Origin of the sequence: Bhargavaea ullalensis (assembly GCF_042432615.1) — a bacterium.
GTDB lineage: Bacteria > Bacillota > Bacilli > Bacillales_A > Planococcaceae > Bhargavaea > Bhargavaea ullalensis.
The window spans coordinates 1-42923 of record NZ_JBHLWY010000033.1 but is presented as its reverse complement, the minus strand read 5'-3'; the positions used below and the strand labels follow the sequence as shown (position 1 = coordinate 42923).

At 55.9% G+C, this 42923-nt stretch carries 43 protein-coding genes, 1 tRNA gene and 1 other annotated feature; of the genes, 33 read left to right on the top strand and 11 right to left on the bottom strand.

Features of this window, described 5'->3' with window-relative positions; all coding sequences use genetic code 11:
- Positions 1-484: 484 nt before the first annotated feature.
- Complete coding sequence (locus ACFFIY_RS08290; RefSeq protein ID WP_354197011.1) at positions 485-709, top strand: hypothetical protein; 225 nt, start codon at positions 485-487, stop codon at positions 707-709.
- Here the strand turns inward: ACFFIY_RS08290 and trpS are convergent.
- Entirely contained in the window at positions 660-1646 is a 987-nt protein-coding gene (gene trpS, locus ACFFIY_RS08285; RefSeq protein ID WP_354197013.1) for a tryptophan--tRNA ligase, read from the bottom strand. The two genes, ACFFIY_RS08290 and trpS, sit on opposite strands and share 50 nt — an antisense overlap.
- 46 nt (positions 1647-1692) lie before the next feature.
- Positions 1693-1908, bottom strand: a binding site (T-box leader).
- Between the two features lie 133 nt (positions 1909-2041).
- Here trpS and ACFFIY_RS08280 point away from each other — a divergent pair.
- From ACFFIY_RS08280 to pepF, 5 genes are all read left to right on the top strand, one after another.
- Positions 2042-3241, top strand: a complete 1200-nt coding sequence (locus ACFFIY_RS08280; protein WP_354197015.1) for a putative glycoside hydrolase — start codon at positions 2042-2044, stop codon at positions 3239-3241.
- Between the two features lie 461 nt (positions 3242-3702).
- Positions 3703-4101 (top strand): transcriptional regulator SpxA, encoded by a 399-nt coding sequence (spxA, locus tag ACFFIY_RS08275; protein WP_040227801.1) that lies wholly within the window; start codon positions 3703-3705, stop codon positions 4099-4101.
- A 243-nt stretch (positions 4102-4344) separates the two neighbouring features.
- Positions 4345-5010, top strand: coding sequence for an adaptor protein MecA (gene mecA, locus ACFFIY_RS08270; RefSeq protein ID WP_354197017.1), 666 nt, complete (start codon positions 4345-4347; stop codon positions 5008-5010).
- A gap of 279 nt (positions 5011-5289) precedes the next feature.
- The gene (locus ACFFIY_RS08265; RefSeq protein WP_446680573.1) at positions 5290-6426 is read left to right on the top strand and encodes a competence protein CoiA; all 1137 of its coding nucleotides are present in this window, start codon (positions 5290-5292) and stop codon (positions 6424-6426) included.
- Positions 6427-6476: 50 nt separating this feature from the next.
- Positions 6477-8300 (top strand): oligoendopeptidase F, encoded by a 1824-nt coding sequence (pepF, locus tag ACFFIY_RS08260; protein WP_354197021.1) that lies wholly within the window; start codon positions 6477-6479, stop codon positions 8298-8300.
- Positions 8301-8714: 414 nt separating this feature from the next.
- Here pepF and ACFFIY_RS08255 read toward each other — a convergent pair whose 3' ends face one another.
- Entirely contained in the window at positions 8715-9509 is a 795-nt protein-coding gene (locus ACFFIY_RS08255) for a DsbA family protein (RefSeq protein ID WP_354197092.1), read from the bottom strand.
- A gap of 5 nt (positions 9510-9514) precedes the next feature.
- Positions 9515-9916 (bottom strand): globin domain-containing protein, encoded by a 402-nt coding sequence (locus ACFFIY_RS08250; protein ID WP_354197023.1) that lies wholly within the window; start codon positions 9914-9916, stop codon positions 9515-9517.
- Positions 9917-10118: 202 nt separating this feature from the next.
- Between ACFFIY_RS08250 and ACFFIY_RS08245 the strand changes: the two genes are divergently transcribed.
- Genes ACFFIY_RS08245 through ACFFIY_RS08230 form a run of 4 tightly spaced genes read left to right on the top strand, consistent with a single transcriptional unit; the run spans position 10119 to position 12923 of the window.
- Complete coding sequence (locus ACFFIY_RS08245; protein ID WP_354197025.1) at positions 10119-10502, top strand: UPF0738 family protein; 384 nt, start codon at positions 10119-10121, stop codon at positions 10500-10502.
- 28 nt (positions 10503-10530) lie between these two features.
- A complete protein-coding gene (yjbM, locus tag ACFFIY_RS08240) occupies positions 10531-11232 on the top strand; it encodes a GTP diphosphokinase (protein ID WP_354197027.1) in 702 nt (233 codons plus the stop codon).
- Positions 11201-12013, top strand: a complete 813-nt coding sequence (locus ACFFIY_RS08235; RefSeq protein WP_354197029.1) for an NAD kinase — start codon at positions 11201-11203, stop codon at positions 12011-12013. The genes yjbM and ACFFIY_RS08235 overlap by 32 nt, the downstream gene beginning before the upstream one ends.
- Complete coding sequence (locus ACFFIY_RS08230; protein ID WP_354197031.1) at positions 12006-12923, top strand: RluA family pseudouridine synthase; 918 nt, start codon at positions 12006-12008, stop codon at positions 12921-12923. Before ACFFIY_RS08235 ends, ACFFIY_RS08230 begins: the two co-directional genes overlap by 8 nt.
- On the opposite strand, the gene prpE is transcribed toward ACFFIY_RS08230, so the two are convergent.
- Positions 12904-13647 carry a bis(5'-nucleosyl)-tetraphosphatase PrpE gene (prpE, locus tag ACFFIY_RS08225; RefSeq protein ID WP_354197033.1) on the bottom strand — a complete coding sequence of 248 codons (744 nt, stop codon included), beginning with the start codon at positions 13645-13647 and terminating at the stop codon, positions 12904-12906. The two genes, ACFFIY_RS08230 and prpE, sit on opposite strands and share 20 nt — an antisense overlap.
- A gap of 117 nt (positions 13648-13764) precedes the next feature.
- On the opposite strand from prpE, the gene mgtE reads away from it, so the two are divergent.
- Together mgtE and ACFFIY_RS08215 are read left to right on the top strand one after the other, a co-directional pair.
- Positions 13765-15138 (top strand): magnesium transporter, encoded by a 1374-nt coding sequence (mgtE, locus tag ACFFIY_RS08220; protein WP_354197035.1) that lies wholly within the window; start codon positions 13765-13767, stop codon positions 15136-15138.
- Between the two features lie 58 nt (positions 15139-15196).
- Positions 15197-15637 carry a hypothetical protein gene (locus ACFFIY_RS08215; protein WP_354197036.1) on the top strand — a complete coding sequence of 147 codons (441 nt, stop codon included), beginning with the start codon at positions 15197-15199 and terminating at the stop codon, positions 15635-15637.
- A gap of 137 nt (positions 15638-15774) precedes the next feature.
- Here the strand turns inward: ACFFIY_RS08215 and ACFFIY_RS08210 are convergent, their stop codons facing one another.
- Entirely contained in the window at positions 15775-16242 is a 468-nt protein-coding gene (locus ACFFIY_RS08210) for a CotY/CotZ family spore coat protein (protein WP_354197037.1), read from the bottom strand.
- A 180-nt stretch (positions 16243-16422) separates the two neighbouring features.
- On the opposite strand from ACFFIY_RS08210, the gene ACFFIY_RS08205 reads away from it, so the two are divergent.
- The 6 genes from ACFFIY_RS08205 (at position 16423) to ACFFIY_RS08180 (ending at position 19270) form a co-directional block, all read left to right on the top strand.
- Positions 16423-16824 carry a hypothetical protein gene (locus ACFFIY_RS08205; protein WP_354197039.1) on the top strand — a complete coding sequence of 134 codons (402 nt, stop codon included), beginning with the start codon at positions 16423-16425 and terminating at the stop codon, positions 16822-16824.
- Positions 16824-17279 (top strand): stage V sporulation protein AC, encoded by a 456-nt coding sequence (gene spoVAC / locus ACFFIY_RS08200; protein WP_354197041.1) that lies wholly within the window; start codon positions 16824-16826, stop codon positions 17277-17279. Before ACFFIY_RS08205 ends, spoVAC begins: the two co-directional genes overlap by 1 nt.
- On the top strand, positions 17273-18295 hold the full coding sequence (locus ACFFIY_RS08195; RefSeq protein ID WP_354197043.1) for a stage V sporulation protein AD: 1023 nt from the start codon (positions 17273-17275) through the stop codon (positions 18293-18295). Before spoVAC ends, ACFFIY_RS08195 begins: the two co-directional genes overlap by 7 nt.
- On the top strand, positions 18292-18654 hold the full coding sequence (gene spoVAE / locus ACFFIY_RS08190) for a stage V sporulation protein AE (RefSeq protein WP_354197045.1): 363 nt from the start codon (positions 18292-18294) through the stop codon (positions 18652-18654). Before ACFFIY_RS08195 ends, spoVAE begins: the two co-directional genes overlap by 4 nt.
- A gap of 163 nt (positions 18655-18817) precedes the next feature.
- On the top strand, positions 18818-19000 hold the full coding sequence (locus tag ACFFIY_RS08185) for a YjcZ family sporulation protein (RefSeq protein ID WP_354197047.1): 183 nt from the start codon (positions 18818-18820) through the stop codon (positions 18998-19000).
- A 12-nt stretch (positions 19001-19012) separates the two neighbouring features.
- Positions 19013-19270 (top strand): stage VI sporulation protein F, encoded by a 258-nt coding sequence (locus tag ACFFIY_RS08180; RefSeq protein WP_354197049.1) that lies wholly within the window; start codon positions 19013-19015, stop codon positions 19268-19270.
- Positions 19271-19317: 47 nt separating this feature from the next.
- Here ACFFIY_RS08180 and ACFFIY_RS08175 read toward each other — a convergent pair whose 3' ends face one another.
- The 3 genes from ACFFIY_RS08175 to ACFFIY_RS08165 are packed head-to-tail and all read right to left on the bottom strand — an operon-like array spanning position 19318 to position 21098.
- Positions 19318-19791: a GNAT family N-acetyltransferase gene (locus tag ACFFIY_RS08175; RefSeq protein WP_354197051.1), complete on the bottom strand. Its 474-nt coding sequence runs from the start codon at positions 19789-19791 to the stop codon at positions 19318-19320.
- 3 nt (positions 19792-19794) lie between these two features.
- Positions 19795-20310, bottom strand: a complete 516-nt coding sequence (locus ACFFIY_RS08170) for a 2'-5' RNA ligase family protein (RefSeq protein ID WP_354197053.1) — start codon at positions 20308-20310, stop codon at positions 19795-19797.
- Between the two features lie 53 nt (positions 20311-20363).
- Positions 20364-21098 carry an alpha/beta hydrolase gene (locus tag ACFFIY_RS08165; RefSeq protein ID WP_354197055.1) on the bottom strand — a complete coding sequence of 245 codons (735 nt, stop codon included), beginning with the start codon at positions 21096-21098 and terminating at the stop codon, positions 20364-20366.
- A gap of 100 nt (positions 21099-21198) precedes the next feature.
- Here ACFFIY_RS08165 and ACFFIY_RS08160 point away from each other — a divergent pair, with 100 nt between their 5' ends.
- The 4 genes from ACFFIY_RS08160 to ACFFIY_RS08145 all read left to right on the top strand — a co-directional run bounded on the left by ACFFIY_RS08160 (position 21199) and on the right by ACFFIY_RS08145 (position 25594).
- Entirely contained in the window at positions 21199-21783 is a 585-nt protein-coding gene (locus ACFFIY_RS08160) for a phosphatidylglycerophosphatase A family protein (RefSeq protein WP_354197057.1), read from the top strand.
- Between the two features lie 197 nt (positions 21784-21980).
- Positions 21981-22988 carry a TAXI family TRAP transporter solute-binding subunit gene (locus ACFFIY_RS08155; RefSeq protein WP_376837230.1) on the top strand — a complete coding sequence of 336 codons (1008 nt, stop codon included), beginning with the start codon at positions 21981-21983 and terminating at the stop codon, positions 22986-22988.
- Positions 22989-23076: 88 nt separating this feature from the next.
- Positions 23077-23589: a DUF1850 domain-containing protein gene (locus ACFFIY_RS08150; protein ID WP_354197061.1), complete on the top strand. Its 513-nt coding sequence runs from the start codon at positions 23077-23079 to the stop codon at positions 23587-23589.
- Entirely contained in the window at positions 23579-25594 is a 2016-nt protein-coding gene (locus tag ACFFIY_RS08145; RefSeq protein WP_354197063.1) for a TRAP transporter permease, read from the top strand. The genes ACFFIY_RS08150 and ACFFIY_RS08145 overlap by 11 nt, the downstream gene beginning before the upstream one ends.
- A 46-nt stretch (positions 25595-25640) precedes the next feature.
- On the opposite strand, the gene ACFFIY_RS08140 is transcribed toward ACFFIY_RS08145, so the two are convergent.
- Positions 25641-26129 carry an STAS domain-containing protein gene (locus tag ACFFIY_RS08140; protein ID WP_354197064.1) on the bottom strand — a complete coding sequence of 163 codons (489 nt, stop codon included), beginning with the start codon at positions 26127-26129 and terminating at the stop codon, positions 25641-25643.
- A 247-nt stretch (positions 26130-26376) separates the two neighbouring features.
- On the opposite strand from ACFFIY_RS08140, the gene ACFFIY_RS08135 reads away from it, so the two are divergent.
- Positions 26377-26449, top strand: a tRNA-Val gene (locus ACFFIY_RS08135).
- Positions 26450-26839: 390 nt separating this feature from the next.
- Here the strand turns inward: ACFFIY_RS08135 and ACFFIY_RS08130 are convergent.
- Entirely contained in the window at positions 26840-26983 is a 144-nt protein-coding gene (locus tag ACFFIY_RS08130) for a hypothetical protein (RefSeq protein WP_354197065.1), read from the bottom strand.
- Between the two features lie 132 nt (positions 26984-27115).
- Here ACFFIY_RS08130 and ACFFIY_RS08125 point away from each other — a divergent pair, with 132 nt between their 5' ends.
- From ACFFIY_RS08125 to ACFFIY_RS08080, 10 genes are all read left to right on the top strand, one after another.
- On the top strand, positions 27116-28051 hold the full coding sequence (locus ACFFIY_RS08125; RefSeq protein WP_354197066.1) for a Gfo/Idh/MocA family protein: 936 nt from the start codon (positions 27116-27118) through the stop codon (positions 28049-28051).
- 148 nt (positions 28052-28199) lie between these two features.
- Positions 28200-29588, top strand: a complete 1389-nt coding sequence (locus tag ACFFIY_RS08120) for an aldehyde dehydrogenase (RefSeq protein WP_354197068.1) — start codon at positions 28200-28202, stop codon at positions 29586-29588.
- A gap of 135 nt (positions 29589-29723) precedes the next feature.
- Positions 29724-30773, top strand: a complete 1050-nt coding sequence (locus ACFFIY_RS08115) for a M42 family metallopeptidase (RefSeq protein WP_376837229.1) — start codon at positions 29724-29726, stop codon at positions 30771-30773.
- Between the two features lie 4 nt (positions 30774-30777).
- Entirely contained in the window at positions 30778-32265 is a 1488-nt protein-coding gene (locus ACFFIY_RS08110) for a UDP-N-acetylmuramoyl-L-alanyl-D-glutamate--2,6-diaminopimelate ligase (protein WP_354197072.1), read from the top strand.
- A 112-nt stretch (positions 32266-32377) separates the two neighbouring features.
- Entirely contained in the window at positions 32378-33952 is a 1575-nt protein-coding gene (locus ACFFIY_RS08105; RefSeq protein ID WP_354197074.1) for a peptide chain release factor 3, read from the top strand.
- Positions 33953-34768: 816 nt separating this feature from the next.
- Positions 34769-37843, top strand: a complete 3075-nt coding sequence (locus tag ACFFIY_RS08100) for an efflux RND transporter permease subunit (protein ID WP_354197076.1) — start codon at positions 34769-34771, stop codon at positions 37841-37843.
- A gap of 214 nt (positions 37844-38057) precedes the next feature.
- Positions 38058-38822: a MeeY/MeeF family manganese export membrane protein gene (locus ACFFIY_RS08095; protein ID WP_354197078.1), complete on the top strand. Its 765-nt coding sequence runs from the start codon at positions 38058-38060 to the stop codon at positions 38820-38822.
- Positions 38823-38955: 133 nt separating this feature from the next.
- Entirely contained in the window at positions 38956-40308 is a 1353-nt protein-coding gene (locus tag ACFFIY_RS08090) for a TrkH family potassium uptake protein (protein ID WP_354197080.1), read from the top strand.
- 382 nt (positions 40309-40690) lie between these two features.
- Complete coding sequence (locus ACFFIY_RS08085; protein WP_354197082.1) at positions 40691-42112, top strand: ATP-binding protein; 1422 nt, start codon at positions 40691-40693, stop codon at positions 42110-42112.
- Positions 42113-42197: 85 nt separating this feature from the next.
- Positions 42198-42644, top strand: a complete 447-nt coding sequence (locus tag ACFFIY_RS08080) for a MarR family winged helix-turn-helix transcriptional regulator (protein WP_354197084.1) — start codon at positions 42198-42200, stop codon at positions 42642-42644.
- 136 nt (positions 42645-42780) lie between these two features.
- Here ACFFIY_RS08080 and ACFFIY_RS08075 read toward each other — a convergent pair.
- The coding region (locus tag ACFFIY_RS08075) for a transposase (RefSeq protein WP_376837228.1) at positions 42781-42923 on the bottom strand (143 nt) is incomplete at its 5' end.

Genomic DNA, 42923 nt, shown 5'->3' with positions numbered 1-42923 from the left:
CGACGGCGCGAGGCCTGCCTCGCAGAGTCGGCTGGCTTATGACCGAAGGTCTGGCCCGCGTAGCTGGACAAAGAAAAGCAGAGCGGACAGCTCTAAGTGCGAAACACCCGCTCTAAGTGCGAATCTCTCGCTCTAAGTGCGAATCTCTCGCTCTAAGTGCGAAATGCCCGCTCTAAGTGCGAATCTCTCGCTCTAAGTGCGAAACACCCGCTCTAAGTGCGAATTTCTCGCTCTAAGTGCGAAACGCTCACTCTAAGTGCGAATCTCTCGCTCTAAGTGCGAAATGCCCGCTCTAAGTGCGAACCGCCCGGTCTAAGTGCGAATCTCTCACTCTAAGTGCGAACCGCTCGCTCTAAGTGTGAATCTCTCGCCCAAAATGCGAAACTCGAACGAAGCTGGATCAAAGAAAAGCGGGACCCTTTGTGAATAAGGGTCCCGCTTTTTTTATATGTTGTACAAACCAACCGACGGAAGGGACCCGGTGATGAACCGAATTTTCCTTTTTTTGTTTTCCTACGGACTTTGCGTGATCACGATGTCTCATCTGGTCCTGTTCCTGAATTACCGGGCGCTGGGCCATTCGTGGGAGAGCGTGTTCCGATATATCGTGTCGACGCTGGATTTCAAGATCATGGTGGTGGCGCTGGCGGTGCTGCTCCTTACCGTCTCCGGCCGAGCCCCATTGCGGCTTCCATCCGGGAAAGAGTAGCCGATGCGATGGCGCCCGCTTTTTCCGCGCCTTCATCCAGGATGCGGTCCAGCTTTTCGGAATGAAGCAATTCGCGGTAGCGTTCCTGGATCGGGGCGAGGTGGTCGATCACCGCTTTGGCCACACCGGCTTTGAAGTCGCCGTAGCCGCTGCCTTCATATTTCCGGACAAGCTCTTCCACCGGAATCCCGGAAAGAGAAGCTTCAATGTTGAGGAGGTTGGAAACGCCCGGCTTGTTCTGCTCGTCGTAGGAAACGATTCCTTCCGAGTCGGTGACTGCGCTCTTGATCTTCTTTTCGATCTGCTTCGGTTCGTCCAGCAGCGTGATGACCGCTTTTTTGTTTTCGTCGGATTTGCTCATCTTCTTCGTCGGTTCCTGAAGGGACTTGATGCGCGCGCCGTGCTGCGGCAGCCGGATGTCGGGAACCGTCAGCGTCTGACCGTATCGTTTGTTGAAGCGCTCCGCCAGGTCTCTCGTCAGCTCGACGTGCTGCTTCTGATCATCGCCGACCGGCACGATATCCGTGTCGTAGAGGAGGATGTCGGCGGCCATGAGCGGAGGGTAGGTGAGGAGCCCCGATGAAACCGCTTCGCGGCCGTCGGACTTGTCCTTGAACTGGGTCATCCGCTCGAGCTCGCCGATGTAGGAAATGCACTGCATGATCCAGCCCGCCTGCGCATGTGCCGGAACTTCCGACTGGATGAACAGCGTCGCCTTGTCGGGATCGATGCCGACCGCGATGTAAGTGGCCGCAAGCGCCCGGATGGCTTCCTTCAGCTTGTCAGGGTCCTGCGGCATCGTGATCGCGTGCTCGTCAACGATGCAGAACACGCAGTCATATTCGTTCTGGAGTTCCGTAAACTGTCGGAATGCCCCGATGTAGTTGCCGAGGGTCACCGTACCTGTCGGCTGCACACCCGAGAAAATTCTCTTCATCTGAAAAACCTCCTGAAAATAAAAAAATCACCAGCCATCCCATCGAAATTGGGACGGATGATGTGTCATCAACCGCGGTACCACCCGCATTGCCTGAAAAAAGGCCGCTTGAACCCGTAACGCGGGCGGACGGGGCCGGCTACTCGAAATTTCACCGGCCCTGCTTTGGAGCCCATTCGGCGGAGGGGCCGGCCTGTTCTCACCGGCCACAGGCTCTCTGGGCGGCTGCCCTCCGCTTACTCTTCTCCATCTTCGCATTTGGTCAACTGATTTCCTTCTATTATATAGCGGAGTTCCAAATGCCGCAACTGTCGACTGAATGTTTCCTGAAATCCTTTCTTCATAAACCGGGAACTGGTAGAATGAAGGCACCGACAAACAGGGGGGTGCCCGATATGAAGATGAAGTGGATGGCTGCCGCCGTTCTTGCCGCCGGCCTGGCAATGCCGGCCGCCGCATCGGCAGAAATGGAGCGTCCGGCGGATTTTGAAGGGATCAGCTACGGGTTCGAGGATTTTGACCGCGGCTTGATCTCTTCGTCGAAATTGTTCACATATGATTCCGGACTGACATTCGAGTATCCGGATGCAGTGAGGGGAATTTACCTGACCGGACACTCGGCGGGCGGCGCCAAGTTCGAGCAGCTGGTGGACCTGGTGGACAAAACGGACTTGAATGCGATGGTCGTCGACATCAAAGATGACTTCGGCTACATGACCTATGAGCCCGCACCGGATTCCCCGCTTGCCGAAATGGGAATCGGGCAGCCGTACATAAAAGATCCGAGGGCCATGCTGGAGCGGCTCGAAGAAAAGAAAATCTATCCGATCGCCCGTATTGTCGTCTTCAAGGATACAGTACTTGCCGAGAAGCGGCCCGAGCTTTCGTACACGGACGGCGGGAAGGTATGGAAAAACGGCCGTGGCGAGGCATTCGTCAGCCCGTTCCTAAAGGAAGTATGGGACCACAACGTTCAGATCGCCATCGAGGCGGCAAAGATGGGCTTCAAGGAAGTCCAGTTCGACTATGTCCGCTTCCCGGAAGGATTTGAAAAACGGGCAGACACACTCGGCTACACATTCGGGGAATATGAAAACTCGGAGCTAGATCCCGTCCAGCGCCGCGTTCAGGCCGTAACCGACTTCGTGGCTTACGCGAAAGAACAGCTGGAGCCGTACGGGGTGGACGTGTCGGTGGACATCTTCGGATATTCGGCGACGCTCCCGGAAGCACCGGGCATCGGCCAGAACTTCTCCAAGATTTCCGAGAATGTGGATGTGATCTCGTCCATGATCTATCCGAGCCACTGGACTTCATACTTCGGCATCGCAAAGCCTGACCTCGAGCCGTATAAACTCGTGGCCGAGTATGCAAAAGTGGAAAATGAAAAGTTGGCTGAACTGAAAGATCCTCCGGTATCGCGGCCATGGCTGCAGGACTTCACGGCGTCGTGGCTCGGTTCCGGCAACTATCTCAAGTACGGCAAAGCTGAAGTGGAAGCACAGATCAAGGCGCTCAATGATTCGGGCATCGATGAATTCCTGCTGTGGAATGCCGGCAACCGGTATACGGCAGGCGTGGACTACACGCCTTGAATCTAAAGGGTCCGGAATAACTGCTCCTGAAAAAGGCATGCTCGGAAATATTTTTCCGAAGCATGCTTTTTTTCGTTTACCTGCTGGAGAAAAGGGAAATATAAAAAATAGAACGGAACTTATTGCCTGCATAAACGTACTAATAACTAAAGGAAGATGGAACGGCCGTGATTTTCAATCGGCATAGCTTAAATGAGAATGAACGATTGCCGTCATGCTGTGTCTATCCATTTTGGACAAGCAGTATAACAGCAGTGCAGCCGGACAAGAATCGGCAATCCGCAAAATATCGCGAATTTGTGAAGGCTGCGGGTGATTGCAAAAGTTTTTCCCCAAACGTGTATCGTCTTGGTCAGAAATGGTGTATAATAAAATCATGCTGAACAACATTAGAATGATTTTAATCAGAAAGACCTAATAAGCGCTCCGACTTCCTACCCATTTGAAAGGACGTGTAGTGGATGAGTGTCACCCTCTTTACATCGCCAAGCTGCACTTCTTGCCGCAAAGCGAAAGCATGGCTTGAAGAACATGAAATTCCATATACAGAACGGAACATCTTCTCCGAACCGCTCACGATTGACGAGATCAAACAGATTCTCCGCATGACCGAAGACGGGACGGACGAAATTATCTCAACCCGTTCAAAGATTTTCCAGAAGCTGAACGTGGACCTGGAAAGCCTGCCGCTCCAAACGCTCTATGAGCTTATCCAGGAACATCCCGGCCTTCTGCGGCGTCCGATCATCCTCGATGACAAGCGACTTCAGGTCGGCTACAATGAAGATGAGATTCGCCGTTTCCTCCCGCGCAAAGTGAGGGCCTACCAGCTTCTTGAAGCACAGCGGATGGTCAACTGAGCATAGCGACTGACTGACAGGAGAGTTCCGTGGAACCTGTCAGTCTTTTTGTTTTTTTCCTTGCTTTCCGTTGGGCCGTCCCATACAATGCTTATACTACTACCTCTAAATCGGTCCAGCGGGACACGCCTTTCCACTCTTTGCCGGGCCGGCATATACTAAAGCAGGACACTTGCCAACGGCGGAACGTTTCTTGATCAGCACGGATTTGCGGAGATTACCGTCGGAAGGGAGAGGTGCAACATGGAAATAGAACGGATCAATGAAAATACGGTCAAGTTTTTCATTTCGTATATCGATATTGAAGAACGCGGATTCACACGCGACGAAATCTGGTACAACCGGGACCGGAGCGAAGAATTGTTCTGGGAAATGATGGAGGAAGTCGACGATGAGTCGGATTTCGCCATTGAAGGCCCGCTCTGGATCCAGGTCCACGCGATGGACAAAGGGCTTGAAGTGACGGTTACCAAAGCCCAGGTCACGCGTGACGGCAAGCAGCTGGAGCCGCCGTTCGGCCAGGATGACCGGAGACGGATGTACGGCCAGGATGAATCGTCCTACGCGGACCTTCATGACCTGGACCAGTACATGCCGGAATTCCGCCAGGAAGAAGATGAATGGTCGGATGTCACGTTCAGCGTCGGTGACTTCGATGATCTCATTCCCCTTTCCCAGGTGTTGAAAGGGGAACCGCTGCGGACATCGCTTTATCTGTTTGAGGACCGGTATTACCTGCACATCGGCTTCGATGAACTTCCGGGAGACGAAGAGGACCTGGAAGACATCCACAGCATCCTGCAGGAATATGTCCGGCGCTCCAATGTCACGATCCACCGTCTTGAAGAGTATGGGAAAGTGATCATTGCAGATGATGTGTTCGGCACAATTTCACAACACTTCGGCTGATGAAACAGCCTTTGGACGGGGAGCCCTGCGCTTCCCGTTTTTTCGTGCGGACAACCGGGGTGGCGGTCCGTTTTTAAGTCCGTGCGCAGGGGAACCGTGAAATTGAAAGTTTTGTTTTAAAGCGGTTTCCGATGCCGAATTCAGAAATTGCCACGCTTTTCCCGCTCAAGATCCAAATTTGGCATCCGGACGCTCCCCAGCCCGGTTTGCCTGAATTCGGCCCCCCGGCTACAATGGGCGAAACGGGTGAAGGGGGACTGGATATTGCTGTCTGCCATGATGGATAACGGAATTCAGCTGATCCTGACAAGACAGATGACGAAGAGCACGCTGAGCCGGCTCAGGGAGGAACATCAATTTCACTGCCCGCAGTGCGAGGGAAGGATGTGGCTCAGGCTGGGGGATGTCCGGATCCCTCATTTTGCCCATAGGGCCGGATCGGAATGCCGGACGGAGTTTGCCGAAGGGGAATCGGAAACGCATCTGGCGGGCAAGCAGCTGCTTTATGAAATGTTCAGCAATCTGGGGCTGCCGACGGGGATGGAGACCCGGATCAAGTCGATCAACCAACGCCCGGACCTGCTCGTGGAAAAGGATGGCCGTCCGCATGCCATCGAGTTCCAGTGCAGTCCGATTCCAAGGTCTCTCGTCAGCAAACGGACCGAGGGCTTTCTGAGCCTGGACATCGGTGCCCACTGGATTCCCGCCACGCCGGGAAGCTGGGGCGGTCCGGGGCCGTCCGTCCGCATGCGCTCAATCCCGGACTTTATTCAAATCTTTTACCGGCATGACGGAACAGCGGGGAAGTACGTGATGACGTTCGATCCGCTGACAGCTCATTTTTATTATTTTAACCATCCGATGCATGTCAGCGGCCAGTCGTATATCGGAAAAACGGTCGCTTTGCCTTACACAGACCAGCACTTCCCATTTGCGGTACCTGCCCGCCCGGATCCGGATACGTTTCGCCGGTATCTGAAGGAATACGCAAAAAGGCGGAAGGCGTTCCTGGACAGGCGGATCCTCCTCAACCGGAAAGGCATCAATGATCCGCTGCTTCGTGCCTGCTATGAGAATGGAGTGATGATCGGCCGGCTGTCCCCGTATATCGGCGTGCCGACACTCCATGCGGAACGATATGCCGTACATGCGGCAGAATGGCAAGCCCAGTTCGTCTTCCTCCTCGCCTCGCATGGTGCCTTGGGCCGCTGGAAAAATCCCGGCATGATCGGGAAATTCCTGCGCAAGCATCCGGCCGACCGGGGAGAGGGGCGCCAGGCGGTCGAGGCTTATGCGCGGTTCTTGGAACGCTCCGGAATCACCACAATGGACGACTTGATGCGGCGCGAGGTACTTTCGGATGAATCGGTCCGGCTTCTCTGGAATGATTTCCTTGCCAACCAAAGTGAAAATTGAGAAAATGGTCATGTGATTTATTTTGGCAAGCGAAGGAAGGAGCATGTTTGATGACAACCGAACCAACGACGGATGTTCTGACAAGAGACCAGGTGCCGGCCGAAGAAACGTGGCGGCTGGAAGACATCTTTGAAACCGACCAGAAATGGGATGAGGAATACAAGGCAGTGGAACAGCTTGCCGAGAAAGCGGATCAATTCCGGGGAACGCTAGGGGAAGGGCCGGACAAGCTGCTGGCCGCGCTCCGTTTCCGTGATGAGCTATTTGAGCGCCTGCAGCGCCTTTACACGTATGCCCACATGCGCTACGACCAGGATACGGCGAACAGCCATTACCAGGCGATGGACGGCCGGGTGAAGACGTTGTACGTGAAGGTCGCGACGGTATTTTCCTACTTCACCCCCGAATTGCTGTCCATTGAAGAAGCGGAGCTGAAACGGTTCATTGATGAAGATGAAGGACTCGGCCTTTACCGACAGGCGCTGGAGGAAGTGAACGCGCAGCGTCCGCACGTTTTGCCGGCGGAGCAGGAAGCCCTCCTCGCCCAGTTCTCCGAAGTGGCGGGATCCCCGTCAGAGACGTTCGGCATGCTGAACAATGCCGATCTCGAATTCCCGATGATCAAAGACGAAGAGGGGAAAAAGACGCAACTGACACACGGCCGCTACACGACGTTCCTTGAAAGCGGGGATCGTTCAGTCCGCGAATCCGCCTTCCGGGCGATGTATGACACGTACGGCAAGTTCCGCAACACATTCGCCTCCACGCTGTCCGGCAACATCAAAGCCAACAACGTGAATGCCCGCGTCAGGAACTATGGCTCCGCACGAGAAGCGGCTTTGTCCAACAACCATATACCGGAAAGCGTTTATGACAACCTCGTCGGCACGATCAATGAACATCTTCCGCTGCTCCACAAATATGTCTCGCTCCGGAAAAAAGTGCTCGGCGTTGATGAATTGCATATGTGGGACATGTACGCACCGCTCGTCAAAGATGTCGACATGAAAATTCCGTACGACAAGGCGAAAGGCATGATGCTCGAGGGACTTGCCCCGCTTGGCGAGGAATATGCGGAGATCCTGAAGGAAGGCCTGGAGAACCGCTGGGTGGACGTGCGGGAAAACAAAGGAAAGCGTTCCGGCGCCTACTCGTCCGGCACGTATGGGACGAACCCGTATATCCTCATGAACTGGCACGACAATGTGAACAACCTGTTCACGCTTGCGCATGAGTTCGGCCACAGCGTGCACAGCTACTACACGCGGAAATCCCAGCCGTTCGTTTACGGCGACTATACGATCTTCGTCGCGGAAGTCGCATCGACCTGCAACGAGGCACTGCTGAACGACCACCTGCTCAAGACACTCTCCGATGAGCAGCAAAAGATGTACTTGCTGAACTACTGGCTGGAAGGTTTCCGCGGCACGGTGTTCCGCCAAACGATGTTTGCGGAGTTTGAGCACGAAATCCACAAGCTCGACCAGGAAGGAACTGCACTCACCGCCGAAAAGTTGACGGAAACCTATTATGAGCTCAACAAGAAGTACTTTGGCGAGGACCTTGTGGTGGACGAGGAAATCGGCCTGGAGTGGGCACGGATCCCGCACTTCTACTACAACTACTACGTCTATCAGTATGCAACCGGATACAGTGCGGCCGTGGCGCTCAGCAATAAAATCCTCGAAGAGGGACAGCCGGCGGTCGACCGCTACATCGGGGAATTCCTGAAGGCCGGCTCGTCCGATTACCCGATCGAAGTGTTGAAGAAGGCAGGCGTCGACATGACGACGCGCGAGCCGATTGAGGCCGCGTGCCGTGCATTCGGCGAAAAGCTCGACGAACTCGAGAAATTGCTCGGACAGTCGGAATAAGACCGATAAACAGGCTGAAAAGCGGGCCGGGACCCACCGGCAGCGCACAGCCTTTTCTCTTGCATATTTTTGATAAGTGAATTCTGAATTACTTTTCAAATATAACGATTCAAGGACTGAAAACGTTCACAATGTGACAACCGTGTGAAAGTTCATGTGAAAACTTGCGCATACTATTATTCCGTGTTAAATTAAGACTGTGAAATATTTCACCAAACAAACACCCCTTTTGTTTGAACGTGAACATTTCCCCCATCCCCTTCGTGTAATACGAAACGCACCCGCTCCTCCCCCGGAGCGGGTGTTCTTTTTGTTTAATGGAGGCTGTGGACGGTCCGCTTCCCCGCGGCCGATCGACATGAATAAAGCCCTGCACGGCGTCATCGGCCGTGCAGGGCTGTTTTATGATGGCAGTCAGAGGTCCAGTTTGCGGCGCCAGAGCTTCGTCCCGGAGAAGGGGACACATTCGACGCGCCGCTGGAGGAGGCGCTTCTTCAGTTCGCGCTCCGCCGTGCGGATGTTCACTTTATAAATGGCGGCAATTTCGTTGGTCGTCAGCGAATCAAACCGCTTGAATAATTCCTCAAGAGAAGGGGGGACGGATTTTTCCATTTGCTCGCCGAGCAGTTCCTCCAGTACTTTCACATAGATTTCATAATCATGGACGCCCTCGACCATCAGGCCCTCGTCTTCAAATTTGTTGTTGAAAAAGACGAAGCTCGGGGCGTTGTCGACTTCCATTTCCCTTGAAATGTATAAGTCGCACTGGAAGGACTTGGCGGCATTCACTGAACGGAAATCCTGGATGAATTCGTCCACGTCAATTCCGATCCGGTCTGCAATCTCGATCAAAGTTTCCTGTGCGCTGACGTCCCTTCCTTTCAGAAAACGGTAGTCGAACAGCTTGGACAAGTACTTGAATCCCGCCCGCTTGCCCTGGAACTCTGCGGCTTTGATCGCCACTGCGGGCAAAGCCGGATGAGCGGCATTCAGGATGGATGCATCCACGGCGTGGGGGAGGGCGCGTTGTGACGCCCTCGACATTTTCATGATGACCCGGTAGGTGAAGTACCGGTCATATTCGACCTGGAGACGACGGAGGACGGGGATCAGATCCCAGCAGACGGCATCCCCCGGGTCGATGAATACATACAGCTCAAGCGGCTTGGACGGCTGTTCGAGTTCCGTGCTTTCGGATGGATTCGGCATGAGGTTCAACTCGATCCCTCCCCGGCCGGATCTTTGATGTTGACCATATGGTTGGCGGTCAAGATCAGGCGGTTATAAAAGTCGTCCCGGATTTTCCCTTCGAGTCCGGCTTCGTCCATCGCCTCTGCCATGCATTCAAGCCAGGCCTGGGCCCGGTCATAGGTGATCGGGAAAGGAAGATGGCGTGCCCGGAGCATCGGGTGTCCGTGTTCCTGCGTGTATAGGTTCGGTCCGCCGAGGAATTGGGTCAGAAACTGCTTCTGCTTCCTTGCGGTTTCGGTCAGGTCGTCCGGAAAAATGGGCGTAAGCATCGGATGCCGGGCGACTTTTCCATAGAAGCGGTCAACAAGATCGGACAGGCGTTCCGCTCCGATCTCTTCATAAGGAATGATGGGTTTCCGGGTCATGATGCATGCTCCTTTTCAAATTCCATTGGCGTCTTTGTTGGCGATGATTTTAAAATCATTCTATCAACCACCCTTCCGATTCACAAATAAATCGATTTTCCGGCGTCCGGAAGCCGTCCCGTCCATATTGGGAACTGCGCAATGGCACGCTCTGTGATAGACTGAAAACGACTATGCATGATGTAAGAAGGGAAGAGGGCATGTGAAGAGCAATCTGATGATCCGCGGGGCGGAAAAAAGAGGGGAACAGATGGAATTCCTCCTCAAAGAAGGAACGGTGCTGCCGGAGGTGAAGCCGTCCGGCCGGATGATCACCGACACGGATTCGGGGACATTCGTCTATCTGCTGGACGACGGGGAGCAGTTCCTGCAGATCCATTTTCCGGAGGAAGTGTGGCCGGTGATGGCCGAAGCGCTCCGAGAAGGGCGGAATCCGATGCTTACGGACGGCAGCCGGACTGTGTCACTCGACCGTTTTTCGGATGAACTCGATATGCTCATCTTCAATATCGAAGGCAATGACAACTATGGAGATGAATTCTCCGCGGCGGTGGAATCCGCCTTTCACGAAATCCTCGGGGCCTGAAGGGTCCGGACGAACGGGGGAGTAAACAATGGGACAATGGGAACGATTCCTGGAACCTTATAAACAGGCAGTCGATGAACTGAAGATCAAGCTGAAAGGGATGCGTGCCCAGTTTGCAACGGAGATCGAGCATGCGCCGATCGAATTTGTGACGGGCCGCGTCAAGCCGCTTGCCAGCATCTATGACAAGTCGCTTGAAAAAGGAGTCCCGTTTGAACCGGGGGAAGAACTGGCGAAGGAGCTGCCGGACATTGCCGGGCTCCGGATCATGTGCCAGTTTGTCGATGACATCGGAACCGTCGTGGAAAGCATCCGGAACAGGAAAGACATGCGGGTGGTCGAGGAACGGGACTACATATCCCAGAACAAGCCGAGCGGCTACCGGTCCTACCATATGATCATCGAGTACCCGGTGCAGACGATCCACGGCGAGAAGGCCATCTTCGCCGAAATTCAGATCCGGACGCTCGCCATGAACTTCTGGGCTTCGATCGAGCACTCCCTCAACTACAAATACAAGGGGGATTTCCCGCAGGAGATCAAAAAGCGGCTTCAAAGCGCGGCAGAGGCGGCTTTCTCGCTCGATGAAGAAATGTCGCAGATCCGTGACGAAATCCAGGAGGCCCAGCGGTTCTTCAGCGAATACCGGGGAGAAGCGCGCGAAGAGGCCCGCAAGACCGATGAAGGAGGCGGGGGAGATGAAGTTTTCAATCCAGTCGAGAGGCGATGACCTGTCCAATGCACTGGCAGAACAGGCGAAAGGATATCTTGCGGACTTCGGCATGATTTTCGACGAAGCGGAGCCGGACATCGTGCTGACGATCGGCGGCGACGGAACGCTCCTCCACGCATTCCACCGCTACCGGGACCGGCTGGCGGACACGGCGTTCGTCGGTGTGCACACCGGCCATCTCGGATTTTACGCGGACTGGAAGCCGCTGGAGCTGGAGAAGCTGGTCATCTCGATCGCCAAGCAGGAATATGACGTGATCGAGTATCCGCTGCTTGAAGTGACGATCCGCTACAGGAGCGGGATGAATGACGCCGTTTATCTGGCGATGAATGAATCGACGGTCAAGTCTCCGGACGTTACGCTCGTCATGGACGTGGAGCTGAACGGCATGCCGTTTGAGCGGTTCCGGGGAGACGGGCTGTGCGTTTCGACGCCGTCCGGCAGCACGGCCTATAACAAGGCGCTCGGCGGCGCGATCATCCATCCGTCGCTGCAGGCGATGCAGCTGACCGAGATGGCGTCGATCAACAACCGTGTGTTCCGGACCGTCGGATCGCCGCTCGTGCTGCCTTCCCATCATTCATGTGTGCTGAAGCCGGTGAAGGGACCCGATTTCATGGTCACGGTCGATCATCTTCATCTTCTGCACAAGGACGTCAAGACGATCAGCTACCGGGTGGCGGATGAGAAAGTCCGCTTTGCCCGCTTCCGTGCCTTCCCGTTCTGGAAGCGCGTCCACGACTCGTTCATCGACTCGGACATCGGCACCGATGCTTGATGACCGCCGCTTCCGTCTCACTTTCACCGCCGGCGAGGAGGGCGGGGAGCTGGGGCGCTTTTTGTCGGAGTGCGGCATCTCCAGAAGGACGCTGACCGCGGTGAAATACCGCGGCGGGCACTTGTATGTGAATGGCTCGGAACGTACGGTCCGCCATCGGCTTTCGCCCGGCGATGAAGTGACGGTCATCTTTCCGCCCGAGGAGCCGGCTGAAGGGCTTTCGGCGGAGGACGGGCCGCTTTCGGTCGTCCATGAAGACGATGCGCTGCTCATCATCGACAAGCCGGCCGGACTGGCGACCATTCCGTCAAGGGATGCTCCCGGCGGAACGCTGGCCAATTTTGTCGCGGGGAAGTTTCAAAGAGAAGGGATTCCCGCAACCGCCCATGTGGTCACGCGCCTTGACCGAAACACATCGGGTCTCGTCTGCATGGCGAAAAACCGCCACATCCATCATCTGCTGTCGGAGCAGATGAAAGCGGGCGGCCTGTTCAAACGTTATGCTGCGATAGCACCCGGTCGCTTCCGTAGCGGCCATTTCATGATTGATTCTCCGATCGGACGCAAGGACGGCAGCATCATCGAGCGGACGGTCCGGCCCGACGGCCAGCGGGCGCTGACGGAGGTGAGCGTTGTCCGGTCGGCAGAAGCGGAGGGACGGCTGCTGAATGAGCTGTCGGTCATTCTTCACACGGGCAGAACCCATCAGATCCGTGTGCATCTCGCATCAATCGGTCATCCTCTTGAAGGCGACAGCCTGTACGGCGGAAGCGTTGACCGGATCGGAAGGCAGGCGCTGCACTGCACGGAGTTGTCGCTTGGCCATCCGCTGACGGGTGAGCCCGTAAGTTTTCTCAGTCCATTGCCGGAGGATATGCGGCGGATGGGACTCAGTCCGGGAACTCGCTGAATTTTTCCGGCTGGAACGGCTGCCGGGAAGGGACGCTGACGGCCGTTTTTTCCGGATAGCGCAAAGCGGTCAATTTGCCGCCGAACACGCAGCCGGTGTCGATGTTGACGGTATTGTTCACAAACCGGCAATCCCTCACCGGCGTATGGCCGTAGACGATGAAAGCTTCGCCGTGATACTGTTTCGCCCAGTCTCGTCTGACAGGCCGTCCGTCCGGAAGCGTCTCGCCCGTCGTGTCCCCGTACAGAACAAAACTTTTAAGCCGGCTGCCGCTCGTGCGGCCGATGAGATCCCGGGAAATCCCGGCATGCGCGATGATGAGTTTCCCGCCGTCGAGCTGCCGGTAAAGCGGGAGCGACTCGTATAGCCGGATAAACCGGCGGCGGATATGCTCCCGCTCTTTTCCCGGCAGCCCATCCAGTTCTGCGACCGTCGTCTCCAGCCCGTGCTTGAGCTGGACGTTATTGCCCAGCATATAACGGTATAATTTATTGCAGTGATTTCCCGGGGAATAGATGAGTTCTCCTGCGTCTTGAAGGGTGAACAGGAATTTCATCATTTCGACAGATTTCGGACCCCGGTCTGTGACATCACCGACAAACGCCGGCTTCCGGCCGTCGGGATGAGCGGGCCGGCCGTTTTCCATCCGGTAACCGAGTTTGCCGAACAGTTCCATGAACTCGTCAAAACACCCGTGGACGTCTCCAAAAATATCAACTTTCATTTTCATCACTCCATTCCCGGCAGATCGTACTTATCAGTGTACCCTTTGAAGGCCGGGTTCAACATCATCCCCGCTGCATCCCGGATGCGCGGGACCAAGCGGAAGGAGGGGACCGGCATGCCGGAACTGCTCAATGAACAAGATGAACAACATATCGATGAAGAACTTGTAACCCGTTTTTTGGAAGAGGAAAAACCGGAGTTGTTCAGGGAGGAATTCCTTGCCGGACACCCGTATGACCAGGCCAAGTACTATGAGAAGGCCGGTCCGGACCTCCGCGAGAAAATGTATCAATTCCTGTCCCCGTCGGAGCTGGCCGAGATCTTTGAAGTCTCGGAGATTCCCGACGAGGAGTTCGACGGTTATCTGGAAGAGATGGACACGAGATATGCAGCCCAGATGCTCGCCCAGATGTACGCCGACAACGCAGTCGACGTCCTAAACGAACTGGACAAGTCCAAGGCGCTCACTTATCTGACGCTGATGGAGGACGAAGACGCCCGGGAGATCAAGGACCTGCTTCATTACGAAGAATATACGGCCGGTTCGATCATGACGACGGAATACGTCACGATCCCCAAAAACTCGACGGTGCGCTCGGCGATGGCCATCCTGCGCAACGCGGCACCCGAAGCGGAGACGATCTACTACATATTCGTGACGGATGACCACAACCATCTGGCCGGCGTCGTTTCCCTCCGGGACATCATCATTGCGGACGAAAACTCGATCATCGGCGACATCATGAACGAACGGGTGGTGAGCGTGCTGGTGAGCGCGGACCAGGAGGAAGTCGCCAGGACGATGAAGGACTATGATTTTCTCGCCATTCCGGTCGTCGACTTCCAGCAGCACCTGCTCGGCATCATCACGGTCGATGACATCATGGACGTCATCGAAGAAGAAGCATCGGACGACTATTCCAAGCTTGCGGGTGTTTCGGATATGGATACGCTTGACCGCAGTCCGCTGTCCGCGGCGAAAAAACGGCTGCCATGGCTCATTCTCCTGACGTTCCTCGGGATGGTGACCGCCAATCTGATGGGTCACTTTGAAAAGACGCTTGATCAGGTGGCGCTGCTGGCCGTGTTCATCCCACTCATCGCGGGCATGGCGGGAAACAGCGGCACCCAGTCGCTCGCAGTCGCCGTCCGGGGGATTGCAACAGGAGACATCGAAGAAGAAAGCAAGATGAAGCTCCTCATCCGGGAAGCGGGGACCGGCCTGATCACGGGCAGTGTGTGCGGCGTGTTCGTATTCGGGCTCGTGTTCCTCTGGAAGCATGAGGCGATCCTCGGCATGCTCGTCGGGGCGGCGATCCTCGGGTCGATTTTTGTGGCGACGGTAGCGGGTTCATTCATCCCTCTGCTCATGCACCGGATCAAGATCGACCCGGCCGTCGCTTCGGGGCCATTCATCACGACTTTGAATGACATTATCAGCATTTTGATTTACCTCGGCCTCGCCACGCTGTTCCTTTCCCAGCTGTAGAAGTGCAGGTGGCCGTTTTGCGGTGATGCGCATACGATGGGGAAAAAGGATGTGGGCAATGAAAACCCGGGAAGCGGGACCGATGCTGTTTGTTGATTCGCCGCCGATTCATTTTATCTCCGAGCCGGTATACTCGAAGGTTTGGCACGGAGCGGAGGAAGAAGTGGAGGAGCCGCAGGCGGAGGGTCTTCCGGTTAAAGCGGATGCGGTCGATGGGAAACTGGACGAAAGCACGTCCGTTTATACATTGCCGGGAAGGGCGGAAGAAACCGAAAAAATCCTGGCGCAGCTCCGATTCCTCACCCGGCCGTTCCAGCGTCAGGCTTACCGGCCGATCCAGTTCCGCCTGAAGGGCGGCGGTGCCGTCACGGGTGACATTGAGCGGATGGAAGACGGGAAGATCCACATCCGCAACGCGGTGGAAGAAGGCGACGTCAGAGAAATTCCGATCAAAGAACTGGAAGCCATCTGGTGGAAGGGAAAGCCGTTCCCGAGGTGATCCGGGAATAAGTTAAAATAAAAGCGGGGCAGCAGCCGGCAAAACCGGTGCTGCCCCGCTTTTATTGTCTTTAAATATGGGGACAATGAAGAACCGCCCGGCAGTGCCGGGCGGCAGGACACCGCACGAACGGGCGGTCAGTCGCACAAGTCGAGGAAGCAGTCGGCGACACATTGTACGCCGCAGAAGCAGCTGATATCTACGGTGACACAAATGTCGGTTGCTTCGAAGCAGCACATGGTCGTCGTGCTCGCTGCGCCTTTGCGAAGCGCACGAAGCGTAACACAGCAGCCGTCATCCATAATATCTTCGATACGGAAGAAGCAGAACTCCTCATACGTGCTGGATGTGCAGGTCAAGTCTTTCACCTTGAACGGACAACCGTCTTTGGTGAGGAGCACGATGACCCGGGTGTCGATTGGTGTACGGCGAGCCGGGTTCACAAGGCTACCGAGCGGCTCGAGGAAACAGCTCGTTGCGCAAGTTGCACATTCCTCTGCACCGGCATCCTGGATGTCCTTGATGACACGGATGACATCACACAGGCAGTTCTGGTCGAAGGAAGAAGATCCGGAGACGAAATCTTTTCGTCCGCAACAGCCCATTTTTCTACACCTCCTCCCCTTTTAGCTCTCTCTACTCTATGCACGGCATGAATCTGCGGCCGGGCGAGCGTCCAATCTCTTAAAGGACCGGCTGCAGTCTGTACTGGCCAACACAATGGAATTGATTGCATACCGGCCGCGGCGGACGGTCATACTGAGGGGAAAACGGGAGGTGGCGTCTTGAAGAAGTTGCTGGGAGCCGCCGGCATCGCCGTGATCCTTTCGGGGTGCGGCCAGGGTGCGGCAGACATCCGGGTGGCGGGCGAGCCGGAGCAGGAAGACGAGCGGCGCGCTGAACAGGTGTTGCACGGGGAAGACCGCATCTCCTCTGCGATTGCCGTGTTTGTGGAAGAAGATCTGCTCATCGGGGTGGACGTCAAGCCGTTCAGCCGGTTCAACAAAACGAAGATCGAGGAGAAGCTGAAGAAGAAGCTGGAAAAAGAGTTTCCCGAACGGACAGTGACCTTGTCCGGCGACCGGAAAATTTATTGGGAAACCGACAAGCTTGATGAGTTGAAAGACAAAAAGAAACTCCACGACAAAGTGGAGACGATCAAATCCCTTTCAAAGGAAGAGACCTGATGGATCAGAAAACATACACGCAGCTGGAACAGAAAATGACACCGAAAGTGCCGCTGGCCGGAAATTTGATCCGGGCCTTCCTCGTGGGCGGTTTGATCTGTGCGATCGGCCAGGCCATCATGTACTTTTATATGTATTTCTTTGACTTCACCGAAAAGACCGCAGGAAATCCGACCGTGGCGACACTCATCTTCATCGCCATGCTGCTGACCGGCTTCGGAAAATACAAGAAAATCGCACAGTTTGCAGGCGCCGGATCCGCCGTACCCGTGACGGGTTTCGGGAATGCGATGATTTCCGCTGCCATTGAACATCGGACGGAGGGGTATGTGCTCGGTGTCGGCGGGAACATGTTCAAGCTGGCCGGATCGGTCATTGTGTTCGGCGTCTTTTCCGCATTTGTCGTTGCCCTCATCAAAACGATTCTCGTGAAGCTCGGGGTGATCGGATGGTAGCCAGGGGAATCCTCAACTTTCCAAGCAGGCCCTCGATCCGCGCAGCAGCCGTGGCGGCGGGACCGCTCGAAAAAAAGAAAAGCATATTCGGTCCGCTGTTTGACAAGCTCCATGACTCGGAGTTGTGCGGGGAAGACACGAATGAAAAAGCGCACAGCCGGCTGATCGAGGACGCCTGCGGGCTGGCACTTGAAAAAGCGGGCGCCATGCCGGCGGATGCGGACTTTCTCCTCTGCGGAGATCTCGTCAATGAAATGACACCGTCGAACTTTGCAGCGGCGAATCTGCATCTTCCGTACATCGGGCTCTTTTCCGCCTGTGCCACATCCGTCTCATCGCTTGCGGTGGCCGCTCTTTTGACGGAATCAGGAGCGTCGAGACTTGCGCTGGCCGGCTCTGCCAGCCACCACAATTCAATCGAGCGCCAGTTCCGCTATCCGATCGAGTACGGATTCCAGAAAGGGCCGACTGCCCAGTGGACGGTGACGGCGGCGGGGTTTGCGGCCGTCACGCAAAACGAGCCGGGCTATCCGGAAATTCGCCGTGCGACAATCGGCCGGTCGGTCGACTACGGGCTGACCGATCCGCTTAACATGGGCGCCGCCATGGCACCGGCGGCGTTTGATACGCTGAGCCGCCATCTTTTCGGCACAAACAGTGTCCCCGGCGACTACGACGCCATCATCACCGGCGATCTCGGGTCCGTCGGGTCGTCGCTGTTCCGGCAGATGGCAAAGGAAGAAGGGCTTGAAGTGAGGCGGTCCAAATGGCGGGATGCCGGTGAAGAATTTTACGGCGACGACCCTTCATTCTTTGCGGGGGCGAGCGGAGCGGGCTGCTCGGCAGCGGTTTATTTTTCGGATGTGTTCCAAAAGATGTTGGCCGGGGAATACAGGCGGGTGCTGCTCATCGCAACGGGCGCCCTGCTGTCCCCGCTTTCATTCCAGCAGGGCGAATCCATTCCGTGCACCGCCCACGCGGTGGAACTTTCAATGAGCGGAGGGGGACAGTCATGATTATGTCTTTCATCGTGGCCTTCGTCGTCGGCGGTCTCATCTGCGTGGTCGGCCAGCTCCTGTTTGACGTGGCCAATCTGACGCCGGGACACACGCTCAGCCTGCTCGTGGTGGTGGGGGCTGTGCTTGACGGTTTCGGTCTCTATGAACCGCTGATTGACTTTGCGGGCGCGGGCGCCACCGTGCCGATCACCTCATTCGGCAACTCCCTCGTGCACGGCGCACTTCAGGAAGCGGAAAGACACGGTCTGATCGGAGTCATCACGGGCATCTTCGAAGTGACGAGCTCAGGCATCAGCGCCGCCATTCTGTTCGGCTTTATCGCATCCCTCGTTTTCCGGTCGAAGGGACGCCCTTAAACCAATAAAAACCAGCGGCCGATTTATGAGGGCCGCTGGTTTTTGCATGAAAGGTCACTGAATTCTCACATAGGGGTCCGCTCAATTCCGCAACCGGGCGAATGACCAAACCCGTTTGTTTCTGCCCGCATACACTGTACGGAACAGGAAAGGAGGGAATGCTATGTTTGGCTACGGTTGCGGCGGCGGCGGCTTTGGCGGCGGCGGTTTCGGAGGCGGCGGCTGGGGTTGCGGCGGTCACGGTGGTGGCGGCTACGGCGGGCGCTATGGAGGTTCCATGTTCGTCCTGATCGTCATCCTGTTCATCCTGCTCATCATTGTCGGTAAGAGTTATACCAATTGCTAAGGAGGAAACAGGATGAACGAGTCGCTTTTCCGGAAAATCGAAAATAAGACCGGTGTGGCGATGGATGAACTGTTCGCACTTGCCAATGCAATCCAGCATGCCAACTTCCAGGATGAGCGGCAAGTGAGAAAAATCATCCGAAAGGTCGGCAGGCTGGCGAAGAAAGACGTTTCCAAACAGCTTGAGGACCAGATTGCCGAGTCGATCCTGAAAAGCGGGAACTCCTTGAATGTCGGAGATATCCAGCGCATGATCGATAAAAACAGCTAACAAAAAATCCGCGCGGGACATCGGGTCCCGGCGGATTTTTTCATTGGTCATAGCTGTTCATCTGTCGCGGCATGGGCCGACTGTTCCGCAGGCTCAAGGGATTTCTCCATTGCCCGGTGGGGGATGCCGGCGTCCAGGAATTCCGGTGAAGTGACCGTATAGCCGATCTTCTTGTAAAATTCCTGGGCATGCGACTGGGCGTTCAGCCGGATCTTGCTGAGTCCGACGCCGCGAGCATGGTCTTCCAGCATGACCATCATCCGCTGGCCGAGCCGCTTGCCGCGGTATTCGGGCAGGACGCAGACGCGTTCCACCTTGCCGGTGCCTTCTCCGATGTCCCGGATGCGTCCGGCTGCAATCGGCTGCTCGCCGTCGTAGGCAATGAAGTGGACAGCCGTTTCGTCGCCCTCATCCAGCTCGATGTGGAGCGGAACTCCCTGCTCCTCGACGAAAACGGTGCGCCGGACGGCGAAGGCATCTTGCCGCTCTTTGTCGGTCGATGCCAGCTTCAGGCTGACCAATGCTTACTGATCTCCCGAAAGAGTAAAGGTTTCATAGACGGTCCACATTCCGTTCTCGAGCTGGTAGAGAAGGTGGACGCGGTCGATCGTTTCGGTATGTTCCATCCCGGCCATTTTGATCTGGCCGATGACATCATCATGTTCGCCGGACGACATCTTCTGGGCGATCGTGATGTGCGGGACATACTGATGGGGCTCTTCGTTCTTGATGAAGTCGAGCGACAGCGCTTCGCGGAGAGCGAGAATGTCTTCGTTCGGCTCAACTTTGTAATAGATCGCATTCGTGACCGGCGCGAAAGTGCTCACCTTCGTGACATTCAGCTCAAACGGCTTGTGCTTCGATGCGACTTCGAGCAGTTGGTCCGAAGCTTCTTTCATGGACTGGCCCTCGATCTCGAACGGCCCGATGATCGTCATATGCGGCGGAATGAGCGCGTAGTGTGGATCATAGCGCTTCCGGTAGGCGTTGGCCTGATCTTGCAGTTCTTTTGATGGAAAAGCGACAATGCCGTATTTCATGCGATAACCTCCCAGTTGTGTTTTCACTTTTAAGAATATCAGAAAGCATCCGCTTAGTGTATATGCGAGCCTCCGAAAGCGAACCGGACGGCGCGCTCCAGATCCCGCTGCCAATACTTCCAAGTGTGCTCACCGTTAAATTCTTCATAGAACGAGGAAAACCCTTTTTTCTCGATCAATTTCCTCAATTCGCGGTTCGGTGTGAGGAAATCCCGGGTGCCGTCAGCCGTCGTCTTCACCTCGGTTTCTCCCGTTCCGATCACCTGGTAAATGTCGAAGCAGGACGGATCGGCGACCTGCTCAACCGCTTCCAGCACCTGGTCGTCGACAAACGGCGACTGGCAGACCGCCTTGCCGAAGATGTTCGGGTACTTGCAGGCGGCCATGAGCGAGACGGTCGCCGCCAGGGAGTCGCCGATGAGTGCCCGGCCGGCGCCGACCTGGTAAGTCGGGAAGGTCTCGTCAATGTACGGGACAAGTTCATGGGCAAGAAAGCGGATATAATCGGCCCTCCGGTCGCCGTCCGGGTGATACATCCGCCGGCGTTCGGCGACAGTTTTGTACGGGATGCCGACGACGATCGTCCGGTCGATTTCTTCATTTTTCCGAAGCTGTTCCAGCAACCGGGTGATGCGGCCGAACTGGAAGTAATCTTTTCCGTCAGAAGCGATCAGGACGGAATATTTATAGAGCGGCGAATATTGCTCCGGCAGGTAGACGAGCAGTTCCATGTCCTCGCCGAGCGATTCGCTGTACAGGCTGAATTCATTGATGCGTCCGTTTTTCAATCGGGGGCCTCCTCTGGGTGAAATGCTGTACACGCATTGTAGCATAACCGATACAATGGGTATAATGTGGGCAACCGTCCACCAGGAAAGGGGAATGTTCATGTTTGATCCAACCAAGATTGTGCCGTCCGATGTTGTCACGAAAGCCGCGAAAGACGCTCTGGAGCGGCGGGGGGTCAGCATCGAGGCGATTGCCAAGATTGTCTACGAAATGCAGGCGCCGTATAACGACGGTCTGGAAATCGCCCACTGTACAGAGTCCGTCGAGAGCGTCCTGAAAAAGCGGGAAGTCCAGCATGCGCTGCTCGTCGGCATCGAACTTGACGAACTTGCGGAAAAAGGGCTGATGTCCGAACCATTGCGACAGATCGTCACTTCTGATGAAGGGCTGTTCGGCGTGGACGAGACGATTGCGCTCGGTGCCGTGTTCACATATGGCAGCATCGCCGTGACGACATTCGGACACCTCGATAAAAACAAAATCGGCGTCATCAATGACCTGGATACGAAAAAAGGCATCGGTGTTCACACGTTCCTCGACGATCTCGTCGCAAGTGTCGCCGCCTGTGCATCGTCCCGGATCGCCCACCGCACCCGTGACCTTGAAGAGCAGGGGGCAACATTCCGGAACCTTCCTCCCGAAGAGACCGCACCGGAAACGGACATTGACGGCGCAGAGTTTTGAGCTGCCGGTCAAGGACTTCATGAATAACGAAAATCAGCCGCCGACACCTTCGGGCAATCGGGCGGCTTTTCTGTGCACAGATATCATAGTTTTATCAAAATTGAGGAGCGTTTTCAAAAAACATTGACAACTGAGCGATTGGTCATGGTAGAATAGGAGGAAGCGTTTACAAAACAAAGAGAAAAGGGGAGGACCAACTGATGAAGAAACGGTTCAGGTTTTTGGCCATTCTCAGCATCCTGGCACTCTTTGCGCTGGCGGCTTGCGGCAGTGACAGCGGCGGCAGTGCAGACGGGGATTCGGGCGGAGACAGCGGCAAAAAAGAAAGCGATATCAAATTCCTCAGTATCCTGACGGGCGGCACACAGGGAACTTACTATCCGCTCGGCGGATCATTCGCCGAGTTCATCACCGATGAAACAGGCATCAAGACGACTGCCGAAAGCTCCCAGGCATCCGCCGCCAATATGACGGCGCTTGCAGACGGCACCGCCGAAATCGCATTTGTCCAGACTGACATCGCCTACTATGCAAACAAGGGCGAGCTCATGTTTGAAAAGGACGGTGCGATCGATTCTGTGTCCGCGATCGGTTCACTTTATCCGGAGACGATCCAGCTCGTGACGACGGAGAAATCCGGCATCAAAACGTTCGACGACCTGAAAGGCAAAAAAGTTTCGGTCGGTGCGCCGGGCTCCGGAACATATGCGAATGCGGAACAGCTTCTTGAAATCCACGGCCTTTCAATCAAAGACGACATCAAGGCACAGAACCTTGACTTCGGCGAGTCCCAGGAGAGCCTCCAGTCCGGCCAGATCGACGCAGCATTCATCACATCGGGCACGCCGACAGGCGCGGTTGAAGCCCTCAATGCGGTCGCCAAGGTTAACATCGTCCCTGTTGAAGACGACAAGGCAGACGAACTCATCGAAAAATATCCGTACTACGCAAAAGACACGATCGAAGCCGGCACTTACGGCCTTGAAGAAGATGTTCCGACCGTTTCCGTCGGTGCAATGCTCGTCATTCAGAATGACATTCCGGATGATGTCGTCTACGACATTACGAAAGCCATTTATGAAAACGCGGACAAAATCACGCACGCCAAAGGTGCGCTCATCAGTGCAGAGAAAGGCCTCGACGGCATCGGGATTCCGGTCCACGCGGGCGCCCAGCGTTATTTTGACGAAGTGAACGGCAAGTGATGTCCATGCCGAAAACAGGAAGTGGAGCGATGAAGCCGTGCTTCGTCGCTTCATTTCTCTTTGTCCGAATCCGGCCGGAGTGAGCCCCATGCGAAAACTTGCCGTCTCGGCCGCTGCGGCCGGCCTGGTCGCCTGCTTTTTGTTCCTCCCGGTAATCGATGCATTTACATTTACGGAAGTGCGGGCGGAAAAGCCTGCAGTCCATTACATACCGATCCGGGGGGATGAGGAGTTTGTCATCCGGTATACGCACTCCATCCATCTTTCTGATGTTCTGGAATCTTATACCGTGACGAAAGACCGGAAAATCCGGCTTGTCAAAATGGAATACGAAGATCTGGCGATCGGCCTGCCGGGCCATGCGGAAGCTGGGGAAACGTTCACCGACCGGAACGGCAAATATACGCTTGAGTACGAGGACCGCGTGCTTGACGCTTTTGTCCTGTACGTGGCCGATATCGATACGGATCTGGAGTTCCGCCATGCCGGACGCCGATATGACCTGAAACAAAAGCTGGAACGGGGCAAGTCCTACCGATTCGAAGCGGAGAAGCTTTCCCTGTTCGACTTGATGAAAGGAATGAATATGAATGGCCGATAACAAAGAGCCGCTCAAGGACCCGGCGGAAGGGCAGTTGTCCGAGGAAGAGCAACAGGAACTGCTGAAGAAGTACGACCCGGAAGCCAATACGAGGGATCTCGGCGGCATCTTGAAACAAGTGGTGTTTTTCGGGTTGCTCGCTTTCTCGCTGTTCCAGCTGTATACGGCCATTTTCGGCCAGTATACCGCCTATATCCAGCGATCGATCCACCTCGGTTTTGCGCTTTCACTGATCTTTCTCCTGTTCCCGTTCCGGAGGAAGACGGCGAGGAAGGGGAGGGTCCCGTTCTACGATGTGATCCTGGCGCTTCTGTCGGTCGGCGTCGGTCTTTATTGGCCGCTGAATTACGCAGACCTCGTGCTCCGTGTGGGCCGGATGACGGACTTGGATACAATTGTGGCGATCATCGCCGTGCTGCTGACGCTCGAGGCGGCCAGGCGGGCTGTCGGACTGCCGATCACGATCATTTCGGTGGCGTTCCTCGTCTACGCCTTCTTCGGTCCTTACTTCCCCGGATTCCTTGCACACCGGGGGCAGGATCTGACGGCGCTCAGCCAGCTCATGTTCTATACGACGGACGGGATCCTCGGAACGCCGATCAGCGTTTCGGCCACATTTATCTTCGTGTTCCTCCTGTTCGGGTCTTTCCTCGTGAAGACCGGCGTCGGCCAGTACTTCAATGATCTGGCCGTCGCGGTCGCCGGCAAGCTGACCGGGGGGCCGGCGAAAGTCGCCATCTTCTCCAGTGCGCTCCAGGGAACGATTTCGGGAAGCTCCGTGGCGAACGTCGTCACGTCCGGTTCCTACACGATCCCGATGATGAAAAAGCTCGGTTACCGGAAGGAATTTGCGGGCGCCGTGGAAGCGTCTGCATCCACGGGCGGACAGCTCATGCCGCCGATCATGGGTGCCGCCGCGTTCCTGATGGTCGAATTCATCGGCGGCATCACCTACTGGGAGATCGCCAAGGCGGCGGCCATCCCGGCACTGCTTTATTTCGCAGGGATCTGGATCATGACCCACTTCGAAGCGAAGCGGATCGGGCTTTCCGGACTGACGGAAGACCAGATGCCGAACCGCCGCGAAGTGTTCAAGAAGATCTATCTCCTGCTCCCGATTCTCGGCATCATCATTTTCCTGCTCATCGGCATCCCGACGATGCAGGCGGCGCTCTGGGGGATCGTGCTGACGGTGGTCGTCAGTGCGTTTGACAAAAACACCCGGCTCGGATTCATGGACATGATCCATGCACTCGTGGACGGTGCCCGCACGGCGCTCGCCGTCGCGGCAGCCACCGCCTGTGCCGGGATCATCGTCGGCGTCGTCGTCAAGACGGGCCTCGGCCTGAGCCTGGCGAACGGACTCATCTCTGCTTCCGGCGGACACCTGATCCTGACGCTCTTCTTCACGATGCTGGCCGCCATCATCCTCGGCATGGGCTCGCCGACGACAGCCAACTACGTCATCACATCGACGATCGCCGCACCCGCGGTCATCGCGCTGCTCATGCTGGATGAGCCGGCGGGCGTGGCCGTACCGGTCGTCGTGGCGCTGTCTGCGCACCTGTTCGTCTTCTATTTCGGCATCATTGCGGACATCACGCCTCCGGTTGCACTTGCAGCGTTCGCGGCTTCCGGCATTTCGGGCGGAGATCCGATCAAGACGGGCGTCAATGCGGCGAAGCTCGCCATCGCGGCGTTCATCATCCCGTATATGTTCGTTTATAATCCGGCGATGCTCATGATGGATGCCAGCATTCTGGAGATCGTCTGGGTCACGGCCACTGCGCTTGCGGGCATGATTGCGATCGGCGCCGGATTCGTCGGCTACTGGTACCGGAAGCTGAACTGGATGGAGCGGATTGGTGCACTGGCGGCCGGGATCATGCTCATCTTCCCTGAGAACATGACCGACATTTTCGGAATTGCGCTGTTCGTCATTTTGATCGCCATCCAGATCATGACGAAAAACCGTGGAAGCAAAGGCAAGGTCGCTGCGGCCTGAATGAAGAAAAACCCCCGCAGGAGTTGAGGCTCCGGCGGGGATTTTCTTATCGTTGGTTCTGATCATTCACACTGATAAGCGCCAGGCCTTTGATCTTCATCAAATGCTCGAGCGCCGTCTTGAATGTGGCAAAGGCCTTCAGGTGCTGGATGATCGGCAACCCGGAGTTGACCAGTTCCCTGGCAAACTGCGGGGAGATGCCGACGACGATCACCCGGATGCCCATCAATCCGAGGGAAGCCGTCAAATTTTCAATGAATGAGCCGAGCACGGTCAGGTCATCCACCATGTTCAGGGAGAGGGCGGTGAAATCCACAATGGCGGAATCGGTCCGCGACTGCGCCGCGTGATTCAAGATCTTGGTGACGGCCCGGTCGAGCCGGTCCGGCGAGAGTTCTCCGGCAAACGGAATCAGGATCGTGTTCGGGAGAATGGAAGGGATGATTGGAATATGGGCTTCCTCGATCTGCTTTTCCAGGCTGCTCACTTGATCATTGAGCCGGGCGATGGTGGTTTTCAAATGTTTTTCGTCCATGATGTCCTCACAATCCAAATTAGTTTGATTTCTATTATACAAGTTCTTTTATGCGGGGAATATTAAAATAGACTTTTAGGCGGAATCAGTATGAAAATTGTTGTGAAAACAGAGAATCGCGGCCGCGAAAGAAAAAAATAAAACTTTTTTAGAAAAGCTGTTGACTTAAACGGGGAAGCCGTTTATTATAGGTAATGTGCTTGAGAGAGTTACCGAGTGACTCACCGCCGCACAACATCCCAGATATGATTCCGTAGCTCAGCTGGGAGAGCGCTACCTTGACAGGGTAGAGGTCGCTGGTTCGAGCCCAGTCGGAATCATCACTAAAACCTTACATAGGGTTTAAAAGACATCTTGCGCTTGCGTAAGATGTCTTTTTTTGCACTAGATGCAGATTCGCACTTAGAGCGCCGGTTTCGCACTTAGAGCGCCAGTTTCGCACTTAGAGCGCCAGTTTCGCACTTAGAGAGCCAGTTTCGCACTTAGAGCGCCGGATTCGCACTTAGAGCGTCAGTTTCGCACTTAGAGCGCCGTGTTCGCACTTGGAGCGTCAGATTCGCACTTAGAGTGTCAAGATTCGCACTCAATAACTTTATTTAAGAATGGAAACATAATAAGGACCGCATCCACTCCGGTTTTCCGTGAGGGTGCGGTCCTTATGTATTGCCAAATCGCGTTTCGGCAGACAGCGATTGTCGCTTGTTCAATCGTTATTGCTCCTGCGGGACGTTTTCTTGTTCCTCGGTGAAGTACAGGAAGTTTTCCTGCTCCAGTTCAGCGAGCCGTTCTTTGTTGATCCCGAGTTCCAGGTTACCTGTAAACATTTCATCCCACCAGTTTTCTTGTTTCATCATGACATTTCCTCCTTGATCTCATTCGTTGTTTGACTTCTCTATACCCTTCGGTGTTACAATCCGAAACAGAGTTAGATGCAAAACAAGCCAGAAGACCTATATTTCTATTTGTATTAAGGGAGGAGCCGTTTGATGAACAAGACGACAATCGCTGTGATTGGTGCCGGTATCGTGGGGGAACGCATTCTCCGCACGCTTTCCGGACATGCTGAGGCCGAGGCCATTGTGATTTATGATGCGGATGCCAAAAGATCTGAAGAGATGAGCCGGGCGTTTTCCGTGCCGGTTGCCGGTTCGCTCGAAGAAGTTTTTGAAATGAAGCCGGACTGGGTGTATATCGGCACGCCTCCGCGTTATCATGCGCCCATTGCAGAAGCGGCCTTTGATGCCGGGCTGGATGTTCTTTGCGAAAAGCCACTGGCCCATGATGCGGACACGGCAGCCCGGATGGCATCTGCCGCTGAACAAAGCGGCCGCTTGACCGCGATGCATTTTCCGCTTCTCTACAACCCGTCTGTCCGTGCTTTGCTGTCCGAAGCGGATTCGGGAAAGATCGGACCGCTTCTTCGGATCGAACTTCAGGCTCATTTTCCTCAATGGCCGCGAGTTTGGCAGCAGAACCCATGGATCGGCACCCGAGATCAGGGCGGGTTCATACGGGAAGTCTTCCCGCATTTCATTCAGATTATGAGCCGGCTCTCCGGCGCAATCGAAATTTCATCTAAAAGGACGGATTATCCGGCTGACCCCGCGCTCTGTGAAACAGGCGTCATCGCAGCAGGAACAACTGAAACCGGCGTTCCGGTCCTCTTCAACGGACTGGCCGGCGGAGCATCGGAAGAGCGCATCGAGTTCACGGTATACGGGACCGTAGGGGCGCTCCGCCTCGTCAACTGGTCGGATTTATACCGTGCGGAGGCGGGCGGGACGTTCGAACGGATTGACGAGTCGCCTTCTGTTCCCGGTTTGTTCGATGAGCTGATCCGCAAAAAGCGCGGGGAAGACGCCGTCATCGTGCCGTTCAGCGAAGGGGCCGTCATCCAGCGCACCGTGGATGGACTACTGTAATTTCCAATATCACGAAAGAATGCTTCCGCTTTCGGCGGGAGCTTTTTTCAGTTGGCTGCAAAGGTTCACGTTGTTGCCATAAAGGATATCGCCGGTGTTTGGCGAACAGGGAATGGAATAGGGGAGAGTCATCAAAGGAGTGGTCCAGATGAAGTTCACAGAGGAAACGGCGGGCCGGATCGTCGCCATGCAGAAGCACTGTTACCAAACCGGCAAAACGAAGCCGGCGGAATTCCGAAAAGAGAGACTGACCGCGCTTTACGAGGCGATCCGGGAACGCGAGCAAGAAATACTGGCAGCGTTGCGGGCCGACTTGGGGAAAAGCGGTTTTGAAGCATACACGACAGAAGTCGGGTTCGTGTTGTCGAGCATCCGGGAGACCGTTTCCAAGCTGGACGGATGGATGGAACCTGAAGCGAGGAAGACACCCGTGTTTCTCCAGCCGGGTAAAAGTTTCGTCGTCCGGGAGCCATGGGGTACTGCGCTCATCATCGGCCCGTTCAATTATCCGTTCCAGCTGGTGATCGAACCGCTGGCCGCCGCCATCGCGGGAGGCAATACGGCGGTGCTCAAGCCTTCGGAATCAACACCGCACACCGCTGCCGTCATCCGGGAGCTCGTCCGGAACACATTCGAGGCGGCGCACGTCACGGTTGTGGAAGGCGGCAAAGAAGAAACATCCGCGCTGCTGTCGGCACCGTTTGACTTCATGTTCTTCACGGGCAGCGCGAAAGTGGGGCGGATCGTCATGAGGGCGGCCGCGGACCACCTCGTTCCGGTCATCCTCGAACTCGGCGGGAAAAGTCCGGCGATCGTCGACCAGACGGCGGATCTGAGGCTTGCGGCAGAGCGCATCGCGTGGGGCAAGTTCACGAACACCGGGCAGACGTGCGTCGCGCCGGACTATGTGCTTGTACATCATTCGGTGAAGCGCCGGTTCCTGGATGAACTTGCCGGTGCCATCCGGCGGTTCTACGGTGAAGATGCGAGAAAAAGTCCGGATTACGGGCGGATCGTGGATGACCGCCAGTTTGACCGGCTGCGCAGGATGCTGGATGACGCCCGGAGCCGGATCATACTCGGCGGGGGAATGAACCGCGACGAGCTGTTCATCGAGCCGACCGTCCTCGACAGCCCGCCTGCGGACAGCCCCGTCATGGAGGAAGAAATCTTCGGACCGGTTTTGCCGGTGTACGGTTATTCAAGTCTGATCGCGGCCGTCCGTGAAATCCGGAAACAACCGAAGCCCCTTGCGGCGTATCTGTTCTCGGAAAATGAACAGGCGGCCGAATTCTTCCTGTCGGAGCTGCCGTTTGGCGGCGGTTGCATCAATGACACGATGTCCCATGTCGGGAACATCCATCTTCCGTTCGGCGGAGCGGGGCCGTCAGGCATCGGCAGCTATCACGGCCGGGAAGGGTTCGAGGCGTTCACTCATGCGAAAGCGGTCCTGAAACGGGGCACAACATTCCCGGTGAAGCTTGCCTTCCCGCCATACGGCAACCGGCTGCGGCTGGTCCGGCGGTTCATGAAGTGACGGCAGCCGCGGAGCGGACGGGAAATTCCCGAGGCGCCTCCCGGAAACCGGTGCACTTCGTGACGCCCGCCCGGCAAAGGCGTATAATGAAAGATGGATTTTTTAACGATCTGGGAGGACAACCACTCTATGGCGATACCATTTGAACTTGAACATTCAATCGATCTTCTGGAACAGCTCGTCAACACGCCGAGCCCGTCCGGCTATACGGCAGAGGTCATGCAAAAAGTGGCCGGCATCCTTGAAGAAGCGGGGCTGGAAACCCGGAAAACGAATAAAGGCGCCGTCATCGCGACGATCAAAGGACAGGACGATGACCGCCAGCGGCTCATCACGGCGCACGTTGACACGCTCGGAGCAATCGTCAAGGAAGTGAAGCCGTCGGGCCGGCTGAAGCTTGATAAAATCGGCGGCTTCAATTGGAATGCGGCGGAAGGCGAATACTGCACCGTCCATACGGCGGACGGGCGCAAAATCCGCGGAACCATCCTCATGCACCAGACGACGGTCCATGTGTACCGGGATGCGGGCACGGCGGAGCGGAGCAGCGACAACATCGAAGTGCGTCTCGACGAAAAAGTGTTCAGTGCGGAAGACACCCGGAAGCTCGGCATCGAAGTCGGAGATTTTGTTTCATTTGATCCCCGGTTTGAACGCTCGGACAGCGGATTCGTCAAATCCCGCCATCTGGACGATAAAGCGAGCACCGCGCTGCTGCTGGAACTGGCGGCCTCGATCCGCAAATCCGGCGAGGAACTGCCGCATACGGTCCATTTTTATATTTCCAACAACGAGGAAATCGGATTTGGCGGCAATGCGTCGGTTCCGGAGAAAACGGTGGAATACATCGCATTCGACATGGGGGCAATCGGCGATGGTCAGTCGTCCGATGAATACACGGTCTCGATTTGCGTGAAGGATTCCAGCGGTCCATATCATTATGGTCTGACCCGCCACCTAGCGGAACTGTGCAAAAAAGACGGCATCCCGCACAAGCTGGACATTTATCCGTACTACGGTTCGGATGCGTCCGCGGCGATCCGGGCAGGCTATGATGTAAAGCATGCGCTCTTTGGGCCGGGGATCGAATCGTCCCACGCGCTCGAGCGCACACATACTGAATCGCTTGAGGCGGCCGCACGGCTTCTCCGCGCATATGTCATGTCGCCGCTGGTGGAGGAATGATCTGATGGAAACGAAATTATTGCTTGAACAGTTGCCCGTGAAAACAGTGACCGGCACGGTTCCGGACGAAGTGACGGATCTTGCGGTTGATTCCCGCGCGGTCCAGCCGGGCGGCGCGTTCATCTGCATCAACGGATATACCGTGGACGGCCACGACTACGCGGAAAAGGCGCTTGCGGCGGGTGCCCGGCTGATCATTGCCGAGCGGCCGGTCCAGTTTGACCCGGACCGCGCGGCGCTTGTTCTCGTCGACGATACGGCGCGTGCCGAAGGGCTTCTTGCCGCGGCGTTCTACGGACATCCTTCGCGCTCGATCCGGCTCATCGGCGTCACCGGCACGAACGGCAAGACGAGCGTGACCGGCATCATCCACGGCATCCTGCGTTCATGCGGGCGGAAGTCGGCCGCGTCTGGAACGATCGGCTTCGATCTGGACGGGACGCTGTATGAATCGGCGAACACAACGACCGACGCCGTCACGACCCAGCAGATGATCCGCCGGGCCGTCCTGGAAGACTGCGACACGATGACGATGGAAGTCTCTTCGCACGGGCTCGTGGAAGGCCGACTTGCCGGCACCGAGTTCGACATTGCGGTCTTTACGAACTTGACGCATGATCATCTGGACTTCCACGGAACGATGGAACATTACGGCTATGCGAAGGGACTGCTGTTTTCCCAGCTCGGGCAGGACACGACCCGCACGAAAGCGGCCGTTCTCAACATTGACGATCCATGGTCGGAGCGGTACCGCCGGATGACGCCGTTTCCTGTGTACAGCTACGGCCTTGCGGAAAATGCGATGTTCCGCGGAACGGATATCCGCCTGGGGGCCGAGTTGACTTCGTTCATCATGGAAACACCCGAAGGGCCGCAGGACGTGACGATGAACCTGCTCGGCAAGTTCAATGTGCACAATGCTTTGGCGGCGACCGCGGCGCTCTACGCGTCCGGCTTGCCGCTTGGCGAGATCCTCGACGGCCTCCGGTCGCTTCCGCCGGTCAAGGGCCGGATGGAGAAGGTGAAGGCGGATCTGCCTGTCACGATGTACGTGGATTACGCGCATACGCCGGATGCCATCGAAAAGGCGATCGACTCGGTCCTGCCTTACAAAACGAACAAGCTCATCTTCCTGATCGGAACCGGCGGCAACCGCGACCGGTCGAAGCGGCCGATCATGGCGGAAAAGGCATCCGTCGCGGACTACGTTGTCCTGACGACGGACGATCCGCGGGACGAGCCATATGATTCGATCACCTCCGAGCTGGCGGCCGGCATGAAGCATGACGGTTTCGCCTGCATCGGAGACCGGGAAGAAGCGGTCCGCCACGCCGTTTCAGTAGCCGGGGAAGGCGACATCATCATTTTCGCCGGCAAAGGGCATGAGGACTTCCAGATCATCGGAAATAAAAAGTTTCCGCACAGCGACGCGGCCATCGCCATTGATGAAGCGGAGCGCAAATTCGGACGCAAAGCAGGCGTCCGGGACTGACCCGGCGGCCGGAAAGGAACTTCCTTTCCGGCCTTCCGCGTGAAAAAGCTTGAATTCCCGCTGTGCGGTCTCTATGATGAGAAAAGCTGAAAACATGAGGAGAAATGGAAATATGGATCAACCACTCAAGAACGAAATCGCTTCGCGCCGGACATTTGCAATCATCTCGCACCCGGATGCCGGCAAAACGACGATGACGGAAAAACTGCTTTTATTCGGAGGCGCCATCCGGGATGCCGGCACTGTCAAAGGGAAGAAATCCGGAAAATTTGCAACATCCGACTGGATGGAGATCGAGAAGCAGCGCGGCATTTCCGTGACGAGCTCCGTGCTCCAGTTCGACTACGACGGCAAGCGGGTCAACATACTTGATACACCGGGCCACGAAGACTTCAGTGAAGACACGTACCGGACGCTCATGGCCGTCGACTCGGCCGTCATGATGGTCGACTCCGCGAAAGGGATCGAGCCGCAGACGATCAAGCTGTTCAAAGTCTGCCGCATGCGGGGGATTCCGATCTTCACGTTCATGAACAAAATGGACCGGATGGGGAAAGAGCCGCTCGAACTGATGGAAGAACTCGAAGAAGTGCTCGGCATCGAATCGTATGCGATGAACTGGCCGATCGGCATGGGCAAAGAGTTCATGGGCATCTATGACCGTCATAACCGCCGGGTGGAACTGGCCCGCGGGGAAGGAGACGGCCGGTTCCTCGAGGTCGGCGAAGACGGCGATCTCACCGAACCGAATCCAATTCAGGACTCGTCCTACTTCCGCCAGGCGGTGGATGACGTCCAACTGCTGGATGAGGCGGGGAATTCCTTTGATGTGGACCGGGTGAAAAACGGTGAACTGACGCCGGTCTTCTTCGGATCCGCACTGACGAACTTCGGCGTCCAGACGTTCCTGGAAACGTATTTGAAGTTTGCGCCGGCACCGCAGCCGCGGACAACGTCGGACGGCGGGGAAGTGAACCCGTACGACGACGAGTTCACCGGCTTCATCTTCAAGATCCAGGCGAACATGAACCCGGCCCACCGCGACCGCATCGCATTCGTCCGGATCGTCTCGGGTGAATTCGATCGCGGCATGCAGGTGACGGTCCCGCGGATTCCGAAGACATTCAAGGTGAGCCAGTCCACCCAGTTTCTCGCCGATGACCGGGAAACCGTCAACATGGCCGTCGCCGGCGACATCATCGGCCTGTATGACACGGGGAACTACCAGATCGGCGACACGATCACAGGCGGCAAGGGACGGTTTTCGTTTGAGGCGCTGCCGCAGTTCACACCGGAACTGTTCGTCAAAGTCACTCCGAAGAACGTCATGAAATCGAAACACTTCCACAAGGGCATCCTCCAGCTTGTCCAGGAAGGCGCCATCCAATACTACAAGACGCTTCATACAGAGGAAGTCATCCTCGGGGCGGTCGGACAGCTGCAGTTTGAGGTGTTCGAGCACCGCATGAAGAACGAGTACAATTCCGAAGTGAACATGGAGCACATCGGCTCGAAAGTCGCCCGCTGGATCGAAAATGAAGGCGACGTGAAAGAATCTATGACCGGCCCGCGCAGCATGCTCGTCAAGGACCGCTACGAACGGCTCGTGTTCCTGTTCGAGAACGACTTCGCCCTCCGCTGGTTCCAGGACAAAAATCCGGACATCCAGCTGTACAGCCTGCTTTAATCAAACCCAATCGACCCGGACAGCCCACTGGCTGCCCGGATTTTTTGGTGATCGGGCCGCGAGCCTTCTCCGATTGAGTCTGAAACTGGACACGATCGCCCATGAATCCACTCATCCCGTCAACGCGCTCACTCACGGGATCTATGATTCCACTCGTCGCGTCAACGCGCTCACTCACGGGGCCTATGATTCCACTCGACCTGGGGGCTCCATGAATCCACCCAATCTCGGCAACGCGCTCACCCACGAGAGCATCGTATTGTGTAAACGCCATCAGTCGAAGACATCCGCTCGCTTACCGCGGGCGTTTCCTCAGCCTCCTCGAGCTGCGCTCTGCGGGGTCTTCAGCTAACGCTTATCCAGCAGGTGTCTCGCAGATTTCTTCTCCTTCTCAGTAGGAATTCCACGATAATTGGACACTATCTCTTCTTTTCAGGAGCGAGTCGTACGGATCCACTTTTCCGGGGGGCGAGTCGTACGGATTCGTCCCTGAACCGTACGGATCCGTCCTTGAGTCGTACGGATTCCGCCTTGAGTCGTACGGGTCCACTCTCCCGGGGGCGAGTCGTACGGATGTACCCTTCGTCCCCGAGTCGTTCCTCTTCCACCCTGAACCGTACGCATTCCTCTTTCCCTGCCGGTCATCCACCTTATTAGAGGCCATGCGAACGGTTGTCCAGGGCACCGTTCGTCCTTCATTTCGCCTCATTCTCGCCTGTTTCTGCAGATTCGGCCAGTTTATTCCCCGCCGGCGTTGAAGGATGGCTGCCGGATTCGGTATGATGGAGGTATGTATGTGGAAGTGGGGTCAGTCCTATGAAAATCAGTGAATTCTCCATCAGGCGGCCGGTCTTCACAATCGTGACGATGTTGCTCGTCCTGATTCTCGGCGTCGTGTCGTTTCTGAAGATTCCGCTCACGCTTATCCCTGAGCTGAATCCGCCGGTTGCGGTGGTTGTGACGAATTATTCCGGCGCGGGGCCGGAGGAAGTGAGCGAAAAAGTCACGAAGCCGCTGGAAAACAATCTTTCCACGCTGCCGGGGCTGAAGAAGATCCAGTCGATGTCCCAGGAAGGGGCCAATCTCCTGTTCCTGGAGTTTGACTGGTCGACGGAGATTGATGATGTGCAGATGGACGTCCTGCAGAGGATCGACCAGACGCCGCTTCCGGATGATGCCGGAAAGCCGCAGTTCCTGAAGTTCGACCCTTCACAGTTTCCGGTCATCCAGCTGTCGCTGAGGGCTGAAGAAGGAACCGGGGATATCCGCGACATTGCGGACCGCCTGGAGACCGAGCTTCGGAGGACAGAGGGCGTGGCGAGCGTCACGGTCTCTGCGAAGCTGGTGGAGGACGTCGCGGTGGAGCTGGATCCTGCCAAGTTGGAAGAGCGCGGCCTTTCCCAGTCGGACGTCGTCCAGGCGCTGCGGGCGAACAATATTTCACTGCCCGGCGAACCGGTCAATACGGAAGAAGGGCAGCGGCTCACGACGCGTGTCATGAGCACGCTCGTGTCCATGGACGAAATCAGGGACCTCGTCCTCACCGTCAATCCGGTGGACGGCAAGGAAGTGAAAATCGGGGACGTCGCCGAAGTAGAAGCGGCCCAAGATGAAGAAATGACCACCCGCACGGACGACGAACCGTCGGTCATCATGTCGGTGCTCCAGGAATCGGGCGCCAATACGGCGGACGTCTCGAAATCATTCAAGGAGTCGCTTGACAAGCTGCTGAAAAAGAAAGACTTCAGCGGCGTCCAGGCGGACATCCTGTTTGACCAGGGAGATTACATCGCACTGGCCATCGGCAACATCGGACAGTCCCTTATCCTCGGCGGAATTTTCGCGATGATCGTCCTGTTCCTCTTCCTGAAGACGGTGAAGAGCCCGGCGATCATCGGTGTGGCGATTCCATATTCGGTTATCGTCACATTCGTCCTTATGTATTTTGCCGATTTTGCGCTGAATATCCTGACGCTCGGTGCGCTTGCGCTCGGGATCGGGATGCTCGTGGACAACGCGATCGTCGTCATCGAAAACATCGAACGTCACCTGGCGCTCGGCAAGCGGCCGAGACAGGCAGCGCTGGACGGCACGAAAGAGGTCGGGGGCGCCATCACCGCGTCGACTCTGACCACGATCGCCGTATTCGTCCCGGTCATCTTCATTTCCGGGCTGATCGGCCGGATTTTCACGGAGTTCGCCCTGACGATTTCGTTCAGCTTGCTGGCATCGCTTGCGGTCGCTTTGACCGTCATCCCGATGATGGCGTCCCGGATGCTGGAGCGGCCGAAGCGCAATCTCGAGGCCCGGCGCCGGCGGTCGAAAACCTATAAGAATTTCGAACGTTCGATCAACTGGTCGCTCAGCCACAGGCCCGCAGTGCTCGGCATGACCTTGTTCCTGCTCGTTGCGGGCTCTCTCGGACTCTGGCGGGTCGGAACGGAATTCCTGCCGGCGACGGATGAAGGGTTCGTCAGCATTGCGGTCAATCTGCCGGACGGGGCCTCCCTGGATGCAACCGACCGGGTGATCCGCAAAATCGAGGACCGGCTGCGCGATGAAAAAGACGTGGATGTGTATGTAAGCCTGACGGGCGGAACCCAGCAGGGACTTGCACAGGGGTCCGGCGAGGCGGACAGGGGTGAGCTGTACGTTAAGCTAAAACCGCTGAATGAACGGTCCAGATCGGTATTTGAATTTGTCGACGACGTCCAGCCGGAAGTGAAGAAGGACATCGGGGACGAGGCCGAAGTGACGTTCAATTTACAAACGGCGGCGGGCTCTTCGCCGAACACGCTGACGTTCACGCTGTCCGATCCGGACGGTGCCCGGCTGGAGAATGAGTCGGACAAGCTGATGAAACGGCTGCCGCGCGTCGACGGCTTCACCGAGGTGTCCAATGACCTCGTGGAGGCGGTCGAAGAAATCCGCATCGTCGTGGACCGGGAAGCCGCATCGGCGAATGGCATGGCACCTGCCCAGATCGCCGATACTGTCAACAACATGACACGGGGTGTGCCGGCCACGCAAATCGTGGAGGACGGAGATGTCCGGACGGTCCATGTGGTGCTCGGAGGCGAGGCGGGCAACAGTCTGGATGGCCTAAAGGAGATGAAGCTGAGAACACCTTCGGGCACATTCGTCCGCCTGGCGGACCTGGCAGACGTCACCGTCGAGGAAGGCCCGGCCGCAATCAGAAGGGTGGACCAGGCGGATGCAATCCGGTTCACCGTCCACCATGAGTCCGGTCTCACGCTCGGGGAAGCCACGAAGAAAGTGAAGGAAGAAATCGAAAAAGCGCACATCTCCGATGAGACGGATCTGACATTCGGAGGGGACCGCGAACTGTTTGAGAGTGCAATCGGGGATATGACGATGGCCGTCATACTTGCCGTGGTCCTCGTATATATTGTGATGGCGGCCCAGTTCGAATCATTCAAGTATCCGCTCGTCATCATGTTCACCGTCCCGCTCATGATCATCGGAGTGGCGGTGGCGCTGTTTGCGACAAATACCCCGCTCAGTGTGTCGGCCATCATCGGAATCCTCATCCTTGTCGGGATCGTCGTCAACAACGGCATCGTGCTTGTCGACTACATCAACCAGCGAAAGGCGCAGGGCATGGCTTCATTGGAGGCGATCGTCGTCTCCGTGAAGGACCGTGCCCGGCCGATCCTCATGACTGCGCTGACGACGATTCTCGGCCTGCTGCCGCTTGCTCTTGGCATCGGCGAAGGAACCGAGATCAACCAGCCGATGGGGATTGCGGTCATCGGCGGGCTCATCAGCTCGACCGCCCTGACGTTGTTCGTTGTTCCGGTCATCTACAGTCTGTTTGATCCGGAAACGAGAAAGTTGAAAAAGGACAAGACAACCGCACGGGATCTGTGATAAAATGACGACAACGGAAAACTGAATCTGCTTTGACACTGTCAAAGGGGAGTAGCTATAGGGAAACCTATTTCATAATCGTCATTACATGGCTTTGGCCATCGGTTATGATAGGGCCGCCTCATGAAAATGGGGCGGCGCTTAGCGAGACCTTTGCCCGCTTATTCGGGCAAGGGTCTTTTTGTTTTCCGCCAACAAGGGAGGGAACCTGAAATTGGATACAATCTTGCTTGAATACGGATGGGTGCTCATCGTACTCGTCGTACTGGAAGGGCTGCTTGCGGCAGACAATGCAGTCGTCATGGCGGTCATGGTGAAGCACCTGCCGCCTGAAAAGAGAAAGAAGGCCCTGTTCTACGGGCTGCTCGGTGCATTCGTCTTCAGGTTTGCCGCGCTCTTCATGATCACAATCCTCGTGGATATCTGGCAGATCCAGGCCATCGGGGCCGCTTACCTGCTGTTCATCTCGATCAAAAACCTGTATGACATGAAAAAGCACAAAAACGGCGGGGACGGTCATGTGGAAAAACCGAAAAAACAGTCCGGCTTCTGGATGACCGTCGTCAAGGTGGAACTCGCCGACATCGCATTCGCCATCGATTCGATGCTGGCTGCCGTGGCCATCGCCGTCACGCTTCCTGAACTCGGGGACTTTCATATCGGGGGCATCAACGGCGGACAATTTTCCGTCATGTTCCTCGGAGGCGTGATCGGACTGATCATCATGCGGTTCGCCGCGACCTGGTTCGTCCGGCTGCTCGACAAATATCCGGCGCTTGAGGGCGCTGCCTTCGCCATCGTCGGGTGGGTCGGCGTGAAGCTCGTTGTCCTGACGCTCGGCCACGAGGACCTCGCCATCATTGACCCTCACTTCCCGCATTCGACGCTTTGGAAGACCATTTTCTGGTCAGTCCTCCTGCTCATCGCCGTGCTTGGTGTACTGATCGGAATCCGGAATGACAAGAAAAAAACAGCCTGATTCAAATCACAAAAAAGTAAAAACGGCAATGGACTGCCCGCCAGTTCCATTGCCGCTTTCTTTTTGAGCTGTTTTTCTTTAGAATGAAGTTTATTCTTTATCATCGGTCCATTTTGAAAGGATCTGGAATGACATGTCTTTCATCGAACGGCTCAAAGTGAATAGAATGACACCGGCGAGGGTGCTGGTCACGTATTATTTCATTGCCATTTCCGTGTCGGCCATCCTGCTGAACCTTCCGGGCGTCCATCTCCACGGCGTGAAAATCAGCTTCATGGACAGCCTGTTCACCGCGGTGAGCGCGGTCAGTGTAACCGGACTGTCGGTCATCGACATCGGATCCACCTACACGACGTTCGGACTCATCATGTTCATGATCGTTCTGCATTTCGGCGGCGTCGGCGTCATGTCGATCGGCACGTTCTTCTGGCTGATCGTCAGGCGGAGAATCGGGCTCCGGGAAAGACAGCTCATCATGGTCGACCAAAACCAGTATACGATGGCCGGCGCGGTCAAGATGATCCGGGAAATCATGCAGCTGATGATCCTGATCGAGCTGATCGGCGGAAGCATCCTGACGCTTTACTTCACGAAATTCTATGACTCGTTCGGCGATGCACTGCTCAACGGAATGTTCCATGCGGTCACATCCACGACGAACGCGGGCTTCACCATCCAGCCGGATTCACTTGCCTTCTACTTCAATGACTATTTCGTGCAGCTGATCACGATGGCACTCATCGTCCTAGGTGCGATCGGTTTCCCGGTCCTCATCGAAGTCAAGCGGTTCCTTTCAAGCAAGGAGCCCGGTTTCCGGTTCTCCCTGTTTACGAAAATCACCACATCGACATTCGGCATTCTCATGCTCGCCGGTGCCGCGGTCATCCTGCTTCTGGAATCATTCCACGGTTTCAAAGGCATGTCCTGGCACGAAGCCGCGTTCACTGCCCTGTTCCATTCGGTTTCAGCCCGTTCGGCGGGCCTGACGACGATGGACGTCACCCAGTACAGCGAAGCGACCGATATTTTCATCAGTGCGCTCATGTTCATCGGGGCTTCCCCAAGCTCTGTCGGCGGCGGGATCCGGACGACGACATTTGCGATCGCCGTGCTGTTTCTCATCAACTTCGCGAGGGGCAAAAGCGTCATCCAAGTGTTCGGCAGGGAAATCGAGCAGATCGACATTTTCCGTTCGTACGCCGTCATCCTGATCGCCATCCTCATGGTCGTGGTGGCGACCATGATCATGACCATCACGGAGAACGGCATATCCGCCACCGCGCTTCTGTTTGAAATCACTTCGGCGTTCGGGACTTGCGGCATGTCGCTCGGCATTACGGCGGATTTAAGCAATATCGGGAAAATCATCTTGATGATGCTGATGTTCGTCGGACGGGTCGGCCTCATCTCCTTCCTTTTCACGCTCGGGGGCAAACCGAGAAAACTGAATTTCCATTATCCGAAAGAGCGGGTCATCATCGGGTGAACCACGGACGGAGCAAAAGGCGGCAAGGGCTAAAGAACTGCAGGCTCTTGCTGTTTTTTTAGTGGCGGAAGACCCGGTTATGTTCCACAAAAAGGACGAGTGGACGAAACATGGTTCAAAATATCTTGAAAAAAATTTTTTATCCGCCAAAACGGCGCCATTCAAAGGAAAGCCCGATTTTGGGGGAAGACCCTGTCTTGACCTTCCGGCTGGAAAATGAGTAAATGGTCTTATATCAAGATGGGTTCAAACGTGGAACAATCATAATAATCGGATAATTCTATTTGGTGACTTGCTCTGAAGCCTATCATGTTCAACCGACCAAATTCATAAGATAGCCAAAACGGAAGAAGGGCCGGTGTACAATTTGCCTTTTAAATCAATGATGGAAACTTTCGAGTTCTTGTTTGAGGATACCGACGACGCCATAATGATGGTTCAGCAGAGCGGCCTTTGCCTCAGGGCCAACTCGGCTGCAAAACACCTGTTCAGCATTTCGCCCGGTAAACCGGTGGACAAGCTGCTGCCTGATTCTGAACACGGACTTTGGAGTCAGTTTCTGAGCTCCGTGAAACCCGGTAAAAAGGTGACCTCTCTCTTTAACCTTACACAGGGCGAGGGAGGGACGGGCACCGGCTTGGAGGCGACCGGCTCTTTTTTCCGGCAAAACAGTTCGGTCATCGTGCGGTTCAGGCCCGCTGATCGGTGCCGGGCAGGACAGCCGGATCAAACCAGCATCCGCTACTCGGGAATCTTCCGTCATGCGCTCAATTGCTTTATCTTGTTCGATCGGACAGGCCGGATCCATGATGCCAACAATCGGACGGACTTCTTTTTTGGGCAGCGCCCGGAAGACGTCATCGGCCGCACTGTGCGCGACTTTATCTGCAAAAGGTTTTCCGAAGGGGACGATGAGAAGTTCACTTTGATGATGGAGCAGGAAGGCAGAGTGGAGGCGAAACGCCGCTACGTCTCTGAAGACGGCCAGGAGCGTTATTATCATTTTTATACGGTCTTCGATGAAGACTCCGATATGTATGTCATGACCGTCCGTGATGACACGGAAAAAGTCGAACTGAAACAGCAGATGGAGCGAAATGAAAGCCTGTCTGCGCTCGGTCAGCTGGCGGCGAGCATCGCCCACGAGATGAAGAACGGGATGACTTCCATCCGGGGCTTCACGGAACTCATGAAGCTGTCGGCAGATGACACCTCCATGAGCTACCTCGACGTCATCGACAGCGAAATGGGCAGGATGGAGTCGCTCATGAAAGAGTTCCTGATGCTGTCGAAGCCGACGGGCAAGGAACAGGTCCCGTTTCCGCTGTTCCGCTCGATCTGTGAGGTTGTCACCATCATGGAGCCGCAGTGCATGCAGCGCGGAATCACCATTTACAAAGACAACCACGTGAATGCGGAAGTGACGGTGGTCGGTAATCCCCAGCGCATGAAGCAGTCGCTCATCAACCTGATCAAAAACGCAATTGAAGCGTCCGACAGCGGATCCCGGCTCATGATTTCGATCGAGAACTATGACCGAGGACATGTCTTGCTGGCTGTGACGGATGAAGGAAAAGGAATGACGGAGCTTCAGCTGAAGCAAGTGTTCATGCCGTTTTTCACGACAAAGCGGGATGGCACCGGGCTCGGATTGCCGTTCGCCCTTGAAACGGCTGAGCTGATGGGCGGACACTTGTTTATCAAGTCCATGCCGGACAAGGGATCGAGGATTGAAATGCTCCTTCCGTCGGCTGCGGCCGAGGCGCAAGAAACACCGGCCGAAGAGACAAGCAATGCGGTCTGATGCCTTCCTGTTTTGACAGCCGTGCTTTCCCCGCTCTATAATGGGATGCAGTGTACCTGTATCATAGAAAACAGGGGATGAAGAAATGGAACAGACAGGCAGCGGCCTTTCGCTGAAGCTATTCATCGTCCTTTCCAGGGCGCATAAAGTGATTTCCGAACAGGCAAACCGGCTTTTTGCAGATCATGGATTGAATCCGACAGAGTTTGCGGTGCTTGAGCTGCTCTATCATAAAGGCCGGCAGCCGATCCAGAAAATCGGCGGCAAGATTTTGCTGGCGAGCGGATCCATGACCTATGTCATCGACAAACTGGAGCGAAGAGGCTACCTGAGCAGGACGGTCTGTGACATCGACCGCCGGGTGACTTTCGTCGATATCACGGAGGAAGGCCGGCTGCTCATGGCGGAAATTTTTCCTCTTCATGAACGGAACTTGCATCAACTGATGTCCGCACTCGATGAAGACGAAAAGAAAACAGCGATCGATCTGATGAAAAAGCTCGGCCTTTCTATAAAAAACTTATCTAGCTAAACAAAAAAAGACCGGTTATCCCGGTCTCAGACTGTAGACAAAACGGACCCAAAAGAAATCTTTTGGGGTCGTTTTGTCATTTTAATGGATATTTCGCATGTTCTTGCCCATAAAACCCCTGGGGGAGGAGCGGCCGTCAGGCCGGTTTTGGTGCTTTCCATGTCCAGCAGGCCAATCTTTTTAAATTCAGCGCAGTATAAGTAAGCATCGTCTGCATGGACATTTTTGCTTCCCCGCGCAGGGTTGTCCATCGCATGCCACACTTTTCTTTGGCATCTC

Excerpts from the sequence above, each read along its gene's own strand:
- trpS (WP_354197013.1), bottom strand. The coding sequence starts at position 1,646 with ATGAAGAGAATTTTCTCGGGTGTGCAGCCGACAGGTACGGTGACCCTC.
- ACFFIY_RS08215 (WP_354197036.1), top strand. The coding sequence starts at position 15,197 with ATGAAAACCCGGGAAGCGGGACCGATGCTGTTTGTTGATTCGCCGCCG.
- ACFFIY_RS08180 (WP_354197049.1), top strand. The coding sequence starts at position 19,013 with ATGAACGAGTCGCTTTTCCGGAAAATCGAAAATAAGACCGGTGTGGCG.
- ACFFIY_RS08150 (WP_354197061.1), top strand. The coding sequence starts at position 23,077 with ATGCGAAAACTTGCCGTCTCGGCCGCTGCGGCCGGCCTGGTCGCCTGC.
- ACFFIY_RS08290 (WP_354197011.1), top strand. The coding sequence starts at position 485 with ATGAACCGAATTTTCCTTTTTTTGTTTTCCTACGGACTTTGCGTGATC.
- pepF (WP_354197021.1), top strand. The coding sequence starts at position 6,477 with ATGACAACCGAACCAACGACGGATGTTCTGACAAGAGACCAGGTGCCG.
- ACFFIY_RS08195 (WP_354197043.1), top strand. The coding sequence starts at position 17,273 with ATGGTAGCCAGGGGAATCCTCAACTTTCCAAGCAGGCCCTCGATCCGC.
- ACFFIY_RS08170 (WP_354197053.1), bottom strand. The coding sequence starts at position 20,310 with ATGAAATACGGCATTGTCGCTTTTCCATCAAAAGAACTGCAAGATCAG.
- ACFFIY_RS08265 (WP_446680573.1), top strand. The coding sequence starts at position 5,290 with ATGGATAACGGAATTCAGCTGATCCTGACAAGACAGATGACGAAGAGC.
- ACFFIY_RS08105 (WP_354197074.1), top strand. The coding sequence starts at position 32,378 with ATGGATCAACCACTCAAGAACGAAATCGCTTCGCGCCGGACATTTGCA.
- ACFFIY_RS08100 (WP_354197076.1), top strand. The coding sequence starts at position 34,769 with ATGAAAATCAGTGAATTCTCCATCAGGCGGCCGGTCTTCACAATCGTG.
- ACFFIY_RS08120 (WP_354197068.1), top strand. The coding sequence starts at position 28,200 with ATGAAGTTCACAGAGGAAACGGCGGGCCGGATCGTCGCCATGCAGAAG.
- ACFFIY_RS08280 (WP_354197015.1), top strand. The coding sequence starts at position 2,042 with ATGAAGATGAAGTGGATGGCTGCCGCCGTTCTTGCCGCCGGCCTGGCA.
- ACFFIY_RS08255 (WP_354197092.1), bottom strand. The coding sequence starts at position 9,509 with ATGCCGAATCCATCCGAAAGCACGGAACTCGAACAGCCGTCCAAGCCG.
- ACFFIY_RS08210 (WP_354197037.1), bottom strand. The coding sequence starts at position 16,242 with ATGGGCTGTTGCGGACGAAAAGATTTCGTCTCCGGATCTTCTTCCTTC.
- ACFFIY_RS08230 (WP_354197031.1), top strand. The coding sequence starts at position 12,006 with ATGCTTGATGACCGCCGCTTCCGTCTCACTTTCACCGCCGGCGAGGAG.
- spoVAE (WP_354197045.1), top strand. The coding sequence starts at position 18,292 with ATGATTATGTCTTTCATCGTGGCCTTCGTCGTCGGCGGTCTCATCTGC.
- ACFFIY_RS08160 (WP_354197057.1), top strand. The coding sequence starts at position 21,199 with ATGTTTGATCCAACCAAGATTGTGCCGTCCGATGTTGTCACGAAAGCC.
- ACFFIY_RS08250 (WP_354197023.1), bottom strand. The coding sequence starts at position 9,916 with ATGACCCGGAAACCCATCATTCCTTATGAAGAGATCGGAGCGGAACGC.
- yjbM (WP_354197027.1), top strand. The coding sequence starts at position 10,531 with ATGGGACAATGGGAACGATTCCTGGAACCTTATAAACAGGCAGTCGAT.
- ACFFIY_RS08110 (WP_354197072.1), top strand. The coding sequence starts at position 30,778 with ATGGAAACGAAATTATTGCTTGAACAGTTGCCCGTGAAAACAGTGACC.
- ACFFIY_RS08140 (WP_354197064.1), bottom strand. The coding sequence starts at position 26,129 with ATGGACGAAAAACATTTGAAAACCACCATCGCCCGGCTCAATGATCAA.
- ACFFIY_RS08185 (WP_354197047.1), top strand. The coding sequence starts at position 18,818 with ATGTTTGGCTACGGTTGCGGCGGCGGCGGCTTTGGCGGCGGCGGTTTC.
- mgtE (WP_354197035.1), top strand. The coding sequence starts at position 13,765 with ATGCCGGAACTGCTCAATGAACAAGATGAACAACATATCGATGAAGAA.
- ACFFIY_RS08130 (WP_354197065.1), bottom strand. The coding sequence starts at position 26,983 with ATGATGAAACAAGAAAACTGGTGGGATGAAATGTTTACAGGTAACCTG.
- mecA (WP_354197017.1), top strand. The coding sequence starts at position 4,345 with ATGGAAATAGAACGGATCAATGAAAATACGGTCAAGTTTTTCATTTCG.
- ACFFIY_RS08145 (WP_354197063.1), top strand. The coding sequence starts at position 23,579 with ATGGCCGATAACAAAGAGCCGCTCAAGGACCCGGCGGAAGGGCAGTTG.
- prpE (WP_354197033.1), bottom strand. The coding sequence starts at position 13,647 with ATGAAAGTTGATATTTTTGGAGACGTCCACGGGTGTTTTGACGAGTTC.
- ACFFIY_RS08235 (WP_354197029.1), top strand. The coding sequence starts at position 11,201 with ATGAAGTTTTCAATCCAGTCGAGAGGCGATGACCTGTCCAATGCACTG.
- ACFFIY_RS08125 (WP_354197066.1), top strand. The coding sequence starts at position 27,116 with ATGAACAAGACGACAATCGCTGTGATTGGTGCCGGTATCGTGGGGGAA.
- ACFFIY_RS08085 (WP_354197082.1), top strand. The coding sequence starts at position 40,691 with ATGATGGAAACTTTCGAGTTCTTGTTTGAGGATACCGACGACGCCATA.
- spoVAC (WP_354197041.1), top strand. The coding sequence starts at position 16,824 with ATGGATCAGAAAACATACACGCAGCTGGAACAGAAAATGACACCGAAA.
- ACFFIY_RS08090 (WP_354197080.1), top strand. The coding sequence starts at position 38,956 with ATGTCTTTCATCGAACGGCTCAAAGTGAATAGAATGACACCGGCGAGG.
- ACFFIY_RS08080 (WP_354197084.1), top strand. The coding sequence starts at position 42,198 with ATGGAACAGACAGGCAGCGGCCTTTCGCTGAAGCTATTCATCGTCCTT.
- spxA (WP_040227801.1), top strand. The coding sequence starts at position 3,703 with ATGAGTGTCACCCTCTTTACATCGCCAAGCTGCACTTCTTGCCGCAAA.